This window comes from Myxococcaceae bacterium JPH2 (assembly GCA_016458225.1).
Taxonomy (GTDB): domain Bacteria; phylum Myxococcota; class Myxococcia; order Myxococcales; family Myxococcaceae; genus Citreicoccus.
This window is the reverse complement of record JAEMGR010000001.1, coordinates 912,827-969,261: the sequence shown is the minus strand read 5'-3', so window position 1 is coordinate 969,261 and position 56,435 is coordinate 912,827. Positions and strand designations below refer to the sequence as shown.

Genomic DNA, 56,435 nt, shown 5'->3' with positions numbered 1-56,435 from the left:
ACGCCGAACCGCGGTCCGGCTGAGCGGCATTTCTCTGGACTACTTGATCGTGGTGCGCGGATGCACGTGGCTGCTTGCGGTTAATATTGAACCCGTCATGTCACGCCCTACAGATCCGCCACCTCTGCGCTGGGATGTTGCTGAGGAGCATTTGGATGAGGCCGCCTTCCTGTTCAATCGATGGGAGGACAGTCTCTCTTCTCCTCTCTACACGCTGCGAGAGGTTGCGGGCGGCCCGGAAGAGCGATTGCTGGCACACGTAGATGCGCTGGCGCTGGGAGGTCTCCAGGTCGCTCGGCGCCTGCTACTTCCCCGACTGAATGCCGACAGTCGAGGGGAGTCCTTTGCGGCAGGGCTCGCACTCCTTGGTATGGAAGAAGATTGGAGCCGAGCCATTCTGGACGCCCTGCAGGAAGGAGAGCCCCATCAGCGCGACGGGCTCCGAGTTGCGCTCCGCCTCTCCTCACGTCAAGGTCTGGAGTTTCCATTGCTGGCCGCATTCGAGTGCGCCGCCCCCTCCGCTCGGGCCGCCCTGCTGGACGTTCTCGTGGCCCGGCGACACCCTCCTCCCGGCAGTCTGGATCCGCTTGTCGCTGACGGCGCTCCGGACTTGGCATGTACTGCTCTGCGCGCGGCTCGCTACTTCCCCTCACGGATCAAGCTGGCCTGTCTTCAGCAAGCACTCCACTCGGGAGTCCCATCAATACGTGGGGCTGCCCTGGAGACTGGATTGATACTCGGGCTCCCTGAGGCGTGGCTTGCGTGTGAGCAGTCCATTGCTCATCCCACGGAGTTCTGGAGGCCTGCTGCTGTTGCCTGGACGTTGGGAACCATGGGACAGGAACTCGAACCGCTGCTGCGAGCGCTTGAGTCGCCCATGAACCGACGCGATGCCCTCTGGGCGCTCGGCTTTAGTGGGAGGCCGGCGGCCGCCGACGCGCTGCTGTCTTGGATGAGGGATGAGTCAGTGGCTTCGGTCGCAGTGGAGGCCTTCGCAGCGATCACGGGCCTGCCGCTGTCGCCGGGGTTCGTCCTCCCTCCCGTGGAGGCTGGGGGGGGACGCGGGACCGGATGGAGATCTACCATTCCCAGACTTTCAGCGCATTGCGATGTGGTGGCAGGAGGCGCGCTCCGGATTCAAGCCCACAGAGCGTTACCTTGGCGGCGCCGCTTGGAGCCCCGAGCGGCTCGTCGAAACTCTGGAGCACGGTTCCATGCGCAGGCGGCCCGTGTTGGCGCTGGAGTTGGCGGTCCGCACCAGGGGGCAATACCAAACTGACACCAAACTTTTCGCTGCCCGGCAGATACTGGAAATGGAGAGGCAGCGCGGAGCCCTGGGCGGGTTTTCCACCGGTCCGTTCCGAAGGCTGATGCGGGGCGGGTCGCCACTGCCCTCCTTGCCGACTGTCGAGCGAGTAGCCGCCCCCAAGGCTCGCACGCACGTGTCCAGCTCGCTCGTCTTCACGGGAGTGGGCATGGTGAGCTCCATAGGCCATGGGGCGATCGAGTCCTGTGCCTCGCTCCGGGCCCGCATTGTTCGACCCCGCCCCCTGTCTTTCAAGGTTCTCCAGGTGGACGAACCAGGCACGTCCGTGGTCACGGGCCACCCTCTGCGAGGCTTGGTGGACGGGTTTACCGGCCTGGCCCGGCTCATCAAGCTTGGGGCGCTCGCACTGGAAGACCTGTTTCGCGCGGCGGACTTTCTCGAAGGTGGCGCCACCTTTTTCCAGCAGACGGCGCTGCTGCTTTGCCTATCACCCACTCGGAGAGACGACTTCGAATTCCAGGATGAACTCATCGCCGAGGAGCTCCCCTCAAGGCTGCTTCGGCATAGCGGTTTGACTCTCCCGCTCCAGAACATCTCGGTCCTTCAGTCGGGGCATGCCTCGGGGCTCAGTGCTCTCCTGCAGGCCTCCCAGTTCCTCCAGGCGGGACGGTTCAGACGCGCGTTGGTGCTGGGCATCGACAGCCTCGTGGAGGAGGACACGCTCCAGTGGCTCGCAATTCGGAGGCGTTTGAAGACGCCTGAGCATCCCGTGGGGCTGATGCCGGGCGAGGCGGCTGCCGCCGTGCTGCTGGAGCTTGGTTCTGAGGCAGTGCGGCGCAACGCGCCGCTGTTGGGCGCGCTGGCATCGGTGAGGACGGGACGGGTATCTGGCGAGGGGCGCAGGGGGGCTGAATCTGGGCGCGCTCTGGCGTATGCCATCCGCCAAGCGTGGCCCTCGGGTTCAGCTTCGGTTGGCGACATCTTCGGTGACGTCAATGGCGAACATTCGCGTGCGCTGGAGTGGGGGTTCGCGCAGTCGATGCTTCGGGAGACGCGTCCTCTGGAGCGGGTCCACCTCCACGCCCCCGCCGAATGCCTGGGGGACACTGGGGCCGCCAGTGGGCTCATCTCGGTATGTGCCGCACTCCAGGGGGTCGCCCGAGGGTACTCTCATGGAGAGCAGGTACTTGTCTGGTCCAGTTCCGACTTCGGAGAGCTCGCGGCGGCGCGACTCTCTGGGGTGTGAGCATTCGAAGTTGGCGCATGGGGTTGGCGATGAGCAAGAAAAAACATGTCTCATGGGATTTCAAGGCGCAATACCATCAGGATGACACGACTGGCTGCCTCTGGCGTCATTCGGGTGGCTATGGGTCGACCGCCTGTCACTACGCCATGAACGGCTATGAAGTGAGCGCCTCTCGCAAAGACATGTACAACAAAGACCACCGCAAGAACGCCGAGGCGCTGGGCTATGTCGATGTGTCGCGCGACAAGCGCAGACGTGGAGATTTGAAGCTCACCTCAAAGATTTCGGAGGAGGTGAGGGCGAAGGTGCGAACCGCTCGGAAGACGAGCGAGTTCCGTAAGCGCTTCGAGGGCCGCTTCGGAGGGTCCATCAAATGGCTAAGTCTCAATGAGGCGGGCTGGCATTATGGCTACACACTTCCAGTTGAGCACGTCCCCAGAAAGTACACGCAGGGACCGCAGCCCACCTTTGCGGTGAAGAACGGGCCCGCCGGCGGTTACGGGGCGTGGTACCCGTATCACCACAATTATCATCACCTGATTCCGCAGGGCGCGCTCCAGGAGTACGTCTGCGGCAATGATGATAAGACCAAACAGCGCGTTGAAATTCTGTGTGCTTCCAAGTGGAACATCAACGGCCAGAAGAACATCGTCCTGCTGCCACAGGAAACCTCTGTCTCGAAGATTGTCGAACTGCCGGCGCATTGCCCCTGGGGACTGAAGGAGCACGCTGCCTATTCCAAGTCCATGAGGAACATGCTGAAGAGTGTGAAGAAGAAACTCGACAAAGCCATGAGGACGAAAGCCTGTGAGGACACCGAGGACGTAGCAGTCGAACTCGACTCCGTCTCCAAGAAAATTCTCAAGCAGATCAAGGTCATGCAGTCGGGCAGGCAGATCGGCCGAGTCAACCCTGAGTGAGCTGATAAGGTCAGAGCATGGCACGTCACGAGTATTTCGTTTTCGTTATCAACAGTGACCCTCGTGTGGGCGTCATTGAAAACCTCGATGACTCTTTCGAGGACTACTGGATGCTGAGCGAGGGCATGGCACTGGAGGACAAGTACCCGCCCAAATTGGACCTCACCCTGTCGAAGAAGGGTGGTGACATGATCACCGACTTCATTGACAACATCCATGAGGTGGTACTGACCTCGGAGAAGGCCCGGACCATATTGGCGCAGGCGGGGATCGGGGCAAGGCAGGTGGAATTCCTCCCCTTCACTCTCAAGGATCGCAAGCGCAAGAAGGTTCCTGAGCCCTACTTCATCGCGAACGCCCTCCAGTGCTTCGACTGCTTCGACTGGGACCGTTCCGAGTACGACCTCTATCCGACGAAGCGGAAGGTGGTGAGCACCAGCCTCAGCAAGCTGCATGTGCAGGAGGACAAGGTGCCTGAGGAAGCCATGTTCTTCCGGCTCGGCGAGCTGAAGGACCGCATCCTCATTCGCTCAGACTTGTTGGAGAAGCTCAGGGCTGCCGGATGCACCGGCATCAGTGTTGCCGCCATGGGCGAGCCCCTTCCCTAGGAGTCCCGATGGGCATGCTCGAATTGGACATCGCGCTGGAGAATCTCGAAGAAGTGATCGAGGACGGCCTGGAGAGGCTGCGCGAGGGGGGCCCGAATGCGGCCACGGTTCTGGACGTCTGCGCCCGTTCCCGCCAACTTGGCTGCGGTCTGCTGCTCCTTGACCTGGACGTGGATGGGTTTCAGCACTCGCTCTTCTTGAGCGCCCGCCGCTACGAGTGGGTACTGGACCAGCGCGCCAGCTCTCCTCGGTTGGACGCGTACTACCTCTGCAAGTCTCGGGCGCAGCCTCTGCTGGATGCGATTGCGCTCAACCAATTGTCACTGGCGCGCGTCATTGGCGCGAAGCTGGACACTCCCTGGGCCCCGAAGATGGAGCCCGAGGAGGACTTCCGCTACTTCGACCTGCTCTCCGGGCCTTTGCTGGAGGGACAGCCAGACGAAACACGGTTGGCTTCCTTCGCGCGTTGTCTGGAGGAACCCTCTGCCCGCTTCGATGCCCTTGCCTCCATTATGAGCAAGGACGCTGATGCCTTCTGGCAGGCTCTATCGGTGTTGACCCGGGAATGGGAGGAAAACGTCGATGCTGACCGGAGCCAAGACGCGCTCGATGCGTACTTCGCACAGACGGAGGCTTCCATCTTCGTGGAGGGCCTCGCGTTGGTCCGGCTGGCGGGACTGTGGGGCATACCATGCGTCCACGCCTGCCCTTCATGCCCGCGGAAGCTTTCCAGGCCGCGTCCGGGCCGTTCCCCGAAGAGTTGGGACTGTAGCGGCCCGCGTCAGTTGATCTTCACCTTCCCGCCGCGGATGCGGTGGACACCTTCCGCCTCGGTCAACACCTCCACCCCGCGGAGGATGACCCTGCCGTCGGCGCGAAGGATGAGGGTTGCCTTTCCACACCGCAGCACCACCTCCTCGCGCCCCTCCAGCAGGACACGCCGGCCGTCGACCTGGGCTGTTGTGAGAGCATTGCGTCGAGCAGGGGCGTGGGCGGCATGGGTTGAAGGAGTCCTGTCAGGACGGGACGGGTGGGTTTGCCTTCATCGAAGAAGAGCGTCGCCTCCCGTCGCTCGCGCGCGGCCTGTCGCCACTGGTCCGTTTCGAGGGAGACGGTGGTGCGCGCCAGCAGCGGACCGTGCCGGTTGCCGGCGAAGTCGACTTGAATCGAACCGCCGGGGTCCACGCCTACCACCCAGCCGACACGCATGCCGTGGATGGGGTCCTCATTTTCCCCGGGCTGAGATGACAGGGTGTGTCTGGGACGGTCCTGGGGCAGGTGGCAGGGCTCACTCTGTCAGGTCTGGGAGTCCCCGCAGCAGGGACACTTGAGCGCCTCGTCCTGCTTCCCCATTGCGATGACGGGGGGCTGGACCAGGGGAAAGGGCGGCGTGTTCTTGTCGTTGTGAACCATGAGGTCGAACGAGCGCGGCACATTCTTGCCCTCAATGGAGACATCGAAGGAGTAGTTGACGAATTCAGCCTTGCCTTTTGTCTTCCCCGAAGCCACGCCGCCCGCGCTGCCGGCCTCGTCGCCCGTGCTGGTGGAGAAGTTCGAGTCCTTCAGGCAGAGGGGTTTGCCCTCCACGGTGACTTGCTTCGATCCACTGTCGGTGTCCGCCGATCGGGCGATGTTTGGATATGGGATGGGAACTGGGCCCGCCGGGCTGGGCGTCTTGCAGAGGTCGGGGAACGCGATGGTCGTCCCGCCCGAGTCAGCGTTGACAATGGATAACTTGTTCACGCCCACGAAGTTCTTCCCCATGGGCTCTAATATAGCACCTTGGGCTCGACCCGCTTCAGGTGGACCGACTCTCTGTTGGGAGGAACATGCAGGAGTTTTGTCTAGGCCCGAACCCTCGCAGGGAGGGGCGGCCCCTTTTTCGTGGGAGCGCGGGTCGAGCGATATGCAATCGGCGACGCCGTCGTTCGAATGCCTGTCGGGAGGGTCGTGAGGAGCTCGCGACCTCGAGTGGGACTCCCGAGTGGTTGCCCAGGGGGAAGGCACGGCATGAACGTCTTGGCGCGAGTGATGTCGTCATGGGGTGGAGTCTCGTCCGCGGAGTCGGGGGGCGAGGAAGGCGTCGACGCCGCGGAGGCCCCCGCGCCGGAGCGAACGCTGATTCTTCCGCCCCCGCCTCCACCTCTGCCCAAGGATGACTTTCTTCCAGAGTCCGAGCGGCGCCGAGGACCGGAGCTGTCGGGCGCGCCGCGATGGACCGCGATGGAGCGCGAGGAAGTGGCGGCGACTCGCGAGGTGCAGGAGGTCTCGGATGATGCCACGACGGTGAACGTGGCCGAGGCCTGGACGCTGCTCACGCAAGGCTATTCGCAGGAGCGTTCCGCGACGGGAGCCGCGCAGGTGGCGCTGGAGAAGGCGGCGGGCAACCCGGCGCTGCAGTCGAAGTTGATCGATCTCCTCCAGGCGACGCCCACGGCCACGCTGGAAGAGGCGCTGTCTCGTGACTTCGCCGCCGGGGTGAAGGCGGCCGTGCCGAATCCTCCCCCGCGCCCGCCCGGCATCACCTCAGTGGGCACCGCACGCGTGGCGGACAGCGCGCTGGAGTGGGTGGCGATGCACGGCAACCCCGCCACGCTGAAGCCCGCCCTGGACGCGGCGGTCTCGCGAGGGCACCTGGCGTCGGCGGACCGAGACGTGCTGGCGTCGTGTCTGGGGAGCGCGGGCGCGGCGACGCAGGCGCGGTTGGATGGCGCGGTGTCGCAAGTCCATGCGGCGGAGCAGGCGTATTCGGCGGCGCTCGTTCAGCGGGAGGCGCTGGAGCAGCGGCTCGCCTCGGACATCGCGTCGTTCGGGCCGTACCTCACCGAGCCGCAACAGCGCGACTACATCCAGGCGTTTCGCACGCTGCACGGCTCGGAGTACGCGGACTTCGAGACGAAGGCCCAGGCGCTGGACACCGCGCTCGCGCGCAATGCGCCACTCTTGGAGCAGGCCTTGCGCGGGCCCACCGGCACGGCGAGCGCTCGGGCCCTCCACGCGGCCTATGGGGCGCTGGCGCAGTCCTCCCACGCGGACGTGGCGCTTACATGGGCCGCGAAGATGGAGCGGCCCGGTTCCGCCTTCGCGCCGTTCAAGACCGCGCTGCCGCTGGATACGGTCCACACGAAGGCGATGTCGGGCGCGCTTGTCAGCTATTTCGAGACACACCCCAAGGCCACGCAGGCCCAGGCGGTGGACCATCTCCAATCCCTGCTCACGAACGGATACCTCGCGCAGCAAGCGGGCGGCGCGGCGGTGGACTTGAAGGTGAACGACTTGCCACAGGCCTGGCGCACGGGACTCCAAGGCTTGCGCCTCCTGGCGAATGGTAAGAGCGCGGAGGGCGTGGGGGTCCTCCGGGGATTGGAGTCGGGCTCCTCGAAGCTTGCGGGGCCGTTCGCGGCGGCGGGGCTGGTGTTGGGATTGATGCAGGCGAATCAATCCGCGAAGTCGCAGGACACGTTGGGGCGGCTGTGGGCAGATGCCTTCAGCGGGCAGCAGTTCTCCAGCCTCGCGAGCACGGCGCTCTCCGCGGCGAACAAGTCGGGCGGGGCGTTGGTGGCCGCGCGGGTGTCCGGTGGCTTCGGCGTGGTGGCGTCTGCCTTGGACTTGTTCATCCAGCGCAATGAGATCCTCGCGGGGCAGGGGAACGTGGGCACGGGCCTGTCCATCGCGGGGGACGTCATGGGGCTCGCGGGTGGAGGCTTGCTGGCGCTCGGGGCCACGGGAGTTGGTGCGCCGCTGGCGGCGGCGGGCGCGGCGGTCTACGTCATCGGCGAGCTGGTGAGCGCGGGCATCGTGATGCGCGAGGAGATTGAGCGTGAGGCCCAGCTCCATCGCGAGCAGCGCACCTTGCTGGGCAAGGCGGGAGCGGACGTCGAGCAGGTCCTCAATCTGGCGCGGTACAGCTCGCCCGAGCAGGTGGCCTCCATCATCGAGTCCACCGGCTGGTCTCGCGAGCAGGTGCTGTCCCTGGGCAAGACGTTCCCGGAGTTCTTTGGCGGAGCTTCCGCGCTGGATCAGCTCGCGCGGGTGGGCAAGGACTTCGGGCTCACGCCGGACCAGCGCTTCGCGATGCTCCATGCGATTGCGCGGTCCGCCACGGCGGGGCAGAAGGACAACGGAACGTTCCTGCGCCAGTTCGCGGACGCGGTGCGCGACTACCCGAGGAACACGGTAGGCATCTCGGTGCCACCCGGGCTGTCGCGCAAGGAGCAGTGGGTCTACTTCCTGCGCGAGCTGGGCAATCGGATGGGCTCGTATGACGGCATGGGTCCGCGCAACGCCGCGCGGTACCTGGAGACGGCCGCGCGCTGATGCTCTCGGCAGTGCCCAGGCGCGGCGTCAGGGCGTGCCCTTCTTGGGGCGACGGCCCTTTCCTCCCGAAGGCAGTGGAGGTGCGCCCGAGGCGGTCTTCCCGACGTGTCGCATGCCGGGATGGACGCCTGGGGTGAGGCCCTGGTGTTCCGCGATGCGCAGGAGCAAGGCGCGAAGCTGGCCCCGCTCACGCTCGTCGAGCGCCGCACAGACGGCCTCGTCGTGGGCGCGTGCGATGCGGCCGACGGACTCCAGGGTCTGTCGGCCTCGCGGGCTCAGGTGGAGTTCATAGAGGCGCCGGTCCTCGGGGTTGTCGCGCCGCTCGACGAGCCCGCGCCCTTCCAACTCGTCCACGAGCAGGACCATGCGGCTGGGGAGGATGGACAGGCGCTTGGCCAGGGCGTGCTGGCTGGAGCCTGCCCCGTGCCCGAGGGCGCGCAGGATGCCGACCTGGGGCGGTGAGAGGCCGGTGGGACCCAGGTTCTCGGCGAACCGGGAGGCGGCATGGGCGCCAATCTGCGCGAGCAGGAACGCGGTCGACCCGCCTTCTCGGCCTGGGCCCGGCCGCTCCTCTTCATCCTTCTTCATGAATCGAATCTAGCGTGCCTACATTGTTTGATGGATGAATCGTTCGCGAGGTGAACGATATGCGTGAAAACAATGTGGAGTCGCAGTTGATGGTGGTGAAGCATCCGGGGCCGCCGCTGGTGATGGTGGCGTCCATCTTCGCGGCCTTGTTCGTGGCGAGCCTGGGCTTGTCGATCGCCATCGCGAAGGGGACACCGTTCCCCTCTCCGTTTCAGGTCGAGGAACTCTCGCTGGCGTACTTCACGGCGAACGGGGTCGCGGTGCGGACGAGTGCGTTCTTGCAGTTCTGCGCCTCGGTGCCGTTGGGCATCTTCACGGCGACGGTGGTGAGCCGGCTGCGCTTCCTTGGGGTGAACGTGGCGGGGACGACCATCGCGCTGTATGGCGGGTTCCTGGCGTCCTTCTGGATGGGGGCCTCGGCGTTGGCGCAGTGGGTGTTGTCCGAGCCAGGAATCGCGGCGTCGCCGGGCGTGGTGCGAGCGTTCCACGTGCTCGCGTTCTTGACGGGAGGGCCGGGCTACGCGGTGGGGATTGGGTTGCTCATCGCGGGCGTGGCGGTCTCGGCGGGTCTGCACGGGCTGGTGTCGCGGACGTTGATGGTGATGGGCCTGGTGGTCGCGTCCCTGGCGGAGTTGTCCGCGCTCTCGCTGGTCCTCCCCGCGGCGGCCTATCTGCTGCCCCTGGCGCGCTTCCCGGCCTTCGTCTGGCTCATCCGAACGGGCTTGGCGCTCCCCAAGGGGCGCGCGGTGTCGTCAGGCGAGTGAGCCGTTCGCTGATGCTTCGTGAGGGAATGGTGACCTCGAATCGTCCAGGGTTGCCATGAGACAGCGGGGCTCGCATGGCCCTCGGGGATACGCGCGTGACCGAAGGTATCCACGAGGGTTGTTGTGAGTTGTCTACACCCGGAACGGGCGTGTTTCAGGGTTGCGATGTCGAGGCGGGCTGGGACTCGGGCGTGGCCTCGTGGCAGGTCGCCTCCAGGTCCCAGTTGATGAGCTGGCGCTCTTGCTCGGTCTGCTCCGCGGCGAGGCCCGGCGCGCAGTCCGGACCATGGGTGGCGCACGTGTAGATGTGCCAGTCCCCGGGCCACCCGGCCGTGCACCAGCGACTGCAAGGCACCGTCCAATCACAGACGTCCAGGCACTCTCCATAAGGGTTGGGTCCAGCCACCGCGGTGAGCGGCAGGGCGAGGCTGGCCAGGACGACGAGCGACTTCATGACTCGAGACATGGTGGGCTCCGAAGGCAGAACGTCTGGGACCGCGAGGGGAAGTCCGAGAAGCAATGCGACGGCGTACATCCCGTCCAGTGAGCCGAGCTGAATGTCTTGCGGGAAGTGCGCGCCTGGACGGATGCCGACTTGAGAATAACAGTCAGTCTTTGCCGTGTCTTCTCGCCCCGCTCGGACCCGGGTGTGCGTCGACTGCGCGGAGGTGTCGTCATGTCACACGCGCGTGACGTGGAATGAGCACGGCGCCCTGATTCACGTGGGGACGGTGTCTGGGATTGACGCACCGCTGCTCGGCCGTGAGCGCGGGTGCTGTTCCCCTCCTGGGGACCGTGTGCGCCCCCGCCTCCACCCGCCGCGCGGAGTCCTTTCGGCGGCGCGCCGGGGGCTGCTACCTTCGGGGGAGAATCCGCTCCCCGAGGAACGACGCTCCATGAAGGTGAATGGCCACCCGATGCGCTCCATCTGGGTCGAGTCCGACGGTGTGTCCGTCGGCGTGCTCGATCAGACCCGCCTGCCCCACGCCTTCGTGAAGGTGCGGCTCTCCACGGCGGAGGAGGCGGCCCACGCCATCCGGAGCATGCTGGTGCGCGGCGCCCCCCTCATTGGCGCCACCGCCGCGTATGGCCTGTGTCTGGCCCTCCGCGTGGATGCCTCGGACGCCGCGCTCAAGGCCGCGCACGCCATGCTCCGCGCCACCCGCCCCACGGCCGTCAACCTCCACTGGGCGCTCGACGGCATGCTCGCGGCGCTCGCCCCCCTCCCTCCCGCCCAGCGCGAGGCCGAGGCGTGGCGCCGCGCCGCCGCCCTCTGCGACGAGGACGTGGCCATCAACCGCGCCATCGGCGAGCACGCGCTGAAGCTCTTCCAGGCCGCGTGGGAGAAGAAGGGCAAGCAGGGCCGCCTCAACGTGCTCACCCACTGCAACGCGGGGTGGCTCGCCACCGTGGATTGGGGCACCGCGCTCGCGCCCATCTACCTGGCCCACGACGCGGGCCTCCCCATCCACGTCTGGGTGGACGAGACGCGCCCCCGCAACCAGGGCGCGGGCCTCACCGCCTGGGAGCTGGGCCAGCACGGCGTTGCGCACACCGTCATCGCCGACAACGTGGGCGGCCACCTCATGCAGCACGGCATGGTGGACCTGTGCATCGTCGGCACGGACCGCACGACGGCCCAGGGCGACGTGGCCAACAAGATTGGCACCTACCTCAAGGCGCTCGCCGCGAAGGACAACGGCGTGCCCTTCTACGTGGCGCTGCCCTCGCCCACCATCGACTGGACCCTCCGCGACGGCCTCAAGGAGATCCCCATCGAGCAGCGCGAGGGCACGGAGCTGAGCGAGGTGTCGGGCCGCCTGCCGTCCGGAGAGGTGGCCACCGTGCGCATCACCCCGCCCGGCAGCCCCGCCGCCAACTACGCCTTCGATGTGACGCCAGCGCGGCTCGTGACGGCGCTCGTCACGGAGCGCGGCGTCTGCCCGGCCACCGAGGAAGGCATGCTCTCGCTCTTCCCCGAGCGGCGGGCGGCGCGAGGCACAGGCTCGTGACGGGGGAGGGTGAGCACCGGGCGCTGCGCGAGGCGATGATCGCCACCGCGCGGCGGATGAACAGCGCGGGCCTCAACCAGGGCACCTCGGGGAACCTGAGCGTGCGCGTGGCGGGCGGCTTCCTGCTCACCCCCACCGGCATGGACTACGACGCGCTCGTCCCCGAGGACCTCGTGTTCATGCGCTTCGACGGGAGCCACGAGGGCCGGCGACGTCCGTCCTCGGAATGGCAGCTCCACCGCGACCTGCTCGCGGCGCGGCAGGACATGGGCGCGGTGCTCCACACGCATTCCATGTTCAGCACGACGCTCGCGTGTCTGCGCAAGAGCATCCCCGCGTTCCACTACATGATCTCCGCGGCGGGGGGCACGGACGTGCGCTGCGCGGAGTACGCCACGTTCGGCTCGGCGGAGCTGGCGCAGAACACCCTGGCCGCGCTGGAGGGGCGCAAGGCCTGCCTCCTGGCCAACCACGGCCTCGTGGTGCTGGGCGTGGACCTGCCCGCGGCCTTCAAGCTGGCGGTGGAGGTGGAGACGCTGGCCGCCATGTACTGGCGCGCCCTCCAGGTGGGCACGCCCGTGGTGCTCGACGGCGCGGAGATGACGCGCGTCATCGACCGCTTCAAGACCTACGGCCAGCAGCCCGCGCTCCCTGAAGACTCCCAGGACTGACGCGCGGGCCGGGCCGAGGACGCGCGCGGGTTAGAACTTGCCCGCGCGCGCCTGGTCGAACGGGACGCGGTGGTTGAGGTACGTGGTGTCGATGGAGTGCGCCTGCACGGGGCTGCCGCTCTCCGTGAAGCGGTGCACCACGGCGCCCTTGCCGGGGTGGTGGAGGAACTCGTCCAGGCCCTTGCCGTCGCCCAGGCCGAACGCGCCCGGCACGATGTCCTTCGTGTTGACGTAGTGCACGTAGTTGGGGCCGTCCGGATAGGACATGGCCGCCGCGCCGAACGTCTCCACGTTCAGCTTGGACATGGTCTTCTCCACGTCCGCCTGGGACAGCCCATCTTCGATGCGCAGCCGGCGGGCCACGTCACCCAGCGCGCGGCTGGTGATGAGACCGCCCTGGCTGTGCGCCATGACGTGCACCGAGCGCCCGGCCTTCAGCTCCGAGTAGAGCGTGTCCGCCAGCGTGTCCACCGCCGGGTTCTTGCCCTTATCGAGCTTGTCCTTGGCGCACTGGATGACGTCCGCGACGGCGCCCTCCGTGGAGTTGTGGATGCCAATGGCCTTCGCCCCCGTCTTGTCGGCGATCTCCTGGAGCGTGTAGGACTGGGTCGCCTTCTCCGTCAGGATGCCGTTGACGTAGACCACGGTCTCCTTCGGGTTCGGGTTGTTGCGCGGCGTCACGCCCGGGATGGACGACAGCGGCGTGTTGGGCGGGAACGTCTGGCCCCCCGCACCCACGAACTGGCCGTCGTACTTGCGGTCCGGCTGGCTCCCCTTGCCGAACAGCTCCTTCACCGTGGTGGCCTTCGCCTCCACCTTGTGCTCGAAGGCGTCGACCGCCTGCCCGACCTTGCGACCACCCTCGGCGACCTGGTGCGCGGTGTTCTGCACCGTGTGCTTCACGTTGTCGACAGCGTGCTCAGCACCGGTCCGGACCCGGTTGAGGATGTTACGGCCGCGCTCGAGGGGGTTCATGGAAGCTCCTGCGGAATTGGATGAAAAGTGACAACGATTTCCAATTCTCCTGGATCAACCTCCACGAGTTGCGTCTCACGAATGACGCAACGAGTTGTCTGTCCAAACCCCCTCCGGGTTGGACTTGACTCCAAGTGTGTTAATTTTGTGGCGCCGACAGAATCAAACGGTGTCGACAGAATGATGACGCGCAATGTCAGACGCGCTCACCCTGCCTGGAGATGGGCGTGGAGTGTCTCGGCGCGGAGGAAGAGGAACTGCGCGTCACCGAAGCCCAAGGCATCGCCATCATTGAGCATCCACTCCTCACCCTCGTTCAGCGAGCGGGTGTTGAGCCACGTGCCATTCATGGAGCCAGAGTCGCGCACGGAGCAGGTGTGCGCCGCGGCGTGCCAACGCAGCACGGCATGGAGCTTGGAGACGGAGGGGTCATGGACGACCAGCTTGCAGTCCTCCAATCGGCCCACGGTCAGCTCCTGGCCGTCGTGGTCCGGACGGAGGAAATGGACGTTCAGCGCGTCGAAGCCCTGGAGCATGACGAGCAGTCGCTCGACGAGGCGGGAGCGGTGCGCCATGCCCACGGTGCGGGCCTGGGCCAGGCGCAGGGCCACCTGCTGGAAGACGGGCTCGGGCGGCTGCTGGATGAGGACCACCGCGCCGGAGGCATCCAGGAAACTGGCCAGAGGGGCACGGGCGAAGGGGCGCAGTTGCTTGACGGTGGGCATGCGCTCCCCGTTCTACACCCGTGCCGGTGCGCGGTGCGGCCGGCGCGGTCGCCTCTGTTGAGGGCCGCGCCGAGCCAATCCGCGGTCAGCTGCCCGAGGAGGCGGTGCCCGACGCCTTGAGCAGGTGATCGCCGAAGTCCTCGCGCAGCTTCGTCTTGAGGAACTTGCCAGTGGAGGTCCGCGGAATCTGGGGGATGAACAAATAGTCGTCCGGCAGCCACCACTTGGTGACGAGCTTCTCCAGGTGCGCGGCCAGCTCCTCCTTCGTGGCCTGCTGTCCTTGTTTGAACACGACCGCGGCCAGCGGACGCTCATCCCAGCGCGGGTGCCGGCCCGCGAACACCGCGGCCTCCAGCACGGCCGGGTGGCTCATCAGCGCGTTCTCCAACGCCACGGAGCTGATCCACTCACCTCCCGACTTGATGACATCCTTGCTGCGGTCGGTGATGTGCAGGTACCCCTCGGGGTCGATGGTGACCACATCGCCTGTCTTGAACCAACCATCCGAGGAGAAGCGGTCCCCGCCCTCGTTGCTGAAATAGGAGGCCGCCACCCAGGGCCCGCGCACCTCCAGCTCGCCCATGGTCGCGTTGTCCCAGGGCAGCACTTCTCCGGTGTCGCTCACGTGGCGCGTCTCCACGAAGGGCACGGGGAAGCCCTGCGAGGCATTGGCCGCGAGCTGGGCCTCGGGGGTGGCGTGGTGCAGGTCTCCCTTGAGCCGCGCCAGCGTGCCCAGGGGGTTCATCTCCGTCATGCCCCAGGCGTGCAGCACCTCCAGGTCGTGGCGCTTGCGGAAGCCATCAATGAGCGACGGCGGCGCGGCCGAGCCACCAATCACCATGGTGCGCATGGCGTGGAGGTCCCAGCGCGTCGGCTCGCGGTCGAGCAGGGCGAGGATGCCCAGCCAGATGGTGGGCACGCCTCCGGCGATGGTCACCTTCTCCTCGGCCATCAAGTCGAGCAGCGATGGCGGGTCCAGGTGCGGTCCGGGAAAGACAATCTTCGCGCCGGTGGCCACGCAGTCGAAGGGGAGCCCCCAGGCCGCCGCGTGGAACATGGGCACCACCGGGAGCACGGTGTCCGCTTCGCGCAGCCCGAGCACCTCGGGAAGACAGCACACCAGCGTGTGCAGCACCGTGGAGCGGTGGCTGTAGAGCACGCCCTTGGGGTTGCCCGTGGTGCCGGACGTGTAGCAGAGCGCCGCGGCGGTGTTCTCGTCCAGGCGGGGGAAGTCGAAGTGGGTGGGCTCGGGCCCCAGCAGCTTCTCGTAGTCGAGCATGCCCTCGGGCACGGGCCCGTCATCCGGGACGACGATGACATGCTTCAGCGAGGGCACCGCGGCCTGGAACTTCTCCAGCAGGGGGAGCAGAGAGCGGTCCACGATGACGACCTGGTCCTCGGCGTGGCGCGCGATGTAGCCCAGGTCCGTGGGGTGCAGGCGGAGGTTCAGCGTGTGCATCACCGCGCCCATGGCGGGCACGCCGAAATACACCTCCAGGTGACGATAGTGATTCCAGCTCAGGGTGGCCACCCGGTCGCCCTGCTTCACTCCCAGTTTCGTCAGGGCATGGGCGAGCTGACACGTGCGCCGGTAGAAGTCCGCGTACGTATAGCGATGCAAGGACTTGTCCGGGTTGCGGCTGACAATCTCCGAGCGGGCGAAGTACGTGCGCGCACGCTCCAGGAAGTGGGTCAGCGTGAGCGGAAAGTCCATCATGCGGCCGGTGAGCATCGGCACCATCCCTTGGCGTGGGGGTCAGGGCGCCGATGCTACCGGATGTCGGGTCAGCCGAAGAACACCTGGGCGACCTCGAAGAACGAGCGCGGCACCTGCTTGAGTTCGCGGGTCGCGACGGACAGCTCCTCGCTGACAATCTCATTGCCGCGCAGCGCGGCCATCTTCCCGAACTCGCCGCGGGCCACCATGTCGCAGGCATGCACGCCATAGCGGGTGGCCAGCACGCGGTCGTGGGCCGTGGGGGCGCCGCCGCGCTGGATGTGGCCCAGCACGGACACGCGCGTCTCGAAGCCCGTGCGCCGCTCGATCTCCGCCGCGATGAGATTGCCCACGCCGCCCAGCCGAGGCCGGCCGGCCTCGTCCAGCGAGCCGGTGGTGATGAGCTGCTCACCCTGGTCCGCCGCCATCTTGATGCGGGTGCCCTCGGCCACCACGACGATGGAGAAGGAGCGCCCGCCGGCATGTCGGCGCTGGATGTGCTGCGCGACGCGCTCCAGGTCCGCGGGAATCTCTGGCACGAGGATGACGTCCGCGCCGCCCGCGATGCCCGCGTAGGTGGCGATCCACCCGACGTGCCGGCCCATCACCTCGCAGACGATGACGCGCTTGTGGGACTCGGCGGTGGAGTGGAGCCGGTCCACCGCCTCGGTGGCGATGCTCACCGCCGTGTCGAAGCCGAAGGTGAAGTCCGTGCCGTTGAGGTCGTTGTCGATGGTCTTCGGCACGCCGACGATGCGCAGGCCCTCCTGGGACATGCGCGTGGCGGCGGACAGGGTGCCCTCGCCGCCGATGGCGATGATGGCGTGGATGCCATTGCGCTCCACGGCGCGCTTCACGCGCTCCAGGCCGTTCTCCACCTTGAACGGGTTGACGCGCGAGGTGCCGAGGATGGTGCCACCGCGGTGCAGGATGCCGGAGGTGGTCTCTCGCGTGAGGCGGAAGTGATTGTCGTCCAGCAATCCCTTCCAGCCATCGCGCAGGCCCATCATTTCAATACCGTGCTCGCTGGCACGACGGACGATGGCTCGGATGACGGCGTTGAGGCCGGGGCAGTCTCCCCCGCCAGTGAGCACGGCGACTTTCATGGGGGACGTTCTATCGCGCCCGGTGCCAGTTCCGTGAGGACCGATTGCCCGAGCGCCCGCCAGGGGGCACAGCGTCCCCCTGCTACCCGAACAGGGGCGGACGCCGCGTGGCCCAGGGCTGGGCGGCTTCCAACTGGGCGGCCAGCCGGAAGAGGGTGGCCTCGCCGCCAAACCGACCCAGGAACTGCACGCCCACGGGCAGCCCGTCGGGCGTCCAGTGCAGGGGCACGCTCATCGCGGGGTGGCCGGTGAGGTTGGCCAGCGGGCTGTAGGGCGTGAAGGACGCGGCGCGGAACAGCGGCGTGAGGGGCGCGTCCGCCGGAGCGCCGAAGGTGCCGAGCGCCGGAGGCGGCTCCGCCACGGTGGGCATGAGCCAGACGTCCACGTCGGTGAAGGCCCGAGCCTGCGCGCGGGCGAAGCGTTGCAGCTCCGCCTGGGCTTGGAGGAACGCGCTCAGGCCCTGCGAGAGGCCGAACTGATACAGGCTCCACGTGAAGGGCTCGAAGTGCTCGGGCCCGGGCGTGCGGCCCAGGCGCTGCGCGAAGCTGTCGATGGTGTAGACGACGCCCGCGGCCCACACCGTCATGAAGTGCAGGCTTAGGGATTCCTCGTTCGGCAGGGAGTGATCCGCGAGGACGCCGACCCGATTCAGGTCATCGAGGGTCTCCTCCTCGATGACGATGTGGCCCAGCTCCTCCAGCAGGTTGGCGGCCTGACTGACGGCCAGCAGGCACTCGGGGTGGATGGGCGCGCCCATGGCATTGCGCAACTTGAGTCCGATGTGGAGCTGGCCAGGGGGCGTCCCCACTTCCTGCAAGTAGGGGCGCGTCTTGGGCGGTGCCAGCGTGGGAGCGCCTGGATCCGCGCCCTCGGTGGCGTCGAGCAGCGCGGCGCTGTCGCGCACGGAGCGGGTGACGGCGTGCTCCACGACGAGCGCGTGATACGGGTCCGCCAGCTCGGGGCCGAGCGGATTGCGGCCTCGCGTGGGCTTGAGTCCGAAGAGGCCGCAACACGCGGCGGGGATGCGGATGGATCCACCTCCATCGGCGGCGTGCGCGAAGGGCACCATGCCGCTGGCCACCGCGGCGGCGGCGCCTCCACTGGAGCCGCCGACGGTGCGCCCCAGGTCCCACGGGTTCTTGCACGCGCCCAGCAGCGCGCCCTCGGTGGTGGGCAAGAGGCCGAACTCGGGGGTGTTCGTCTTGCCGAGCACGACGAGCCCGGTGCGAAGCTGGCGCTGGAGCAGCTCCGCGTCGTGGTCGGGGACGAAGTCGCGCGAGAAGCGCGAGCCTCCCGTGAGGGGGACACCCGCCTGCGCGAGCAGGAAGTCCTTGAGGAGGAAGGGCACGCCGGTGAAGGGGCCTTGGGGGAGCGGGCGCTTCGCCTTGTCGCGGGCCTGCTCGAACTGGGTCTGCGTGACGGCGTTGAGTTTGGGATTGAGCCGTTCGATGCGGGCAATGGCGGCGTCCACCAGCTCCAGCGCGGAGACTTCCTTGCGGCGGACGAGCTCCGCCTGCGCGGTCGCGTCGAGTGTCACGAAGGGGTCCATGTGGCCCGCAGTCTAGCGCGTCTTCTGTCCACGGGGCGCCGACGGCTCTGTCCTCTTCCCGCCAGCCAGGGGAATGGACGCGGCAAGGACGCGCGGGCGCCCTATGCTGTGGGCCGCTCGTGAACCTGCGTGTCTTCAGCTCCGAGAAGGAAGCCGCCGAGGCCTGTGCCGCCCGTCTCGCGGAGGCGGTGCGTTTGCAGCCGGACCTTGTGCTGGGGCTGCCCACCGGCCGCACCCCGCTCAACGTCTACCGGGAGTTGGTGGCGCTCACGCGACGCGGGGGGCTGGACCTCTCGCGGGTGGTGACCTTCAACCTGGACGAGTTCCTGGGGCTGCCGCCCGAGGACGCAGGCAGCTTCCGCGCGTACATGGAGCGGCACCTGTTTCATCACGTGAACCTCTCGCCCGAGCGCATCCACTTCCTCGATGGGAGCGCGGAGGACGCCGAGGCCGAGTGCGCCCGTTACGACGCGGCGCTCGCCGCCGTGGGGGGACTGGACCTGCTCCTGTTGGGCATCGGCCCCAATGGACACATCGCCTTCAACGAGCCGGGCGAGTCGCTGGTGGCCTCGTGTCACCGCGCGCGCCTCAGTCGCGAGACGCGGCTGGCCAATGCCATGTTGTTCGGAGACGACCCCTCGCGCGTGCCGATGGCGGCGCTGACCTTGGGGGTGTCCAGCATCCTCCAGGCGCGGCGCGTGGTGTTGCTCGCGTTCGGTGCGAGCAAGGCGGCGGCGGTGACCGCCATGCTGCACGGGCCGGTGACGCCGCACTGTCCGGCCTCTTTCCTCCAGCTCCACCGGGACGTGGAGGTCTGGTTGGACGAGCCCGCGGCGCGCGGGGTGCGGCACCACCGCCCGCGGTGAGGCGGCTCAGGCCGGCGCGCGCTGGCTCAGCACCACGCCGCCGAGGATGAGCACGCCGGCGATCGCCAGACTGGGCGTCACCGCCTCGTCCAACAGCAGCCACGCCCAGGCCACGCCGAACAGCGGGACGATGTACGTCACCGTGACGGCTCGGGCCGCGCCGATGCGCTGGATGAGCCGGAAGAACACCGCGTAGGCGATGCCGGTGCACAACACTCCGAGCCCCGCGGCGGCGGCCCAGGACTTCGCCGGGATGGCGTGCTCGGGCCACGAGAGCAGCGCGAAGGGCGACAGCAGCAGCGAGGCGCAGAGCAGCGTCGCCGCGGCGATCGCGCCCGGGGCCAGTCCGGTGAGCTTGCGGCGCACCAGGTTGGCGCCAATGCCATACAGGAACGCGGCCGTGGTACCCGCCGCCGCCGCCCAGCCGAGGCTGGCCCCCGCCGCCTTCCCGCTCGCGAGGACCACCACGCCCGCGAAGCCCGCGACCAGCGCCACCGCTCGCCGCGTTCCGATGCGCTCGCCGTAGAACACGAAGCCCACGAGGGCGGTGAACAGCGCGGCCATGCTGTTGGTGATGGCGCCCACGCCCGCGGGTGCGCGCTGCGCGGCCCAGGCGAACAGCGAGAAGGGCACCGCCGAGTTGATGGCGCCCACCAGCGCCAACATGGGCCAGCGCGCGAGCGTGAAGTCGGCGCGCGCGCGCCACAGGAGGGGCAGCAGCACGAGCGCCCCGAGCACCAGCCGGACCTCCACCAGGGGCAGCGCGCCGAAGTCCTTGGCGGCCATGCGCATGAAGAGGAAGGACGCGCCCCAGACGGCGGCCAGTCCGCCCAACTCGAGAGGGGTGCGCCAGGAGGTGGAGAGGGAGGGGGAGACGGGTGTCGCGGGGGAGAGGGCGGGAGCGCTCATGGGGGAGGGATCCGTTTCAGGGAAGCGGCGACACGTTTAACGGGCTGGGTGTCCGCGGCGCATTCTGGATATCGCGGTCCGGGCCACAAGCGCGTACTCTGAGCGGCAGACACAAGCCAGATTTGAGGCTCACCCTTGGCCCTGCGAACGGACCTGCTTCCCGCGCTGGCGGCGTTTGAGTCCGCCGCCCGCCACCAGAACTTCGCCCATGCGGCGAAGGAGCTGCACCTGACCGCCAGCGCGGTCAGCCACCACGTGCGCCAGTTGGAGGCGCGGCTGGGGCTCGTCCTGTTTCAGCGTCACGCGCGCGGGGTGGCGCTGACGCCGCAGGGGCGCCAACTCGCCGATGCGGCCAGCTCCGCGATGTCCGACATGGACAGCGTGATGCGCAACCTGCTCGCGGGACGGGACTGGCCCGAGCGGGTGCGCGTCTCGATGCTGCACTCGCTGGCCTATGGGTGGCTGCTGCCGCGTCTGCCCGCGTTCGTTCGGGTGCACCCGGGCATTCGCGTGCACGTCGACACCGAGGCGGCGCTGGCGCGGTTTGACGAGGGCGGCGCGGACCTCGCCATCCGCTACGGGCAGGGCCCCTGGCCTGGACTGACCGCGCATCACTTGATGGACGACGCCTTGTTCCCCGTGGCCTCGCCTGTGCTGCCGGGGCTCGCGAGCTTGCGCGAGGCCGCGGACCTCGCGGCGCTGCCGCTCATCGCCGACCTGTCTCGGCAGGGTTGGAACGACTGGTTCCGCGCGGCGGGGGTGAGGGACGCGCGAATCGACGAGCGCTTCCACTTCAGCGACACGTCCGCCGCGCTGATGGCGGCCACCCAGGGACTCGGCGTGGTGCTGGCGCGTGAGCGCGTCTCGGCGGCGTATCTCGCGGATGGGCGGCTCGTTCGCTTGCCTGGACCTTCCATGACCACGCGCTTTTCGTACTTCGTGGTGTACCCCGCGCATCGGCGATTGAGACCGGCGGCGAAGTCGTTCGCGGATTGGGTGCTGGCGCAGCCGGAACCCGCGCGAGTGCGCTAGGGTCACGCGGTCAAGGAGTCTGCAATGGCATACATGCTGTTGGTGTTGGAGTCAGGCGCGGAGCGGCGCACTCGGCCGCCGGATGTAGCGCGGCGCGCCTTCGAGCGCATGGGGCAGTTCGTCGAGAGCATCACGGCGCGAGGCGTGTGCAAGTTCGCCGACTCGCTCAAGTCCGACGCCGAGGGCGTGCGGCTCACGGTGCGAGCCGGAAAGCCGCTGGTCAGCGACGGGCCCTTCACGGAGGCGAAGGAGATTGTCGGGGGCTTCTTCTACCTCGACGTCCAGACGCGCGAAGAGGCCATGGCCATCGCGAGAGAGTGTCCCGCGAGCGAGTGGGCCACCCTCGAACTGCGTGAGACCGGCCCCTGCTTCTACTAGGGCTCAGCTCGCCGTGAGCCGTGCAGCGAGGCCCACGCTGCTCAAGCAGGGCCTCGCGGATGCATGGGGCGTGATGCGGGGTTCCTCCTGTCTGAACCTGTCACGTCGTTCAGTCTGGATTGAGCTGGCGGTACCTTGAGTCTGCCTTTGCGCGAGTCCTTCGCGGAAGGGCGCTCGGGGGGACCACGACCATGCTCGAACCGTCTGACTCGCGCGCTGTCGGGAGTGTTGGCTTTCTCACGAAGGGCGACGCTCCCTCCACGTTCCTCCGGGACCTGGCGCGCTGGGGACGGGGCACACGCCGCGGTTCTGCTCGGCGGTTGGAGCGCGTCGCTGCCCTCTCGGTTGGAGTGCTCCTGTTGTTGACCGGCTGTGCGTCGGTGGCGCCGGAGCGCGGCCAGACGCTCCACCTGGACGCCCTGCCGCACACTGCTGATGCGTCGGAACGGCTGACGCGCCGTCGTGAAGCGCGTGAAGACGAAGCCGGAGCTGGCTCGGCGGTTGGGGGAGCGCGCGCCAGTGTCGCGCAGACTCGGCGAGCCGTTCTCGATGCCGTCGACGAGGTGAAGGGTTCGACCCGCGGCATTGCCAATTCGCTCTCCAGGCTCGCGGCGCGGAAGCAGGGGATAGGAGGCGCCAATGGCGTGTTCACTCGCTACGTCGACTCCGGCGCCAATCAACTGCGCTGGCTCAGTGGGACAGTGGCGGGGACCACTGCTCTGGCGGAGACGGCGGGAGGAGTCGCGGACGAGGACATGGAACTGGGCATCCTCCGGATGACAGGCCCTCGGCTGCAGGCCGCGATGTTCGGCGCCATCCTCCTGGCGACATGGACTGACTTTCTGGGTCTCGCGGATGTCACGCTCGAGCAGGTCCCCAGCTACAGCGCCGAGCGGCTCTTCGTGGACATGAGCCGTGTGCAGCGGCTGATGGAGCCCACCCTGACTGCGCTCGCATCACAGGACCCCGAGCAGGCCGAAGCCGCGGCGACCGCGATGCCCGCGTTGATGGGCAAGCTGACGCGTGAGTTTGCATCCATTCGCGAGGGGGTTCGTTTGTCCGGGGAGCGCAGTGGGCAGGTCATGGCAGCGGCGCAGGTCCTCGAGATGGTGACCCTGGTCTCGGCGCTGAAGCTGTCTTTGCCACGCTTGCCGCCGCCTCCGGCAGCACCTGTAACGCTTGGGGTGGCCCTCGTGATGGGCGCGAACGGAGTGATGACGGGCTCGCAGCTCGTGGTCTCCGCCGAGTGGGTGGAGATGATTCGGCGGCTCGTGCAGGCGGGCGTCATCTCCCTGCCGGCAGTGAGTGCGGCGGTCCGAATCCACGCCGGTCACGTGCTGATGGCACAGGGGAACGGGGAGCTGCCGCAAGGTGTGCGCGACGCGCTGGGGGACAGCCCGGAAGTTCGCGGCATGCAGGTGAGGGGCAGGGCTGGGGCGGGCATGTCCGATGCGCCGAAGCATCACGTGCTACCCAACGAATATCGAGAGTGGTTCGAGCAACGCGGCTTCAAGGGAGCCATGGACATCGATCAGTTTTGCGTGAGGCTCGAGCAGGCACAGCATGAGGCGCTTCACGGAGGTGGTAACTGGAAGCTGGGGCGCACGTGGCCGGGCGAGTGGAACCGGATGATCATGGAGACGCTGCGAGAGGCCGAAGTTGAAGCTGGACGTAGGCTGACGCGGAATGAGATCTTGAAGGAGGTCGCGAAGCACATGCGGGACTATCAAATTCCAATGAGCTTCACCCCTGGGGCTGGTCGATGAATGGCGGAGAGGCCTGGCTCGGCAACGTCAAGGCTCGGCTGTATGAACGAGCCCGTGCTCTCGGCTATGCCTCGCTCACCGCTTTCGCTGATGCTCGTCCAGCGGTCCCTCTGTATGCACTCGCCGACGAACTGGGGCGAGAGGATGTGGCTGCGGTGCAGGTACTCAGCGGCTTGTTGTATGAGGCGGAGCAGCGCAAACAGGTCGCTCGCTTTGTTCGAGACGTGCTGGTTCGTGAGTTGTCCGAACGTTTTCCGAGTGGCTGGCCGGAGATGCTGGACGACACAATTCGTGGCGAGGTCGCGATGATGCTCGGGTCGTGGACCGCCTACACTCCTGATTCGCACAAGGAGCGAGTCAGGCAGGCGAGAGCCGTACTTCGCGCGTCGCCTCCTCGCGTTGGCTGGCGTCCTCTCGGTCCCGACGATGAGTTTCTGCAGATGCTCCTCCCCGACGAAGAGGCCTGATGCGAGGAGTCGTCATTCTATTCCGAGGATGCTCCCGGCGCGCTCACGGGCTCGCGTGGATGTGACGCGAGCAGGTTGGAGTCACGGGGCCACGACTCGGATGTGCTTCCGTTTGTCGTCGAACTCCAGCTTGCACTCCGATGGTGTCCGCCCCTCCTTGGGGCCCACCATCTCACAGACCTTGACGTCGCACGCGCACGGCGTGCCCGGCTCCGCCTTCGCGCAGGCCGGAGTCTGCGGCATCTCCACCACGTACCCCCGACGCCGGATGGCCAGCGGGAACCAGGCGGGAACCTGCTTGCGCTGGACCGCCGCGAGGACGGCGATCTGCTCCTGCTCCGATTGAGTCAGGGAGTTCGCAGAACCATCCTGGATGTGCTCGGTCACGGAGCACGGCTCCTGGTCGCATTGGATGTGGGGATTGCATAGCAGGGAGGGCTCGCTCAGTTGCGAAGCCACATGGTGGTCAAAGGCCTCGCAAGGCATCTGGGAGCTTGCCAGCAAGAGGGCCCCGGTCTTCTGGATCGAGCCCAGCGCCATGGCTTCACACGCATAATGCGTGGCGACAGCGTCCCCCCAGCTTTCACGCACCCAGGCCAAGGCGGACTCCAACGAGTCCTCGCGGGGGTGCTGCGCCACCGCCCGCAAGAAGAGGGAGTGGAGCAACGGCTCCGTCTCCTTGTCCGCGCCAACCACCGTCATGAGGTCCGTCAGCGCGGCAGCATCCACGATGCTGTCCACGCGTGCGAACCGAACCTTGAGGCCCTCGCGTACTTGTTCTTGAACGGATGCCGGCGAGGCTTGGAGCTCCGACCGCCAGGTGGGATCCCAATAGCTGAAGTCGTTGTTCTTGCCGAGTCGCTTCGTCATCCCCAATGACTGGATGAAGAGCCGAGGCAACTCGGGCTCCGTGGCCACCTGCCGGAAGAGCTGGGACACGGTCGAGAAGGAACTGCAACGGACCAGCTCCGGCGCGGCGGTCTTGAAGTCCTTGGCCGCGTCCCAATTCAGCGTGTCTCCCATTGCATAGGGCGGGCACTCTTCGATGAGCTTGCCTTTGACCTTGTACACCACGCGCCACTGCTTGTTCCCGCACCAGAAGGCCAGGCGGCTCTTGTCAGGAGACGTCTCGATGCCCCCTGTTCTTCTGCCATCGACTCCCGTCGGGCACTCTACCCGCAGTGGCTCATGTCCTTTCACCTCGAGGGTGTAGGTGGTCTCCGTGCCCAGGCCCGGAACCGCCGCGAATCGTTCGACGAGCTTCGGTCCAAAGAAGCTCTCCGTGCCGTCTACCTCTTTCGAGGTGAAGCATCCCCCCAGGATGACAGCCATCATCCCCCCGCCTACCACCCCCCAGAACCTGCCTGTCGTTGCGCGCATGTGGGCTATTCGGCTCAAGTGTGCCGCTCGGTGAATTCCTGCAGGAGATAGCACGCCGACAAAGGGTGCTACACCAGCAAGTCGCGCCACATCGTGCCGGCAGCGCGAGTGCGGGCACGATGCTCGGCGAGGGCTGAGACTTCCAGGGGAGAGTCTCGGTCCGATGCGGACAGTGTCTGCAGTTTCGTCGCGGGAGGTCCGCTCCCAAGCCGAGGACGCCACGGGACGTGGCCTGGGAGTGGCGCCGTTTTGTGACTGCCGCAGCAGCTGGTGTTGGAATCGGGCCTCGGCGCTTCGGGCCGGGTCCGCGTGGTCCGGATGCAGGTCGAAGTCCACGCGGTACATCCGGCCCGTGAAGCGCGCATTCGAGCCGTACTCCGGGCTGACCGCCGAGCCCTTGTCCCGGCCCACGTCGAAGGTCTCGTCAGTAGCTCGCGGACACCGTGCGCGGAATGTGTCCCTCCGCCACCTTCGTGTCGTCGACATACAGTCAGCCCCTGCCGCCCGCCCCGAAGGGCTCGGGCCCTGTCTTCTCGAACTCGTAGCGCAGGGTGTGGCGGCCGGGAGACAGCGGCGCGCTGGCTCGGATGTATGTGTATTCCGGGCCGGGGAAGTTGTAGCAGTACACCGGCACGCCCTGCTTCTGGAGCGGAGCATTGTCCGCCATGGCCCAGCCGACCGGAGAGTGATTGTACGCGCCTGGCTGCCTGAACTGTTCGAGCCGCGCCAGATTCTGCGCCACCGTCTCCGGGACTGACTTCCGCTCCGCCTCGCGCAGAATCGCGACCATCTGCTCTTCGCTGAACCGACGCTTCTTCCCCGCCTGCCTCCGTCGTACCCGGCGCGGCATCCTCTCAAGCTTCAGGTGGTCCGAAAATCCCAGGGCATGTCACCTCCGCGTGCCCCGTCGCTGACGGACAGCTTCGCAAGCGGCCCCGGTGGCGGGGACTGTCGCGGGGCTGGGGACGCTGCAAGAAGCGACTCCTGTTCGTGAGCGACGGGCGGACGTCCCACGCGGGCGGGAGTGTTGTCTGCCGGGACAACACGCTGTCCGATTCACGCTCCGCCGAGGCGAGGCCCGAGCGCACGGATTGAAGCCAGGTATTGGCCTGTGCTCGCGAACTCCGCGCGCGTCGGCTTGAGCGAAGGACCTCGTGGGGCCGTGTGACTGCCGCAGGCCCGGTGTAGTGTCGGACCATGTCCCGCTCCCGTGCGATGCGTCTGCTTCCGGTCTGCCTGCTGGGAATGTCTGGCCTCTTGGGGGCGGGCTGTCCCAGCGAGCTGGAGCAGCGTGCTCGCGGGCTCCTCGTGTCGCGCGAGTGTTCGGGGTGCGATCTCCGCGGGGTCTCCTTGGAGGGAGCGGACCTGGAGCGGGCTCGGCTCTCCGGCGCGCGGTTGGAGAAGGCTCGGCTGGTGCGTGCGCAGCTTCGAGGCGCGGACCTCTCCGGTGTGGACTTCACGCTCGCGGACCTTCAGGACGCGGACCTGCGCGAGTGCAACCTCGACGGGGCGTTCCTGGAGCAGGCGGTTCTTCAGGGGGCGAACCTGGAGGGCGCGGACCTTCGAGGCGCGCGAGGGCTGGAGTCCGCCCGGTACGAGGGCGCGAACCTGCGTGGCATCAACCTGGAGGAGCGCGGCTTCCACGGGCCCAATGGCCCCTACCGCCGCACCGAGCGCTCCCAGGCGTACTCCGTGCCGGTGGGAGGCGCGTTGCTGGCTCGCGCGGACCTGCGAGGCGCCAAGCTGCGGCGCGCCGTGCTGGAGCGCTGCGACCTGGAGAACGCCAACCTGCGCGACGCGGACCTGAGAGAGGCCGTGCTGGAGAACGCCAACCTGCAGGGCGCGCGATTGGATGGCGCCAACCTGTCCGGCGCCATCTGGACGGACGGGAGTCACTGCGCCGAGGGCTCGGTGGGTGAGTGCCGGCCCTCGAAGAAGAAGTAGCGCGAGGCAAGCGGCCTCGTGCGCTCGGCTCTGGGGCGTGGCTCCGCTGACTCGGGCCCGCGCGCCCGCTTCAATCGCCCGTTGAAAGACTCCTCGCGTGTACGGGCTTCAGCCGCCAGTCCGCATGGGCTGAAAGTTCGTCGCGAATTCAAACTCAGACATTTGTTAGGAATTTATTGGTGGTGGCTTCGAAGTCTCGGTGATGACGCCAGGGCAGTTCCTGGTGGGGCGACCTCACGAAATAGACGTATCAGGCTTGGCTTGCGTAGCAGTTCCATGACGCCCGGGTGTTGAACCGCCGACCCGCCCAGCCATGTGTCCGGAAGCCCCCGGCCCGAGGACTTGGGATGTCACCTCATCCATGAACCTTCAGCGATTCCTGACGTGTGTCGTGTGGTTGTCTGTCCTATCAGGGTGCGGCGATGAGCCTTCTGCTCCTGCCCCTTCGTTCACCGCGCTGGATTCACGGGTCGCCTCGGCCATGGAGTCCCTGCATCTGCCCGGCGTGGCTGTGTGCGTGGCGCGAGGCGAGCGCGTGATTTTCTGTCGGAGGTACGGACAGGCAGACCTGGAGACGGGGCGGCCCATGACGGAGCACACCCCGCTGCTGCTCGCCTCCATCACCAAGACGGTCACCGCCGTGACCATCATGTCCATGGTCGAGCGCGGCCTGCTCGACCTGGATAGACCCATCGTGGGCTCGCTCGACTTCAAGCTGGGCCACCCGCACGCCGACGCGGTGACGCTGCGTCACCTCCTCACCCATTCCGGCGGCATCGCCGACAGCGCGGCGCTGGGCGTGACGTTCTATTCCATCGGGCGCGATTCCTCGATTCCCTTGGCCGACGCGGTGCGTGGCTACTTCGAGCCGGGTGGCACCTACTACAACGCAGACGCCAACTTCCTCCCCCAGGCCCCAGGAACAACCTGGTCCTACGCCAACCAGGGCTATTCGCTGGTTGGCCGTATCGGCGAACTCGCCGCGGGCGAGGACTTCCGCGAGGCCTGCCGCCACGCGGTGCTCGAGCCCCTCCGAATGGACCACAGCTCCCTGCGGCTCGATGACTTCTCGCCCAACGAGGTGGCTGTTCCCTATCACTGGAACGGGACCCGCCATGACACCTACGGGCCCTACACGTTCGCTGACTACCCGAACGGAGGACTGTTCGCCTCGGCCTACGACATCGTCCGATTCGCGGCCGCCGTGGGAACCCCTGCGTTGCTCGAGGCGCGCGGCGTGCTGGGACGTGCCAGTCGCGAGGAGATGCTCCGGCCATACATCCCCGCGCCGGAGGTGGATGGGACCCAGGCCATCGGGTTCATCCACACGGAGTTCGCGGGTGAATCCATGTATGGACATGACGGGAGCGAGTGGGGCGTGACGACGTTCATGCGCATCCGCGCAAGGGACGGGATGGCCGCGGTGGTGCTCACCAACAACGGCGTGAAACAGGGCATCGAGCCCGCCCTCGCGATTCTGGAGAGCTTGTTTGAAGTGGGGACGTCGCTCGAACACGCTCCCTCGCGGAAGGATTGAGACCACGGAGGTGACAGCCGGCGCCCGCGGGGGTGTTCAAGGCCGCGTGGGCCGGTCCGTCCCTTCGTTTCCGAATTCTCACTGGGACGAAGCGGGACGAACCCGGGCGGCTCTGGGCGGACGCGGCCAGGCCGCTTCGGTGGCCGCCACGTGTCGAGGAGCGTGTTCGTGCACATTCTCGTGGTGGAGGACGACCGCATGCTCGCGAGCGCCGCGCTTGCCGGCCTGCGTGAGCACGGGCACTCGTGCGAATGGGTGGAGGACCTCGAGCAGGCGCGTCCTCTGCTCCTCGACCATCGCTTCACGGCCGTGCTGCTCGACCTCGGTCTCCCCGATGGCTCGGGACTCGACCTCTTGTCCTTTCTGCGCAAGCGGTACGACTCCACCCCCGTGCTCATCGTCACGGCCCGAGACCAACTGAGCCATCGCATCCGCGGACTCGACGCGGGCGCGGACGACTACATCGTGAAGCCGTTCCAGCTCGCGGAGCTTGAAGCGCGCCTGCGCGCCGTGGTGCGACGCGCTCAGGGGCGCGTCTCTCCCCTCCTGGGATACGGTCAAATCACCGTAGACCCCGAGCGACGCACGGTCTCGCGCGCCGGCTTGCCGGTCGCAGTGAGTGCGCATGAGTTCCGGATGCTCAAGGCGCTGCTGGAACGCAAGGGACGGGTCCTGTCGCGTGGCCAGCTCGAGGACGAGGTCTACGAAGGCACTGGAGGCAAGGACAGCAACACCATCGCGGTCTACGTGCATCAGCTCCGGAGGAAGCTGGGGGAGGGGCTCATCGAGACGGTGCACGGGTTGGGCTACCGGATCGGAAACGGGGACGCGTGAAGTCGCTCCGGCTGAGGATGCTCGCCGCGATGCTGGGGATGGTCCTCGGCCTCTGGTGCGCGGGCGCCGCTCTCGTCTTCCATCAAGTGTGGCGCGGTGAAGCGATGTGGGACGAGTTTCCGCCGCGCGAGGCGGCACAGCAGGTCCTCGCGCGCGTTCAACGGAGCGTCGACGCTGGCATCCGGGTCGAGCGCGCGAACATTGAACTCCCGCGCTGGTTCCTCGGCGAGTATCAGGTGTGGTCCCACGGACACCTCGTCCTGCGGTCCGCGGGTGCTCCTACGGTCGCGCTCAAGTCCGACCTCTTGGAGGGGGGCGGGCGCAGCCGCATCGGTGACGAGGTCTGGTGGACGTATGCGCTCTCCGACGGGACGCGCGGGCTGCAGGTCCAGGTCGGTCGGCTCCACCCTGGCGTGGAGCATGACCTCCGCATGCTCTCCCGGACGGGGTTCCTGCTCTCGCTCGTGGTCCTCGCTGCCTGGACGTGCGCCACGTGGGCCGTGGTGCGTTGGTCACTGCGCCCGGTGGGCGCGTTGCATGAGTCGCTCTCGCGAAGAGCGCCACTCGACACCCGGCCGGTTCCGAGCGCGGACCTTCCGGGCGAAGTGCGCCCGTTGGTCGACGCATTCAACGCGCTGCTGAAGCGGCTCGAACATTCGTTGGAGGCCGAGCGGCGATTCCTCGCCGACGCGGCCCACGAGCTGCGTACCCCGTTGGCCGCGCTCACCTTGCAGGCCCAGGTCGCGCTGAAGGCGGAGGATGCCAACGCGCGGAAGGCCGCCCTGCGTGAACTCGACGCGGGCGTGGCACGCAGCGCCCGGCTGGCGGAACAGCTCCTCGACTCCTCCCGACTCGGCGCCTTGCACGAGGCCTCGGCGCGTGAGCGGGTCGACCTCTCGATGCTGGTGCGCGTCGTGGCGCGAGATGTCGAAGTCCTCGTGGAGGAGAATCGGCAGACGCTCACGCTCGACCTCGAACCGGCGCTCATTGACGGACACGTCGACGCGCTGGGGGTGCTCATCCGCAACCTCCTCGACAACGCCCTCCGATACTCCGGGGGGCACGGACGGATTCACATCGCATGTCATCCCGTCGATGACTGCCGTGCGGTCCTGCTCGGGATTCGCGATGACGGGCCCGGAGTCCCCGCTGACGAGCGGGGGAGAATCTTCGAGCGCTTCTATCGGGTCCGTGGCAATGCGCGGCGCGGCACCGGCATCGGGCTGTCGCTCGTGGCACGGATTGCGCAATTGCAGGGCGCCACCCTCACCGTCCACGAGGGGCTCGAGGCGCGGGGGCTCGGAATCACCCTGCGCTTTCCCGGGGCGCGCTTCATCAATTCCTAAAGCGCATCCGGCATCTCTGTTGGGACGTCGCGGACTCGCGGCGTTCCTGACCTTGGAGATGCCCTTGGCTCGCGGCCACAATCTCACGCTGCTGCTCCTCTGCTCGTCCATCCTGGTCGCTCCCGCTTGCGGTGAGCGGGGCGTCGATTCGCGCACGCGATTGACCTTCGGCCCCTGCGCGGTCTCGATTCCCGACGCATCCGCCATCTGCGGCACGCTCTCGGTGCCGGAGAACCGGGCGAAGGCGAACAGCCGCAGCATCGGCCTGCCGTTCGTCATCCTTCCCGCCCGGACCGCGGAGCCAAAGCCAGACCCCATCGCGCTCTATTCCGGTGGACCCGGTCCGAGCGCGCTGGAGGTCGTCGCCAGCATCCCCCATCTCCCCGAGTTCTCCTTGCGGCAGGAGCGAGACGTGGTCGTCCTCAACCAGCGCGGTTCGCGAAATACGACGCCCGAGGATCTCGACTGCCCCGAACTCGCTCGCGACGTCGCCGGAGGGGCGGGATTCAAGACGATGGACGAGATGCTGGCGGCGGTGACCGCGTGCCACGACCGGGTGACCGCGTCCGGCGCGGACCTCGCGGGCTACGACAGCACGCACAACGCGCGGGACATGGAGGAGCTCCGCATCCTCCTGGGGCGTGAGCGTGGCTTCTCGAAGTGGAACATCGTGGGTTCATCGTATGGCTCGCGCCTGGCGCTCGTTTCGATGCGGGACGCTCCAGAGGGCATCCGCGCCGTCGTGCTCGACTCGCCAGCCCCCGTGCAGGCGCCCACGTTCTACGAGGCCAATACGCTGGAGGTCCTCACGGAAGTGATCGCGGCCTGTGGCCGGCAGCCTTCGTGCGCGAAAGCGTACCCGGACCTGCGCACCCGCTTCGCCAACGCCCTCCTCGCGCTCGAGGATGCCCCCGTGCAACTCGGCGACCATCGCATCACCGGTCATGACGTGTTGATCATGATGGGGAGGTCCCTCGGCGGAGACGTGTACCGCGACCTCCCGCGTTTCATGGACCTGATCGCGCGCGGCGACCTCTCCACCGCGGCGACCCTCTTGCCCATCTACATCTCGCTCGACTTCCACCCGAATGCGCGGGGCATGCACCTGTCCGTCATGTGCCGGGACGAGGGTGGGCATCCCATCGACACCCGGGCGCTGCCCCTCCTGGGGGAGGGCTGGCCGGACCGGCTCCGGCGCATCGATGCCTTCTATTCCGCTCATGCCGACCGTCATGCCTGCCCGACGTGGACGGCGGGTCAACCGCCGGAGCCGCATGCGGGAGAGCCGGTCCGGAGCGCGCTGCCCGCGCTCATCACCGTGGGGCAGTTCGATTCACGGACGCCGGTCGCGAACGCGCAGGCGCTGCTCGGAGACCTTCCGCGCGCGAAGCACGTCGTGTTCCCGGGCCGCGGCCACGGCATGCTCGAATATGAGCCGTGCATGCATCAGATGGCCGTGGCCTTCCTGGATCAGCCGGACGGCGAGCTGGATACCTCGTGCGTCGAGCCGCTGCCGCAGGAGGCGTTCACCGTCGAGTGAACGCCCGTCGTCTACGACCGCGAAGCGGGCTGGAGCGCGCGACTCAGCCAGCGCGGGCCTGGGCATCCACCGCGGCCAGCTCGTCCTGGTTCAGCTTCAGCGTGGCGCCCTGAAGGTTCTCCTCCAGGTGCTTCACGGACGAGGTGCCAGGAATGGGCAGCATCACCGGCGAGCGCGCCAGGAGCCACGCGAGCGCAATCTGCGCCGGGGTGGCGTTGTGCTTGCGAGCAACCGAGTCCAGCGTGCTCCCCGGCTTGGCCAGCCCACCCGTCGCGAGCGGGAACCAAGGGATGAAACCCAGGTTCTCCTTCTCGCAGTAGTCGAGCACTGTCTCGTGCACGCGGTCGGTGAGGTTGTAGCGGTTCTGCACCGACACGATGTCCACCACCTTGCGAGCGCGCTGAATCTCCTCCACCGACACCTCGGAGAGCCCGATGTGGCGAATCTTCCCCTCCTTCTGGAGGGCCTTCAGCTCGCCCAGGGACTCCTCCATGGGGACCTTCGGGTCGATGCGATGCAATTGATAGAGGTCGATGCGCTCCCGCTTCAGCCGGCGCAGGGACATCTCCAATTCCTGACGCAGGTACTTGGGTGCGCCCACCGGGAACCACTGATTGGGCCCCGTGCGCACCAGCCCCGCCTTGGTCGCGATGACGACGCCTGGCGCGTAGGGGTGGAGCGCCTCCGCAATGATTTCCTCGCTGACATAGGGACCGTAGGAGTCCGCGGTGTCGATGAAGTCCACGCCCAGCTCCAGGGAGCGGCGCAGCACGCGCACGGCCTCGGCTCGGTCCTTGGGCGGACCCCAGATGCCCGGGCCGGTGAGCTGCATGGCGCCATAACCCAGACGATGGATGGGAAGGTCTCCGCCCAGCTTGAAGGTGCCACTCTGCTCAGCGGGGCGAGTCGCGGTGCCAGTCATGCGGTGAATCCTCCTGAATGGAAGGTGGTGTCCTCCAGGATGTGCTGGAGGGCCCACCGGCACACGAGGATTCGAGCGCCTCGGCGCTCACCCGGACAAGGCCCCAGTGGACGAGAGCCTCAGCCGCGCTTCAGGCGCGTGTCGAGTTGCTTCTTCAAGGCCTCCTTCACGGGCGGGTAGAGGTCCTGTCGGCTGACGGAGTGGGACACCCGCATCAAGTAGTCCAGGCTCCCATAGGGTGGATCGACCTTTGGTTGATCCACCTGGATCCCGCCCGCGCTCCGCTCGCTGACGATGACGAAGTAGCTCTCCAGGTGGTTCACCAGGTCGATGATGATGCGCAGGCCGGGGGACTTCGTCTTGCTCGCATAGCTGGCCAGCGAGGAGGCCCAGTCCGCGGCCGAGGCCCACTTCTGCACGAGCAGCCGCAGCGGCTCCACCTGCGCGAGCAAGGTGAAGAGCAGGTCGCGCAGGTCGCGAGGATTGCGCAGCGCGGGTGCCACGGCGTAGCGCTTCTCGATTCCCTCCAGCCGCGAGATGAACCGGCCGAACTCGACGTCCTTGTGCCGGTGGCTGTACGCATCCTCCTTGGTGACATCCACCTGGGTGATGGCCGTGGCGAACTTGGTGGCCTTGAGCTGCGCGGCGGGAGAGGTGACCGTGTTGTCGAACTCCGCGACCTGCTCCTCGAGCATCGAGCCGATGAGCGCCCACAGCGGACCGTTCAAGGTCTTCCGGTCCACCCCGATGAGCCGCACGAGCGGCTGCAGGAAGTCGGTGAGGTGCAGGTCATCGAAGAGGCCGCCCACGGGGTACTCGCCCTTCTTGCGCCGGGCGCGGAGCGCCTTCTCCGTGGGGTCGATGCCCTTCTCCACGGTCTTCAGCTCCGCGAGGAAGCGCGCCAGGAGCGAGTCGCTCAGCACCTTGCGCTCATGGGTGAGCTTGCCCTTCAGCTCCGTGGCGACGGGGAACTGCAGGGGCGTGTTGAACTGGCGCAGCAGTCCCTTCACCGCGTCGAACACCTTGCGGAGCTGGGCGATCGCGGCAAGGGACTCATCATAGAGATGTTCCGCCTTCACCTTGTCCATCAGCAGGTGCAGGTCGATGTGCCAGGTCCGGTCATCCTTGTCCACGACCCGAGTGGACTGCAGCGCGGCCGTCAGCTTGGCCGTGTCGAAGTGGAGCGCGTGCACTTCCTTCATGAGCGCGTCCGAGTTGCCCTTCTGGCGAAGGACGTCGTGCAACGGCATGAGCGAGAAGTCCGCGACGACGCGCTGGGTGAGGTCGTATTTGCAGAAGACGTTGGTGATGTGGCACGCGTCGCTGAACGCGCCCGTCTTCACCTGATGCATCTTCGTGAAGAAGGGCGTGGACAGATAGGTGATGCTGCGAATCTTCCACTTCTTCGGCCACTCCTTCGACGTGGCGGCCCGCTCGGTGAAGGCGTTGATGACATTGCCGCCGTGCGAGTGACCGATGAGATGGATGGAGACCTCGCGGTTGAGGAAGGCCGCGTAGTATGGCTTCTCACCGCCGCCGCCGCAGAGGCGATCCGCCAGGTACTTGCCCGCGATGGTCCGGTTGTCTGGGTTGTTGTCCCCGCTCCACCCATGCATCGTGAAGAGGTGCAGGTTCGTGTAGTCCTTGCGCAGGGCATCGAGCGCCGCGCGGAAGGGACGGTTGTCCTGCCAGTACCAGTTGGGGTCGTGGGCGCTGGTCGCGAGCTTCGGGTCATGGAAGCTGGCCGAGCGCGCGGCGGTGTCCATGTTGCCGGGGTCGACGGTGCCGCCCACCAGCACGATGATGTTGGGCACGTCGCGGACGACGAGCTTGTTCGCGCTGTTGAGTGCGACGCGCACCTTCTGCTTGGACTCGGAGTCAGGGGGCTGGGAGGTAGTGGGCGCCATGGGCATTCTCGAAAAGGGGTTCAGCAGCCGTGCTCGCGCTCCAGCCGGGCGCGCGTCTGGGGGCCGAGCGCTTCCTGTTCCTCCAGGCCATGGGCCTGTTGGAAGGCGCGCAGCATCTGCTCCGTGAGTGGATCCTCCGCGGCGCTGGGGTCTCCGCTGTCGAAGCCCAGGTTGTTGAGCCGCGCCCGCGCGCCCGCGACGTCATCGGAGGGCGTCAGGTGGCTCAGCTCCAGCGTCCACTCCATCGACTCCTGCTCGGTGAGCCACACGGTGAGGGTGGCCTCCTCGGCGTCCACGGGGACGGGCGTCTCCAGCCAGCCCTCGCCATCGGTCTGGCCCTCCACGGGCTGCGCTCCCTCGATGTCGAGGTGATAGCGCGCGCGCGCCAGGGGACGGGCGTCGGGGCCGTCATCGTGGAGCTGGAGCTTGAGGGTGGTCTGCGCCTTCTTCAGCGTGAAGGTGTGTTGCTTGCCCGTGCCGGCCTTGACCTCGGCCGGTGCGGCGTCGGGGATGTGCAGCGTGTCCCCGGGCAGGATGACGAAGGGGTTGGGCCGGCGCTGCTTGAAGGCGGCGTTCTCGGGCGCGTCGTAGAGGGCCTTCCAGTCGGGCAGGCCGTACTTCCGAGCGATGCGCATCAAGTGCTCTCCCGCCTTCACCGTGTGCTTGCGCGGCATGGTCCCCCGTCCTGGCGTGGCGCTGCACCCGCAGTGTACACAGAAATACAGCGAGACTGTGAGACTGGCGGCGGGCGAAACGGGCTGGGGTGGGGGCGCAATCACAGGCGTGAGACGGGAGTGACCCGGCAGGTGCGTGGCTCGCGTTACAGTCGCGGGCATGGAGGTCCGTGCGCGCGGGAAGCTGTGGCTGTTGTCGCTGGTGGGCGTCGTGCTGCTCGGTGCCCTCCCGCGTTGGCGTGACGGACTGCGTGACGCGGGGCTCTCGACACGCGAGCCCGCGCCGGGGCTCCTGCTGGTGGCGAGACCGGGCGCGGTGGATCGCAACTTCGATGGGACGGTGGTGTTGCTGCTCGAGGCGGGCGCTGAAGGGGCGTGGGGGCTCGTGCTCAATCGCCCGCGCACGCCGGGGGAGGGGCCCTTGCCGGACGGCGTGGCGCGTTGGGGCGGTCCCGTGCAGCCGGAGCGGCGGTTCACCCTGACTCGGGTGGGCTCAGGCGAAGGGCTCGCGGGGCTGCGCTGGGAGGAAGGGGAGGGGACGCCGCAGGGAAGCGCGGTGCTGCGCTTCACGGGGCATGCGTCCTGGGGCCCCGGTCAACTCGAGCGTGAGCTGCGCGGTGGAGGCTGGTGGCTGACGCGCGGCGATGCAGCACGCGCCTTCCTGCCGCCCGGAACGCAGTGGGCCGAGTGCGCAGCGCCCTTCTTGTGACCGGGGCGCAGCCATCGCGCTTCGTGGCCGCCTGGGCAGACGCGTGCGTCCCGGGTGTCGTGGGGACTCTTCAGGCTCACCCGGGCTTGACGGCCGCGAGGATGTACCGAGGCAACAGCTCCTCGCGGAACTTCCTCCAGAGGGAGACGTGATTGTAATTGGCCGCGGTGAACATGACGACGAGGTCCAACTCGGGGACCACCATCACCAATTGTCCTCCATTCCCGCTGGCCTCGTATTCGGCGTACGTGTGGTCGCCCACGCGCAACGCGTGTCTCCACCAGGCGTATCCGTAGGTTCGGCCATCCGGCAGGGTGGACTGCTGCGCGGTGGAGCGCTCCACCCAACGCTGGCTCACGACGCGCCGCCCGTTCCACATCCCGCCTGACAGATAGAGCTGGCCGAGCTTCAGCGCGTCGCGCGGGCGCATGAAGATGCCTCCGCCCAGGTATTGCTCTCCGTCGGGCATCAGGTCGAGGTGGTAGTCGCGCATCTGGAGCGGCGTGGCGATGGCTTGGTGGAAGAACTCCGGGAGCCACGTGCGGGTGGTGTTGCGCAGGATGCCGCCCAGCAGGTTGATGTTCGCCGAGCAGTAGACGCCGCGCTTCCCGGGCTCTGCCACCATGGGCAGGTCCAACGTGTAGCGGTACCAGTCCGGCACGTCGTCATCGAGGCGGTCCTCGTTCCCCGGCGAGGCCGGGTCATCGTCGTCGCATGCCAGGCCCGTGGACATGGACATCACATTCGCGACGGTGAGCCGGCGCTTGCGCGCATCCAGGTTCGCCACCTTCCCTTTGTACTCGGGGAACAGCGCGAGCACTGGGGTGTCCACGGTGAAGGGCGCGCCCCGGTCCAGGGCAATGCCTATCATCACGGAGGCGTAGCTCTTCGCCGCGGACCGCAAGTCGTGCGGGCGCTCCTTGTCGAAGCCTTGGAAGTACTCTTCGACCACGAGTTTCCCGTGGCGCGCGATGAGCAGTCCTTGAATGGCGGGCGCGGCCTCAGGGCCCGGCTCCTGGTCGAGGATGCGCTGCACGAGCTGTCGAACGGGCTCGGCCTCCATCCCCGCCGCGTCGAGCGAGGTCGTCGCCCAACCATCGTCCTCCGCGAGCGGGGGTTGATACACATACGGGCCTGTCTCGGGCGTGCGCGCGTAGAGCCCCACGGCCTGGTCCCGGTCGCGCCGCGTGAACTCAAAGGTCTCCTCCATCGCGGGGAGGCGCAGGGACAGCCGCGCGGACTTCGCGTCATACGTTCCTTCGAGGTGGAGGCCGCCGCCCTTGGCGCTGAGGCGGACGGCATCGCCCTGGAGCTCGACGCGGAAGGACTGCTTGCCGCCGAGGTTGCGCTCCGGATTGCGGAGGAACGCCTCCACCGTGTCGTCCTGCTGTTTGCGAACGACCAGGTACAGCGAGAAGCGATCCTCCAGGGGCGCGACCTCGCCGCGCCAGACGCCCGGCTGAAGCGGTGTCAGCGTCACGGGGGTGGCGAACTTCATGCCGCTCATGCGGACGCGCGGTTGGATCCAGTGGCTGGTGATGCGCTGCCCGGCTTCCGGTACGGGACCTCTCAGCTCTCCTTGTCCACCCGGGAGGGTGACGCGGAGCTTCCCGCCCTCCACGCGCGCGGGGACGTCGAACCCCGCGATGCGCGCACGCCATGCGCCTTCATGACTCACGAGCGTCAGTTCGCCTCGAACCTGGGGACCGAGGAGCCTCTCGCTGCCCCAGGTCCCCACGAGCACTTCCGCGGAGGTGGGCGCCGTGGGCGCCGCGAGCACGAGCCACGGCACCAGCATCAGCAGACTCGCCACGACGCCTCCCGCTCTCGCCCACGTTGAGCGGAGGTGAACCCAGCCTCGCGAAGCAGCTCCCATGCGGAGAGACTCTCTCATGCCGCACGGTCTGCGGGGGCTTTCGCGCAGTGTTCGCTCCCCGAATTCCACGATTATGAGTGTGAACGCCGAGCCATACCCTGCCGGCACCCTGGAGGCCCGGCGGCTTTCAGGCAGCCCCTCGGGAGTGGCTCATGATCTCTGCTCGCAATGGCTTCCTGGCGTCGTCCCTGGTGCTTGTGTTCGCCGCGTCGTCGGCGCTTGCCTATGACGTGAACAAGGACATCAAGAACACGGGCCCCACCGCCTATGACATCGCCGTGGTCCTGGCGGGGGCGGAGACGGTGACGTCGACATTCAATGGCTAGAAGTCGACGACCCATCCCTACTACGGATATTTCAATGCGCCGTTCAAGGGCGCGGCGGGGAGCGACACGCTGATCCACTGGCAGGGCTTCCACGGGCCGAATGGGAGCGCCATCGTGAATGGCCGCACCATCCACGTGGGATGGAATACCCAGGACCACTCCAGCAGCATCAAGTCGATGTATTGGACGGCCCAGACGGCGCTGGCGAACCTGACCGCGGCCAACACCGCGCTCATGTCGAGCATGCGCCTGCTGTCGTCGTCGGGGTTCACCCTCCAGCGCGGCGGCACCCTGGACGTGTCGATTCCCGAGTCCGTGCCCGAGGGCTCGTGGGTCATCCTCTCGTACGCGGTGACGGGGACCAACGGCTCGGCGGAGTCGGTGGACTTCGTGCAGGCCCAGGCGCTGAGCCAGGGCGTCAGCGCGGAGTAGTCCACGTTCCAGTCGGCGGAGGCGCATGTCCTCCGCCGACAGGCGTCACGCTCAGTGGGGCATGGCGCTCATGTCCATGTAGAAGACCTCCCAGTGGTGCCCGTCGAGGTCGTAGAAGCTCCAGCCGTACATGAAACCGTGGTCCTGCGGCTCGGCGGCATGCGAGCCGCCCGCGGCGATGGCGGTCTTCACCATCGAGTCGACCTCGGCGCGGCTCGAACAGGACAGGGCGAACAGGCCCTCGGTCGCCTTGCGCGTGTCGCAGATGTCCTTCTTGGTGAAGTCCTTGAAGCGCTTCTCCACGAGGAGCATCACGTAGGCCTCCTCGCTGAGAATCATGCACGTCGAGTTGTCGTCGCTGAAGCGCGGGTTGAACTGGAAGCCCAGCTTGGTGAAGAACGCGTTGGTGGCCTTCAGGTCCTTCACGGGGAGGTTGATGAAGACCTTGCGGGGAGTGTTCGTCGTGGCCATGGAATGCTCCAGAAAATGGGTTCTTCTTTATGACTCCACGGGCCGCCGAAAATCATCGGTGCCCGTGCAGAAAAATCAGGGTCCGGCTTTTTCGGGAGGCAGGAAGGCTGGTAGGCCAAACCGCGGGAACAGCTTCGGGGTGTCCCGGAAGTAGTTCAGTCCGATGATGCGGTCGCCCTGAATCTCCAGCACCGTGAGAGACCAGGGCGTGAACGTTCCGCCAGGGCCTCCGGCTCGATACTGGCCGAAGGCGGGCGCGCCGCTCGCGGTCGTGGCGACCAGCCGAGAGCCTCGGCAGCCCGCGCCGCGCCCCACCAGCCAGTCGCGGATGTCCTTGGCGCCTCGGAGCCAGAGGGAGTTGGGCGGCATGGACATGCTCACCTCGTGGTGCAGCAGCGCGGTGAGGGCCTCCATGTCATAGCGCTCGAAGGCGTCCACGTAGCTTTGCACCAGGGAGGCCTGGACCTCCGACAGCGGGGTGCGGGGACTGAGGTCGCGCGTCGTCAGGGTGGCGCGGGCTCGCTGGAGCGCGCTGTTGACGGCGGCCACGGTCATGTCGAGTGCCTCCGCGACCTCCGCGGCGGACCATTCCAGCACTTCCGTGAGCAACAGCACCGCCCGTTGCCGGGGTGGGAGATGTTGGAGCGCGGCCACGAAGGCCAGCCGGATGCTCTGGCGCATCATCACCAGCTCCGCGGGCGTGGACTGCGTGGGCAGCACCAGGGCGTCCGGGACGGGCTCCACCCAGTGTGAGTCCGGGAGCGTGGTGAGGACCGCGTCCTGGGGCACGGCGGGCGCTCCCATTTCGGTGGGGCGTGCCCGGCGCGAGTTCTCGTGCATTGCGTCCAGGCACACGTTGGTGGCGATGCGGTACAGCCACGCGCGCGGGCTCGCGCGGCCCTCGAACTGGTCGCGGTGGCGGAGCGCGCGAATGAAGGTCTCCTGGACGGCGTCCTCTGCCTCGGTGATGGAGCCCAGCATCCGGTAGCAGTGGCCGGTGAGCGCGGTGCGGTGCTCCTCCAGGTCGAGTTCCACCGAGGGTCCAGGCATCGAGGGCGAGTCAGCCATGGACCGGGCTCTACCAGAGTTCCCGAGGGCCGCCCGCGCGAAAGGGCCGACCTGGCGCGGACGTGACGATTCCCGGTCACAGCTCCGTGAGGCGGGCGGTCTAATCCTCCGAACCCATGACGAACACCTTGTCGGACGTGACGAACGAGCTGGTGGCCCGAGCCTCCGAGGGCGATGCACGCGCGGTCGAGGCGATCATCCAGGCGCTCGAACGCCCCCTCTTCAACGTGGCCTTTCGGATGCTCCTGGATCGCCAGGACGCGGAGGACGCGACGCAAGAGGCGCTGATCCGCATCGTGACGCGGCTGGCCCAGTTTCGCGGTGAGTCACGCTTCTCCACGTGGGCCTGGCGCATCGCGGTCCGAAGGATTCTGGACTTCCGAGCGCAGCGGGCCGCCTCGGCGCGCGGCACCTTCGAGGCCTTCGCGGAGGACCTCACGGAGGGGCTGGATGTGGACGCGGTCGAGCGCACCGAGGACGCCATCCTCCATCAGCAGCTCAAGCTGCGCTGTGGCCGGGCGATGCTCCAGTGTCTGGATGGAGACCACCGCATCGCCTTCGTGCTGGGCGAGCTGCTCGAGTTCTCCTCTTCGGACGCCGCCGAGATTCTCGACATCGAGCCCGCCACGTTCCGCAAGCGACTCAGTCGGGCGCGCTCCGCGCTCAGCGCGTTCTTGAATCGCCACTGTGGCATCGCCAACCCCACGGCGGCCTGTGCGTGTCACCGAAGGCTGGGCCGTGCGCAGGAGCTGGGCCGGGTCGATGGCTCCGAGCCCGCGAGCCCCGAGGGCTCCGTGGCGGCCCTGCGTACCCAGATGACGACGCTCTCCGAGCTCCGGCGCGTCACGGCTTTCTACCGAAGCGAACCCGAGTCCACGGGCCGGACCGATTTCGTCGCGACGCTGCGCACGATGCTCGGCTCCATTCATTGACCCAGGAAGAACCATGACCTCTATCTCCGCTGAATTTCCTTTCACGCACCGCTTCGTCGAGGTGCACGGCTCCCGCATGGCGTATGTCGATGAAGGGCAGGGTGACCCCATCCTGTTCCTGCACGGCAACCCCACGTCCTCCTATCTCTGGCGCAATGTGATTCCGCACCTGCGGGGCTTGGGGCGCTGCATCGCGCCGGACCTCATCGGGATGGGGGCCTCGGACAAGCCCGAGCTGGGGTATCGATTCGCGGACCATGCGCGGTATTTGGATGGGTTCATCTCCGCGTTGGGATTGAACCGCATCACGCTGGTGGTCCATGACTGGGGTTCGGCGCTCGGATTGGATTGGGCCATGCGCCATTCGGAGCGCATCCGGGGCGTGGCCTTCATGGAGGCGTTCTTGTCGCCGCTCTCGTCGTGGGAGCAGTTCCCGGAGCGCGCGCGAGGTTTGTTCCAGCGCTTCCGCGAACCGGGTGTGGGCGAGGAGCTGGTACTCGACCAGAACATCTTCGTGGAGCAGGTGTTGCCGGGCTCCGTGGTGAGAGGGCTGACGCCAGCCGAAATGGCGCACTACCGAGCGCCGTTCCCAGACCGAGTCTCACGCAAGCCGACCCTGGCCTGGCCGCGCGAGATTCCCGTCGCGGGACAGCCCGCGGACGTCGCGGAGGTCGTGGTGCGATATCGAGACGCGCTCTGTCGCTCACCGCTCCCCAAGTTGTTGTTCGCCGTCGAGCCGGGAGTGCTCGTGCCGCCTCCGCTGGTGACGTGGTGCCGCGAGAACATGCCGCACCTGGAAGTCATCGAGCTGGGGCGCGGCCTGCACTTCATCCAGGAAGATCACCCGCACGCGATCGGTCAGGGAATCGCGGAATGGATGCGAAGGCTGCCTGCGCTGTGACTCAGATGCGCTCACAGCCGGCTTGGTGCAGTGTGTCCGCGATGCGGTCGAACTCGGCTGGGACTCGGGTGGGGTCCTCCGGTTCTCCCTCTGGCACGTAGATGATGAGCCCGGCGCGTGCCCGCGTCAGGAGGACGCGGTAACTGTTGAGGCGAAATTGTCTGCGAGACTCGTCGCGGACGATTTTCCACTTCGGCGCGCTCATTTGCCGTGCCTGCCACGACGCATTGGTCCAGAGCAGGTCGCCGCCCCAACAGATGCCGGCATAGTCAAGTTCGAGCCCCTGGCAGCCGAACTCGCTGAGCGGGGACTCCAGTGCGCCAGAACTGCGATAGTCCGTGTGCGGCTTCAGGAACCAGTGGCCAATGGCATCCAGTTCTTTGGATATAGGCGGAGGCGGAATCCCCTCCGCGATGAGGCGAACTCCGCCCGAGCTGGCAAGGAGACCCACCGTCCTGCCTCCTCGACGATATCTCCGGAGCCAGTTCTTGGCTGTTTGGAGATTGCGCGTCAGAAGGGCGGGTGGGGCTGCCATCGCTGCGGTCGCCTGGCGAGCTTGGTTCAGATTCCCGTCAAGCAGACTCGCCACCCACTTGCCGTGGTGTTCGTTGCGGTAGGAACGAATCGAGTTGGTGAGATGGAGTCGAGGCTCCGTGTCGACCTGGATTCCATGGGACGGGTGTGCTCCGAACAGCCCCGTCCCGGAGACGTCGGGTCCCCCAGTAAGGGCTTGCGGGGCCGCCAGAATGTGCCACTTCCGGCCTGTGGCGGCGGCGCGAAGGAGTGTTTCTCCCCAGAGGGAGAGGCCCTGTTCACCGCGATTGATCTCCTGCCCTGGCCCAACGAGGCACACGAGAAGGGCCCAGTCGAGCCGCTCAAGAATGGAGAGGAAAATCTCTGGCTCAGAGTCGGGTCGTTCCAGGAGCTTCTGCCCAATGGTCGCATCCCAAGCTCGCTGTGCTTCATCGAAGACAACGATGTGCTCCGGAGGGGCGGCGCCAGTGGTGTGCTGTTTGAGGTAGCCGAGAAGATTCTGAATCGCGGCTTGTGCCTGTGGCCGTGTCTTGGTTTTTGGCGTGCGCGTTCGGGCAGACGCATCTTCGGCCAGGGCCTCGGTCAGAACATGAACAAGAGGAGGATTCCCAGAGAGCAAGGCTGCTGGGCTGTCATCAAGGCGAGTTGTGAGTGCAAGGTCGAGTCCGATGAGGGTTTTCCCCGCACCGGGGGCGCCCGTGACAAAGCAGATGATCTTCTCTCGGTTCTGTTGTGCCCGATGTGCTGTCGCCTTGAGGAACTCGATGGCGTCCGAGATGGCTTGAGTGGCGGCATCGCTTCTGCCGATATCCGCGAGGGTGTGCCCGGCATAGATTGCGCGGGCCGCCTCGATGATGGTTGGCGTGGGCCGATAGGGCGACGCCTCGAACTCTTCCCATGAGAGCAGATTGGGACCGGGAGGCAGCTGTCTCAGGGCCTCATGCAGGTTGCTCGCGTTGGTTTCAACGACATTGGCAACCTGGTCGTGAAGCACCATCGTGATTGGTCGCGTCGGACCGTTCTCGGCGCAGAGAATGGGAACAATGGGGCGAGTCTGCGAGGCCGCGTGAAAGTCGCGCAGTGCATGCGCATAGCCCTCAAGTTGTTGCCAGTCAGCCGCCTCGTAATGCTTTGCGCCAATTTTGAACTCAATGACGCCCACCGTCCCTGCCGCAAGGAGGATGGCGTCCATGCGTTTGCCGAGGCGATACAGCGAGAACTCCAGCAGGATTCCCCAGGAAGTGCATGCGGGGCCCAGGTGCTGAAGCGCCGCACGGAGGATGTCAATCTCGCGTCCCCAGGCGTGCACTTGCTCTGCTTCGGCTGCGGCGTGGTGGGCAACATGCTTCCGGGTCAGCAGCCCGATGAGTTCATCGGGTTGTGTCTGAAGGAAGTCTGAAATCGTTGCTGCGTAGAACGCACGAGACGGCGACTGGAGAGCGAGCTTCAGAATGAACTCCCGTGGCTTTCGCCATGGACTTAGCAGCTCGACCCAAAGCGAGTGAAGCGGGCTACTCGTTGTGAAGGGCCTTCCGTACGCTGTGCCTTACTGGTGCTGCTGCACGCCGCAGGGCCCCTGCTTCAAGGGCTGCCTGCCTCAAGTCTGGCTCAGTGCGAGGTCACGCGCCGCGCGTCGCGTGTGTCGAAGCTTTCTTCGGAGCTGTTTCTCGTCGAACGCCCCGAACAGATGGCTTCGCAGGGAGACGCTCCCGTGCGGTGGGCTTGCGCTGTGGGCGCTCCGCCACCTTCTGGGCGCGCGCCGTCGGAGTCTTGGACGTCGGCCGTGTCACGGGGCGCTCCGCCACGGGCTGCGGACGCGGGGTGGGCTCGGGCTTCGTTCTGGCTACCGGGCTCGGTGTGTCTCGCTTGTCCGCGACACGCAGGGGTGGCCTCACCGTGGGCGCGGGGGGCGGACGCAGGCGCGCGTAGGCGGTCATCACCTTCGCCACGTAGAACTCGGTCTCGCCGTTGTGGGGCACGTGTCCGTTCACCGCGCCCGGCCCCGCGTTGTAGGCCGCGACCGCCAGCCGCACGTCATCGAAGCGGCGCAGCTGCTCCGCCAGGTAACGCGCGCTGCCCTCGATGGCCGGTCCCGGGTCGAAGGGGTCGTCCACTCTCAGCTGGCGAGCCGTGTCCGGCATGAGCTGCCCCGGCCCCATCGCCCCCGCCGCCGAGATGCGATGCGTGTGCGTCTCGGACTCCACCTGCACTAACGCCTGGAGCAGCCCCGTCGGAATGCCATGCCGTCGCTCGGCGGCCACGACGAGCGGCTCCAGCGGTGGGTGATTGTCCAGCACGCATGACGGCCGATGCTGCACGTACGCCCCGAGCGCGCGCGCCTTCGTCGCCAGGAAGTCGAAGGACAGGAGCGGCACCTGCGTGTCGCCCAGCCAGGCCACCAGCAGGTTGAGCACCACCACGGGGCCCAGCACGCACGGCACCAGCCACCACGCCCACCCTGGAATCTGGAACCCGCCCCGGGCTCGCTTGTGTCCCACGCTCCCACCCTTACGGGCGCTTGGGCTCTCCGTCCAACTTCCGGCGCGCGGGCCCTCCCGGCCGCCTGAGCCCGTCCAACACCAGCGTGGTGAGCGCGTCCGGAATCTCCAGCGGATTGCCCAGCCCCGCGTCCTCCTCGCTCAGCACCGCCAGGAGCAGCCGCTCCACCGCGCCCACCACCGCCAGCGCGCTCACGGCCGGACGGATGGGCCGCAGGAGCCCGTGCGTGTGCGCCTTCTGCGTGATGTCCACCGCGTGGTGCGCCACCTGCCTCGCCAGCGACACCACCTTCTGCCGCGCCCCCACCGCCGGCCCTCGGCACTCCTGGAGGTACAGCCGCACCACGCCCGGGTACTGCAAGAGCGCGCCCGCGATGACCGCCGCCATCGCCCGGTACGCCTCGAACATGGACTCCACGTCCCGAGCCGCCACCAGCGCGCGCCCGCACGCCTCCAGGCCTTCCAGCAGGGCCTCGCGCACCGGCGCCAGCAGCGCGTCCACCATCGCGGCCTTGTCCTCGAAGTAGCGGTAGAACGTCCCCTTGGCCACCCCCGCCGCCTGGGTGATGTCGTCGATGGTGACCGCGTCCAGGCCCCGCTCCAGGAACAGCCGCAGCGCGGCGTCCTCCAGCACACGGGTCCGCTCCCTCCGGTTGACGTCTCGGGGCCCGCCGTGTGGGCCCGGCCGCTTCAGGGTCGCCATGGGTTTGCACTCCAGCGCGTCACGGGATACAAAAAGAGTGACCAAATAGTCATTGTTTGTGGCTGGGCCGTCGGCCGGGCGGCCCGCCGGAGAAGGCCATGATTGGCATCCCGCTGGGCTGGGCGTACTCCAATTTCGGGGAATGGGTGCTGCACAAGCACGTGCTCCACGGGTTGGGGCGCCGCAAGGGCAGCATCTGGAGCTTCCACTGGAACGAGCACCACCAGAAGTCGCGCCGCCACGACATGGTGGATGACCAGTACCTGCGCTCGCTGTGGACGTGGTCCGCGCAGACCAAGGAGCTGCTCGCCCTGGCCGTGCTGGCCCTGGCCCACGCGCCCCTCTTCCCCGTGGCGCCCTTCTTCGTGGGCACGGTCTGGGCCTGCGCCGCGAACTACTACCGCGTGCACCGCCGCGCGCACCTGGACCCCGCGTGGGCGCGCTCGCACCTGCCCTGGCACTACGATCACCACATGGGCCGCGACCAGAACGCGAACTGGTGCGTGACGCACCCGTTCTTCGACCACGTGATGGGGACGCGGCGCGAGTTCCTCGGCGTGCAGCCGGCGGCGGTCGCGTCCTGAGCTCGCGGCCCCGGCGCCTCGAGGAACCGAGGCGCCGGGCGCACGAACGGTCAGAACAGCAGGTTGAAGTAGTTGGCCCGCGCCTTCACGGCGGCGCAGACCTTCATGCTGGCGGTCCACTGCGAGGACGGCAGCGAGCCCTTCGCGTCGAAGACGAACTCGAGGTCGCTCTGCTTGGCCAAATCCAGCACGTCCACCGCGCCGCCGCCGGTGAGGCGGAGCTGGCGCACGGGCCCGGTGCCGGAGCGGCGGTACTCACCCACGAGGATGACGTCCTCGGAGCCGGGCTTGCGCACGGACACGGTGGCGCGCTCGACGCCGCTCAGGTCCGTGTTGGCGTTGACCTCGAACGTCTTGAGGCGCAGCTCGGACGTCACCTCGACGTCCTCGGGCAGCGGCTCCGCGAAGTCTCCCAGTGGCAGGGAGAGCGACTGCTGGACGCTCGCGGTGCCCGAGGGCGCGGCGGGGAACGAGACGTCCGCTTGGGTCTTGCAGATCTCCTCGGCTTCGACCTCGAGGGTGAACAGCGAGTCGCAGCCCGTGACGAGCAGCGGCGCGGCGCAGAGCAGGAGCGCCCGATAGGAAGGAATGCGCATGGCGGGAGGCTCCTGGCTCAGAAGAAGTAGAAGATGAAGCCGAGCTTCACCGAGGGGATGGTGGCGCGCACGTGGAGCGGTCCGGCCGTGACGCTGTCGTCGTTCGTCGCGTCCTGGAGCAGCGGCGTGGGGTCCTTCACGTTGAGCGCCACGTAGCTCAAGCCCAGGTGCAGGAAGAAGTTGAAGCGGTTGCTGGCGCCCACCTCCAGGCCCAGGCTGCCGCCCACGTAGTCATAGGCGACGTCTCGGATGCCCGCCGTGGCCGGCCCGGGCGTGCGGCCCAGCCAGTCGATGACGTCGTTGTAGTCCGAGCCGAAGTAGTGCCCCGCCTCCGCGTTGATGGACGGTGAGATGAAGGTCTGCAGGGGCAGCACGCTCACACCGCCGCGCAGGCCGAAGCTGAGCGAGTTCGTCGTGGGGCCTGCCTGCAAGCGCAGCCACGGCATCGGCCGCACCACCGCCGAGACGCCCACCCCGTGAGGCGCTCCCGCGTCCACCAGCAAACCCAGCTTGTACTTCCCGCCCTCGCCCTCCTGGGCCTGGGCCTGGGCGCCCAGGCCAAGTGTCAACACGCCCAACAGCACCGCCACCTGCCGCGCGAGTCGAAGAGGACTGCGTCGTCGTTCTGGAGGTATGCCCATCATCATCATGGATGTCGTTCCACTGGTTTCCGGCCCAGGGGGCATCATTCGCGGAAGGCCCGGTGAAAGAGAAGCGACGCCCTCGGGTTTCCCAGGTGGGTGTTCGGTCTCCCACCTGGGCATGTGGAAACCCGCACAACTGTTTTAACAAGAACTCCATGATAATCCTGGAGGGCCATGGGCGTGGGCGGGAGGGGGTGCGAAGGTGCGTTGCTGGTGAAGGAGTGACTTGGGCGGCACGGGACGGCCCGGGATTCGAGGGACTGGATGATCGACGAGGTCGATCAACGCTTGAAGGCGTGGGTGGGACGGATCGCCTCGGATGCACCGGTGCATCTGGGCGTGCCCGATCGCGAGACCTTGGAGCGCGGCGTCTGCCTGTACCTGCTGGAGCTGGCGCCCGCGCCGGCGGCTCGCACGGGCCGGCGTGCGCCGCTGCAGTTCTCGGTCTGCTACCTGGTGACCGCGGGCGCGGCCTCGCCCGAAGCCGCGCACCGGCTCTTGGGTGACCTGGTGTTCGCGGCCATGCAGGAGTCGGAGTTCGAGGTGGACCTGGCGCCCGTGGCCGCGGCGGTCTGGGCCGGGTTGCGCGTTCCTCCGCGCCCGGGGTTCCGCCTGCGCGTCCCGGTGCGCAAGGAGCGCCAGGCGCCGGTGCCTCGCCGCGTGGGCTTCCCCGTGGGCGTGGCGTCGGAGTCGGACGAGACGTTCCAGGGCTGCGTGGTGGGGCCCGGGGACGAGCCCATTCCCGGCGCCTTGGTGGAGCTGCCCACGCTGCGCTTGAGCACGCGGACGGACGCGCGGGGCTGCTTCCGCTTTCCTCAAGTGCCTCCCGCCGCGGCGCTCGGGCGGCTGGAGGTGCGGGCTCGGGGAGAGCTGCTCGCGGTGGGCGAAGAGGTGCTGGCCACGGGCACGCAGCCCTTGCTCATCCGCGTCCCGATGAAGGAGGACGGCCCCGGGTGCTAAGACTTTCCGGATGCGAGGACGAACCCTGCTCCGGATGAAGTCGTTGTCGCTGTGGGCCCTGCTGCTCGTGTCAGGCTTGCTGCCGGGAGGCTCGGCCCACGCCGAGCCCGAGCCAGCGCTGCTCTGGACGGTGGAGTATCAGACGTCCCTCGTCCGTGAGTCCTCCTCGGGCGTGAGTGAGGACCACGTCACGCTCGTCGTCGCGTCCGACCCCGACTACAGCTCCATCAAGGACGTGTCGGTGAAGAACCACAACTTCCACTCGCCGGAGGCCGTCCGACTGGACGACGATCCGGCGCGGACCGCGGCCATCGCCGCGCTCCTCCCCCAGCTTCCCGAGGGGCCGCTGCGCTACTCCCGAGGCAAGGCCTCCGCGCGCACCTGGCCCTGCCTGCCCAAGGTCCGGGTGAACACCCCAGGGTATCGCCTCCAGGAGCACATCACCGTGACGGCGGGGACGCGGACCGTGGAGGTGGAGTTCGTCTGGGACGACCAGGCGCCCGCGCCCCCCAAGCCCGTGGCCCGGCTGCGGAAGCTGCTGGAGACCACCGCGGTCCGCGCAAGCTCGTGGTGCCAGACGCAGCGGTCGAGCGGCGCCAGGTAGTCAGGTCCCCTGGCTCCGTCACCCTCGGGCTTGTCATGGCGCGATGCGTGAAATACGCCTGCGCCATGTCCACCGCCGCGCTCCCCGCTGACTTCCTCCGCGCCCTCGCCGAGGGCTTCCCCTCGGACTTCCTCTCTCGGGAGCCGAGCGAGCTTCAGGAGTACGGCCGCGACTGGACGCGCGTGTACACGCCCGCGCCCAGCGCCGTGGCCCTGCCGCGCACGACGGACGAGGTGTCGCGCCTGCTGGCGCTCTGCCACCAGCACCACGTGGCGGTGGTGCCCTCCGGTGGGCGCACGGGGCTCGCGGGCGGCGCGGTGGCGGCGCGGGGCGAGCTGGTGCTGTCGCTGCGGCGGATGAACCGCATGGACGCGGTGGACTCGCTCGGCAACACGGTGCGCGTGCAGGCGGGCGCGGTGACGGAGTCGGTGCACCAGCACTGCGCGCCGCACGGGTTGACGTGGCCGGTGGACTTCGCGTCCAAGGGCTCGAGCACCGTGGGCGGCAACATCGCCACCAACGCGGGCGGCGTGAAGGTCATCCGCTACGGCCTCACCCGGCAGTGGGTGCTGGGGCTCCAGGTGGTGACAGCGACGGGGCAGGTGCTGGAGCTCAACGGCGCGCTGGAGAAGAACAACACCGGCACGGACCTGCGCCAGCTCTTCATCGGCAGCGAGGGCACGCTGGGCGTCATCACCGAGGCCACGCTCAAGCTGACGCGCCTGCCCGGCAAGCAGGACGTGTTCCTCTTCGCCGTACCGGACGTGGCCGCCGTGCTGCGGCTGTTCCGCGACGCGCGGCAGGCCCCGCTGCTCATCTCCGCCTACGAGTTCTTCACCGACAAGTGCCTCGCCCGCGTGCAGCGGCACCGCAAGCTGCGCTCCCCCTTCGAGGCGCCCAGCGGCTGCTACGTGCTGCTGGAGGCCGAGAGCGCGGACGCGGGCGCCGTGGAGGCGTGGCTCGCGTCCCTCTTCGAGCGGGGGCTGGTGACGGACGGCACCCAGGCGCAGGGCATGGCCCAGGCCGCCGAGCTGTGGGCGCTGCGCGAGTCCATCAGCGAGAGCCTGTCCGCCACGGGCGTGCTGCACAAGAACGACATCTCGCTGCCGGTGGCCGCGCTGGAGGCCTTCTGCGCCGAGCTGGACAGCGTCTTCCGTGCCCGCTACCCGGGCTGGGAAATCTGCCTCTTCGGCCACATTGGCGACGGCAACCTGCACGTCAACATCATGAAGCCGGACACGCTGGAAAAGGACGCGTTCTTCGCCCACGTGAAGCAGGCGGACCACGCGATGTTCGAGCTGGTGCGCAAGCACGGCGGCAGCATCTCCGCCGAGCACGGCATTGGCCTCTTGAAGAAGGACTACCTGGCGTATTCGAGGGCCCCGGCCGAGCTGGAGCTCTTGCGCGCCCTCAAGCGCGTCCTGGATCCCCAGGGCATCCTCAACCCTGGGAAGATTTTGGACGCGTGAGCCACGAGCGCGCGGACGTCAGGACACGATGCGCGTCTTGATGTCCGTGCTCAGGCTGGCGATGGCCTCGCACACCTGCTGGGACACGTCCTGGTCCAGGTCCATCACCAGGTAGCCGATGTTGGAGTCCGTGCTCAGCACCTGCGCGTGGATGTTGGCGTTGAGGTCCGAGACGATGCGGTTGATGTCACGCAGCACGCCCGGCGTGTTGCGGTGCACGTTGAGGATGCGGTGCGTGCCGGGGATGAGCGGGTTCTCCACGTTGGGGAAGTTCACCGCGCCCGTGGTGGCGCCCGACTTGAAGAACTTGAGCAGGGACGTGGCCACTTCCTTGCCGATGGACGCCTGCGCCTCCTCGGTGGAGCCGCCGATGTGCGGCGTGAGCACCACGTTGGACAGGCCCTGCAGCTCGGTGACGAAGCCGTCCGAGTTGCCCTCGGGCTCCTCGGGATAGACGTCCACCGCGGCCCCGCTCAGGTGCTTGGAGCGCAGCGCCTGCGCCAGCGCGCCGATGTCCACCACCGTGCCGCGGCTGGCGTTGATGAGGCACGCGCCCGGCTTCATCTGCGCGAACTGCTCCGCGCCCATCATCATGTGCGTGGACGGCGTGGCCGGCACGTGCAGGGTGACGAAGTCAGACTGACCCAACAGCTCCGCCAGCGTGGCCACCGGGCGCGAGTTGCCCAGGGGCAGCCGGGTCATCACGTCGTAGTACAGCACGCGCATGCCCAGCGACTCGGCCAGCACGCCGAGCTGCGAGCCGATGTGGCCATAGCCGATGATGCCCAGCGTCTTGCCGCGCACCTCGTGGCTGCCCGTGGCCACCTTGCGCCACTGGCCCAGGTGCACCTCGCGGCTGCGGTCGAAGAGCTGGCGCGTCAGCACCACCACCTCCGCCAACACCATCTCCGCCACGCTGCGCGTATTGCTGAACGGGGCGTTGAACACCGGGACGCCGTGCTGATTGGCCGACGGCAGGTCCACCTGGTTCGTGCCGATGCAGAACGCGCCAATCGCGAGCAGGTCCTTGGCCTTGGCCAGCACGCTCGGCGGAATGGTCGTCTTGCTGCGGATGCCCAAGAGGTGCACGCCCTGCAGCCGCTCCGCCAGCTCCTCCGGCTTGAGCGCCGCGGACAGCCGCTCCACCGACAGGCCCTCCGCGGACAACATCTCCTGCGCCGACACGTGGATGTTCTCCAGCAGCAGGACGCGGAAGGGACCCTTCTTGCTGATGGGACGCTGCGGCGACGAACCGGAAGTGCTCATGGCGCTGTGCGTTAGATGGCGGCCCCCGGGCTGTCAAGCCTCGCTTGGAAGGGGCGGGTGAGGAGCTTGGCCGGACGACCGAGAGGTTATCCGGCTGGACAGGAGACGTGCTCGCCCGGGGACAGTGGGCGGCGCTGTCTCCCTGGGGAAAGGGGGCTCAGTCCGCGTCGGGGTTCTGGAGCCACTCGAGGGCTTCCGCGCGGGTCTGGAACGTGCGGGCGGGGATGTTGAGCATGGCCCGCTTCGTCATGCGCCACGCCTGCAGGCCGCTGGACGGGTCGGTCACCACGCGCGCCGAGCGCTGCATGCCGTGGAGCTGGGCATAGGCGTTCAGGTTCGCCATCACGCCCACCACGTTGGAGGGCATCACCCGAAGCTGCGACTGGTCCACCAGCGCGGACCAGTCCCCGCCGATGCTCGCGATGACCCCCTTGAGCTGCTTCTCGTACTCGGCCAGGTCCTCCGCGGTGACCTCCGCGGGATAAATGACCTCGAGGATGCGCGGCGGGTGGACGTGGATCTGAAATGGCATTCGGTTACGGCTCCAGAGAGGGCGGGCATAGTACCCGCTGGGACCGTCATCGGATACCGGCGTGTGTCTTTCCCGCGTGCCTGGCCGGTGTCCGTGTTGTCCTGGAGGGCGGGGAATGTCAGACCCACCCGCGACCCTCGTCGCTGCCGTTCGATCGGGCCCCGCGCGCCGTGTCGTGCGCGGGCGGTCGAGCCGGCAAGGGGGTTTCATGAGAACCAGGCTGTACGTCCTCGGCGCGATGCTGGGTGCGGCGCCAGGACTCCTGCCGGTGGTGTCGTTCATGTCGGTACCACCGTCGGGGGAGTCGAGGCAGGAAGCGCGGGGGGCCTCTCGCAAGGGCAAGGGGCGCTCCCAGGGAAGTGGACAAGCGGGCAACCACGCGGAGGTCGTTCCACCTCCGCGCCGAAGTGAAGCCCGCGGCAGTGAAGCTCCGAGGACTGAAGCCTCGGAGGGCGCGGCGAGCGACAGCCGCACGCGTCAGACGGGTGAGGCGGAGGCTCCGCGTCACCCCTGCGAACTCATCACCGTCCTTCAGGTGCCGTGTGATCCATCCCGAGCGGTGTGCGAGTACACCTATTGGGAGTGCCCGGAGGCGGTGAATCCGCTCCGGGTCTGAGTCGTGCGCGGGTGGAGCGGTGGGCGGCGGAGGCGTCGCCCACCGCTTCTCCCAGGTCGCGCGTCAGTTGGTGACGGAGGCGCTGGCGGGCTGCTTGAGGTACTGATCCAAGAAGCCCAGCGTGCGCGAGTAGGCCTCCAGCTCGTTCTTCTTCTTGCTGAACCCGTGGCCCTCGTCGGGGAAGACGACGTACTCGACGGGCACGTTGTTCTTGCGCACCGCCTGCACCATCTCGTCGGACTCCACGCGCAGCACCCGCGGGTCGTTGGCGCCCTGGATGACGAGCAGCGGCTTGCGGATCTGCTCCGCGTGGAAGAGGGGCGAGATGTCGCGCAGCATCTGCTCCTGCGTCGTCGGGTCGCCCATCTCCTGGTAGAGCGCCTGGCGCCGGGACTCCCAATACGGGGGCATGTTCTTCAGCGTGCGCAGCCAGTTGGCCACGCCGAAGATGTCCACGCCCACGTTGAAGGCCTCCGGTTGGAAGGCGAGCGCGGCCAGCGTCATGTAGCCGCCGTAGCTGCCGCCGATGATGCCCACGCGCGTGGCGTCCACGTACGGCAGGCTGGCCAGGTACTTGCGCGCCTCCACGCAGTCGCGCAGCGGCTCGCGGCCGTGCTTCTGGTCGTCCGAGCGGAAGAAGCTCTTGCCGTAGCCGGAGCTGCCCCGGTTGTTGATGCCGAGCACCACGTACCCGTGGTTGGCCAGGTACTGCATGAACGCCGCGTAGCCCTTGCGCGTCTGTCCTCCGGGGCCGCCGTGCACCCACACGAGCGCGGGGACCTTGTTGTCCGGCGAGGCCTGGTGCGGCTTGTAGAGGATGTTGGGGATCTCCAGCCCGTCGGACGACTTGAAGCGCACGCGCTGGGCCTCCACCAGGTCCTCGGCGTCCACCGCGGGCGACAGGGTGTTCGTCAGGCGCGTGGCCTTCTTCGTGGCCAGCGCGTAGGCGTAGAGGTTGGTGGGCGAGCGGTCGCCGTTGTGCAGGAGCGAGAGCCGCTGCTCATCGCGCGAGAACTGGACCGCGACGACGTCTCCCTCGGGGAGCGTGGGCAGGGGCAGGTCGGTGCCCTTCTTCACGTCGTGCAGGCGCACCGTGGCGCGGCCGTCCTCGTTGATGACGGTGATGCGATAGGCGCCGCTGCGCGAGAACGTGGACGAGACGATGTCCCAGTCCGTCTTCTCCACCTCCTCCAGCGTCCCGGTGGCGTCCGCGTAGCGTACCACGCGGGTGAACTCCGAGTTGACGTTGGTCAGCAGGTACAGCGCGCCAGAGACGGGGTCGAAGTCGGCGACGGAGAATTGGGCGTCGCCCTGGTGGGGCGTCAGGTGCTTGAGCGCGCGGGTCGCCACGTCGTAGCGCCACAGGTCGTTGTCGGATGTGGTGCGGGGCTTTTGCAGCGCCACGGACTTCTCGTCCGGCGCCACGCCCGCGACGTCGTAGCCCCCGTCGTTCTGGAAGAGCAGCGTGCGCGCGTAGGTCTTCGCGTCGTAGCGGTACAGGTCCATGAAGCGCGCGTCGCGCTCGTTGGTGAGGACGTAGAAGGCGGAGTCATCGCGGCTCCAGCCCACGAACGACGCGCGCAGCTTTGTGCCCGGCGTGAGGTCTTTCTCCTTGCCGTCCGGAGTGCGCACGTAGAGGTGGAGCTGCTCGTTGCCGCCCTGATCCCTCCGGAACAGCAGGCGCTCGTCGCGCGGAAACGCGCTCACGAGGAACGTGCTGTCGGTGGTGGAGTGGGTGAGCTGCGTGGGCGTCCCTCCGCCCACGGGGACGCGGAAGACGTTGAAGATGCCCGTCTGATTGGATGAGTAGAGGAGGTGCTTCTGGTCGGCGGTGAAGTCCATGCCCACCAGCCCGGTCGTCCCCATGAACTGTTCAATGGTGTACTGCTTGGACGGACGCGTGGGCGGTGGGGGAGCGGTGGGCACGGGAAGCGCGACGGCCGCGAGCGGCAGGAGGGTCACCAGGGCGAGCGCTCGGCACGAGGCATTCCAGACGGTCATGCGGACTCCGGGCGATGGGGTATCGGGCGGCGGGGACCGCCCGCCCGACACTGTGACCCAAACCCCATCCCCGGGGGAACCGCGCGAGCCCGTGCCGCTCAGGGGCGGGCCGCGGGCTGTCCGGTGCCGGGCGCATGGTCGTTGAAGACGTCGCCACCGATGGAGTCCACGATGGACTGCACGGCCTTCTGGCCGCGCACGCTGTTGCCCGCCTCATCCAGCGGAGGCGAGAACGTCGCGATGGCGAAGCGCCCCGGCACCACGGCGACGATGCCGCCGCCCACGCCGCTCTTGGCGGGCAGGCCCACGTCGAAGGACCACTTGCCCGAGTTCTCGTAGAGGCCCGTGGTGAGCATCATCGACAGCACCTTCTCCGCGTTCTTCTCGTCAATCACGCGCTTGCCCGTGAGGGGATTCACGCCGCCGTTGGCCAGCGTGGCGCCCATCACGGCGAGGTCCTTGGCGGTGATGGCCACCGAGCACTGGCGCGTGTAGATGTCCAAGGCCTCCATGGGGTCGCCCGGGATGACGTCATAGGACTTCAAGAGCCACGCGATGGCGCGGTTGCGCGTGTTGGTGTCCGACTCGGAGCGATAGACCTCTTGGTTCACGGAGAGGTTGCGCCCGGCGAACAGGTTGTAGGTGCCGAGGATGCGCGCCCAGCGCTCGTCGGCGTTGCCCGCTGGCACCATGCTCACCGAGGCGATGGCGCCCGCGTTCACCAGCGGGTTGCCCGCGGGCGGACG

The 56,435-nt window shown here is 67.6% G+C and carries 52 protein-coding genes (1 of these 52 cut by a window edge); 26 read left to right on the top strand and 26 right to left on the bottom strand.

Going from position 1 to position 56,435, the window contains the following annotated elements:
- Window positions 1-1,622: 1,622 nt before the first annotated feature.
- Genes JGU66_04070 through JGU66_04060 form a run of 3 tightly spaced genes read left to right on the top strand, consistent with a single transcriptional unit; the run spans window position 1,623 to window position 4,041 of the window.
- Window positions 1,623-2,513, top strand: coding sequence for a hypothetical protein (locus JGU66_04070; GenBank protein ID MBJ6759926.1), 891 nt, complete (start codon window positions 1,623-1,625; stop codon window positions 2,511-2,513).
- 29 nt (window positions 2,514-2,542) lie between these two features.
- Window positions 2,543-3,433: an AHH domain-containing protein gene (locus JGU66_04065; GenBank protein ID MBJ6759925.1), complete on the top strand. Its 891-nt coding sequence runs from the start codon at window positions 2,543-2,545 to the stop codon at window positions 3,431-3,433.
- A 17-nt stretch (window positions 3,434-3,450) separates the two neighbouring features.
- Window positions 3,451-4,041, top strand: coding sequence for a hypothetical protein (locus JGU66_04060; protein MBJ6759924.1), 591 nt, complete (start codon window positions 3,451-3,453; stop codon window positions 4,039-4,041).
- Between the two features lie 1,296 nt (window positions 4,042-5,337).
- Here JGU66_04060 and JGU66_04055 read toward each other — a convergent pair.
- Window positions 5,338-5,805 (bottom strand): DUF4150 domain-containing protein, encoded by a 468-nt coding sequence (locus JGU66_04055; protein MBJ6759923.1) that lies wholly within the window; start codon window positions 5,803-5,805, stop codon window positions 5,338-5,340.
- A 246-nt stretch (window positions 5,806-6,051) separates the two neighbouring features.
- Here JGU66_04055 and JGU66_04050 point away from each other — a divergent pair, with 246 nt between their 5' ends.
- Window positions 6,052-8,358: a hypothetical protein gene (locus tag JGU66_04050; protein MBJ6759922.1), complete on the top strand. Its 2,307-nt coding sequence runs from the start codon at window positions 6,052-6,054 to the stop codon at window positions 8,356-8,358.
- 27 nt (window positions 8,359-8,385) lie between these two features.
- Here JGU66_04050 and JGU66_04045 read toward each other — a convergent pair whose 3' ends face one another.
- Window positions 8,386-8,946, bottom strand: a complete 561-nt coding sequence (locus JGU66_04045; GenBank protein ID MBJ6759921.1) for a MarR family transcriptional regulator — start codon at window positions 8,944-8,946, stop codon at window positions 8,386-8,388.
- A gap of 59 nt (window positions 8,947-9,005) precedes the next feature.
- Here JGU66_04045 and JGU66_04040 point away from each other — a divergent pair, with 59 nt between their 5' ends.
- Window positions 9,006-9,710, top strand: coding sequence for a hypothetical protein (locus tag JGU66_04040; protein MBJ6759920.1), 705 nt, complete (start codon window positions 9,006-9,008; stop codon window positions 9,708-9,710).
- A 154-nt stretch (window positions 9,711-9,864) separates the two neighbouring features.
- On the opposite strand, the gene JGU66_04035 is transcribed toward JGU66_04040, so the two are convergent.
- The gene (locus tag JGU66_04035) at window positions 9,865-10,176 is read right to left on the bottom strand and encodes a hypothetical protein (GenBank protein MBJ6759919.1); all 312 of its coding nucleotides are present in this window, start codon (window positions 10,174-10,176) and stop codon (window positions 9,865-9,867) included.
- Between the two features lie 430 nt (window positions 10,177-10,606).
- Between JGU66_04035 and mtnA the strand changes: the two genes are divergently transcribed.
- Complete coding sequence (mtnA, locus tag JGU66_04030) at window positions 10,607-11,722, top strand: S-methyl-5-thioribose-1-phosphate isomerase (protein ID MBJ6759918.1); 1,116 nt, start codon at window positions 10,607-10,609, stop codon at window positions 11,720-11,722.
- Window positions 11,719-12,393, top strand: coding sequence for a class II aldolase/adducin family protein (locus JGU66_04025; protein ID MBJ6759917.1), 675 nt, complete (start codon window positions 11,719-11,721; stop codon window positions 12,391-12,393). Before mtnA ends, JGU66_04025 begins: the two co-directional genes overlap by 4 nt.
- Window positions 12,394-12,423: 30 nt before the next feature.
- On the opposite strand, the gene JGU66_04020 is transcribed toward JGU66_04025, so the two are convergent.
- The 5 genes from JGU66_04020 to JGU66_04000 form a co-directional block, all read right to left on the bottom strand.
- Complete coding sequence (locus JGU66_04020; protein ID MBJ6759916.1) at window positions 12,424-13,368, bottom strand: hypothetical protein; 945 nt, start codon at window positions 13,366-13,368, stop codon at window positions 12,424-12,426.
- A 206-nt stretch (window positions 13,369-13,574) separates the two neighbouring features.
- Entirely contained in the window at window positions 13,575-14,093 is a 519-nt protein-coding gene (locus JGU66_04015) for an FHA domain-containing protein (GenBank protein ID MBJ6759915.1), read from the bottom strand.
- Between the two features lie 85 nt (window positions 14,094-14,178).
- Entirely contained in the window at window positions 14,179-15,825 is a 1,647-nt protein-coding gene (locus JGU66_04010; GenBank protein ID MBJ6759914.1) for a long-chain fatty acid--CoA ligase, read from the bottom strand.
- Between the two features lie 53 nt (window positions 15,826-15,878).
- Window positions 15,879-16,916, bottom strand: a complete 1,038-nt coding sequence (locus tag JGU66_04005; protein ID MBJ6759913.1) for a 6-phosphofructokinase — start codon at window positions 16,914-16,916, stop codon at window positions 15,879-15,881.
- 82 nt (window positions 16,917-16,998) lie between these two features.
- Window positions 16,999-18,465: an amidase gene (locus JGU66_04000; GenBank protein ID MBJ6759912.1), complete on the bottom strand. Its 1,467-nt coding sequence runs from the start codon at window positions 18,463-18,465 to the stop codon at window positions 16,999-17,001.
- A gap of 119 nt (window positions 18,466-18,584) precedes the next feature.
- Between JGU66_04000 and nagB the strand changes: the two genes are divergently transcribed.
- Window positions 18,585-19,331: a glucosamine-6-phosphate deaminase gene (nagB, locus tag JGU66_03995; protein MBJ6759911.1), complete on the top strand. Its 747-nt coding sequence runs from the start codon at window positions 18,585-18,587 to the stop codon at window positions 19,329-19,331.
- A 6-nt stretch (window positions 19,332-19,337) separates the two neighbouring features.
- Here nagB and JGU66_03990 read toward each other — a convergent pair whose 3' ends face one another.
- On the bottom strand, window positions 19,338-20,240 hold the full coding sequence (locus JGU66_03990) for a DMT family transporter (protein ID MBJ6759910.1): 903 nt from the start codon (window positions 20,238-20,240) through the stop codon (window positions 19,338-19,340).
- A 135-nt stretch (window positions 20,241-20,375) separates the two neighbouring features.
- On the opposite strand from JGU66_03990, the gene JGU66_03985 reads away from it, so the two are divergent.
- The 4 genes from JGU66_03985 to JGU66_03970 all read left to right on the top strand — a co-directional run bounded on the left by JGU66_03985 (window position 20,376) and on the right by JGU66_03970 (window position 23,883).
- Complete coding sequence (locus tag JGU66_03985; GenBank protein MBJ6759909.1) at window positions 20,376-21,272, top strand: LysR family transcriptional regulator; 897 nt, start codon at window positions 20,376-20,378, stop codon at window positions 21,270-21,272.
- A gap of 24 nt (window positions 21,273-21,296) precedes the next feature.
- Window positions 21,297-21,650, top strand: a complete 354-nt coding sequence (locus tag JGU66_03980; GenBank protein MBJ6759908.1) for a dehydrogenase — start codon at window positions 21,297-21,299, stop codon at window positions 21,648-21,650.
- Between the two features lie 320 nt (window positions 21,651-21,970).
- Window positions 21,971-23,416 (top strand): DUF2380 domain-containing protein, encoded by a 1,446-nt coding sequence (locus tag JGU66_03975; GenBank protein ID MBJ6759907.1) that lies wholly within the window; start codon window positions 21,971-21,973, stop codon window positions 23,414-23,416.
- On the top strand, window positions 23,413-23,883 hold the full coding sequence (locus JGU66_03970) for an NUDIX hydrolase (protein ID MBJ6759906.1): 471 nt from the start codon (window positions 23,413-23,415) through the stop codon (window positions 23,881-23,883). The genes JGU66_03975 and JGU66_03970 overlap by 4 nt, the downstream gene beginning before the upstream one ends.
- 81 nt (window positions 23,884-23,964) lie before the next feature.
- Here the strand turns inward: JGU66_03970 and JGU66_03965 are convergent, their stop codons facing one another.
- Window positions 23,965-25,218: a hypothetical protein gene (locus JGU66_03965; GenBank protein MBJ6759905.1), complete on the bottom strand. Its 1,254-nt coding sequence runs from the start codon at window positions 25,216-25,218 to the stop codon at window positions 23,965-23,967.
- A 535-nt stretch (window positions 25,219-25,753) separates the two neighbouring features.
- On the bottom strand, window positions 25,754-26,053 hold the full coding sequence (locus JGU66_03960; protein MBJ6759904.1) for a hypothetical protein: 300 nt from the start codon (window positions 26,051-26,053) through the stop codon (window positions 25,754-25,756).
- 407 nt (window positions 26,054-26,460) lie between these two features.
- Between JGU66_03960 and JGU66_03955 the strand changes: the two genes are divergently transcribed.
- The 5 genes from JGU66_03955 to JGU66_03935 all read left to right on the top strand — a co-directional run bounded on the left by JGU66_03955 (window position 26,461) and on the right by JGU66_03935 (window position 32,464).
- Window positions 26,461-27,207 (top strand): pentapeptide repeat-containing protein, encoded by a 747-nt coding sequence (locus JGU66_03955; GenBank protein ID MBJ6759903.1) that lies wholly within the window; start codon window positions 26,461-26,463, stop codon window positions 27,205-27,207.
- A gap of 361 nt (window positions 27,208-27,568) precedes the next feature.
- Window positions 27,569-28,744: a beta-lactamase family protein gene (locus JGU66_03950; GenBank protein ID MBJ6759902.1), complete on the top strand. Its 1,176-nt coding sequence runs from the start codon at window positions 27,569-27,571 to the stop codon at window positions 28,742-28,744.
- A 168-nt stretch (window positions 28,745-28,912) separates the two neighbouring features.
- Complete coding sequence (locus JGU66_03945; protein ID MBJ6759901.1) at window positions 28,913-29,578, top strand: response regulator transcription factor; 666 nt, start codon at window positions 28,913-28,915, stop codon at window positions 29,576-29,578.
- A complete protein-coding gene (locus JGU66_03940; protein MBJ6759900.1) occupies window positions 29,575-30,924 on the top strand; it encodes a HAMP domain-containing protein in 1,350 nt (449 codons plus the stop codon). Before JGU66_03945 ends, JGU66_03940 begins: the two co-directional genes overlap by 4 nt.
- Window positions 30,925-30,988: 64 nt before the next feature.
- Window positions 30,989-32,464, top strand: coding sequence for an alpha/beta hydrolase (locus JGU66_03935; protein MBJ6759899.1), 1,476 nt, complete (start codon window positions 30,989-30,991; stop codon window positions 32,462-32,464).
- Between the two features lie 43 nt (window positions 32,465-32,507).
- On the opposite strand, the gene JGU66_03930 is transcribed toward JGU66_03935, so the two are convergent.
- The 3 genes from JGU66_03930 to JGU66_03920 form a co-directional block, all read right to left on the bottom strand.
- Complete coding sequence (locus tag JGU66_03930; GenBank protein ID MBJ6759898.1) at window positions 32,508-33,386, bottom strand: aldo/keto reductase; 879 nt, start codon at window positions 33,384-33,386, stop codon at window positions 32,508-32,510.
- A 119-nt stretch (window positions 33,387-33,505) separates the two neighbouring features.
- On the bottom strand, window positions 33,506-35,293 hold the full coding sequence (locus JGU66_03925) for a hypothetical protein (protein ID MBJ6759897.1): 1,788 nt from the start codon (window positions 35,291-35,293) through the stop codon (window positions 33,506-33,508).
- Window positions 35,294-35,313: 20 nt separating this feature from the next.
- On the bottom strand, window positions 35,314-35,967 hold the full coding sequence (locus JGU66_03920) for a peptidoglycan-binding protein (GenBank protein ID MBJ6759896.1): 654 nt from the start codon (window positions 35,965-35,967) through the stop codon (window positions 35,314-35,316).
- 136 nt (window positions 35,968-36,103) lie between these two features.
- Between JGU66_03920 and JGU66_03915 the strand changes: the two genes are divergently transcribed.
- A complete protein-coding gene (locus tag JGU66_03915; GenBank protein MBJ6759895.1) occupies window positions 36,104-36,676 on the top strand; it encodes a YqgE/AlgH family protein in 573 nt (190 codons plus the stop codon).
- A gap of 76 nt (window positions 36,677-36,752) precedes the next feature.
- On the opposite strand, the gene JGU66_03910 is transcribed toward JGU66_03915, so the two are convergent.
- Complete coding sequence (locus JGU66_03910; GenBank protein MBJ6759894.1) at window positions 36,753-38,474, bottom strand: serine hydrolase; 1,722 nt, start codon at window positions 38,472-38,474, stop codon at window positions 36,753-36,755.
- Window positions 38,475-38,704: 230 nt separating this feature from the next.
- Between JGU66_03910 and JGU66_03905 the strand changes: the two genes are divergently transcribed.
- Together JGU66_03905 and JGU66_03900 are read left to right on the top strand one after the other, a co-directional pair.
- Entirely contained in the window at window positions 38,705-38,878 is a 174-nt protein-coding gene (locus tag JGU66_03905) for a hypothetical protein (GenBank protein MBJ6759893.1), read from the top strand.
- A 114-nt stretch (window positions 38,879-38,992) separates the two neighbouring features.
- Window positions 38,993-39,310: a hypothetical protein gene (locus JGU66_03900; GenBank protein ID MBJ6759892.1), complete on the top strand. Its 318-nt coding sequence runs from the start codon at window positions 38,993-38,995 to the stop codon at window positions 39,308-39,310.
- A 51-nt stretch (window positions 39,311-39,361) separates the two neighbouring features.
- Here the strand turns inward: JGU66_03900 and JGU66_03895 are convergent, their stop codons facing one another.
- Together JGU66_03895 and JGU66_03890 are read right to left on the bottom strand one after the other, a co-directional pair.
- The gene (locus tag JGU66_03895) at window positions 39,362-39,781 is read right to left on the bottom strand and encodes a VOC family protein (GenBank protein ID MBJ6759891.1); all 420 of its coding nucleotides are present in this window, start codon (window positions 39,779-39,781) and stop codon (window positions 39,362-39,364) included.
- Between the two features lie 75 nt (window positions 39,782-39,856).
- The gene (locus JGU66_03890; protein MBJ6759890.1) at window positions 39,857-40,831 is read right to left on the bottom strand and encodes a sigma-70 family RNA polymerase sigma factor; all 975 of its coding nucleotides are present in this window, start codon (window positions 40,829-40,831) and stop codon (window positions 39,857-39,859) included.
- 134 nt (window positions 40,832-40,965) lie between these two features.
- Here JGU66_03890 and JGU66_03885 point away from each other — a divergent pair, with 134 nt between their 5' ends.
- A complete protein-coding gene (locus JGU66_03885) occupies window positions 40,966-41,781 on the top strand; it encodes an RNA polymerase sigma factor (GenBank protein MBJ6759889.1) in 816 nt (271 codons plus the stop codon).
- Window positions 41,782-41,794: 13 nt separating this feature from the next.
- Complete coding sequence (locus JGU66_03880) at window positions 41,795-42,682, top strand: haloalkane dehalogenase (protein MBJ6759888.1); 888 nt, start codon at window positions 41,795-41,797, stop codon at window positions 42,680-42,682.
- Window position 42,683: 1 nt separating this feature from the next.
- Here the strand turns inward: JGU66_03880 and JGU66_03875 are convergent, their stop codons facing one another.
- The 3 genes from JGU66_03875 to JGU66_03865 all read right to left on the bottom strand — a co-directional run bounded on the left by JGU66_03875 (window position 42,684) and on the right by JGU66_03865 (window position 46,417).
- Window positions 42,684-44,525, bottom strand: coding sequence for a DUF2075 domain-containing protein (locus JGU66_03875; protein ID MBJ6759887.1), 1,842 nt, complete (start codon window positions 44,523-44,525; stop codon window positions 42,684-42,686).
- A gap of 310 nt (window positions 44,526-44,835) precedes the next feature.
- Window positions 44,836-45,714, bottom strand: coding sequence for a lytic transglycosylase domain-containing protein (locus JGU66_03870; GenBank protein MBJ6759886.1), 879 nt, complete (start codon window positions 45,712-45,714; stop codon window positions 44,836-44,838).
- Between the two features lie 10 nt (window positions 45,715-45,724).
- Window positions 45,725-46,417 carry a TetR/AcrR family transcriptional regulator gene (locus tag JGU66_03865; GenBank protein ID MBJ6759885.1) on the bottom strand — a complete coding sequence of 231 codons (693 nt, stop codon included), beginning with the start codon at window positions 46,415-46,417 and terminating at the stop codon, window positions 45,725-45,727.
- Between the two features lie 98 nt (window positions 46,418-46,515).
- Between JGU66_03865 and JGU66_03860 the strand changes: the two genes are divergently transcribed.
- Window positions 46,516-47,001 carry a hypothetical protein gene (locus tag JGU66_03860; GenBank protein MBJ6759884.1) on the top strand — a complete coding sequence of 162 codons (486 nt, stop codon included), beginning with the start codon at window positions 46,516-46,518 and terminating at the stop codon, window positions 46,999-47,001.
- A gap of 50 nt (window positions 47,002-47,051) precedes the next feature.
- Here JGU66_03860 and JGU66_03855 read toward each other — a convergent pair whose 3' ends face one another.
- Both JGU66_03855 and JGU66_03850 read right to left on the bottom strand, forming a co-directional pair.
- Window positions 47,052-47,597 carry a hypothetical protein gene (locus JGU66_03855; protein ID MBJ6759883.1) on the bottom strand — a complete coding sequence of 182 codons (546 nt, stop codon included), beginning with the start codon at window positions 47,595-47,597 and terminating at the stop codon, window positions 47,052-47,054.
- 17 nt (window positions 47,598-47,614) lie between these two features.
- A complete protein-coding gene (locus JGU66_03850) occupies window positions 47,615-48,244 on the bottom strand; it encodes a hypothetical protein (GenBank protein MBJ6759882.1) in 630 nt (209 codons plus the stop codon).
- A gap of 261 nt (window positions 48,245-48,505) precedes the next feature.
- Here JGU66_03850 and JGU66_03845 point away from each other — a divergent pair, with 261 nt between their 5' ends.
- The 3 genes from JGU66_03845 to JGU66_03835 all read left to right on the top strand — a co-directional run bounded on the left by JGU66_03845 (window position 48,506) and on the right by JGU66_03835 (window position 51,274).
- The gene (locus tag JGU66_03845; GenBank protein MBJ6759881.1) at window positions 48,506-49,201 is read left to right on the top strand and encodes a carboxypeptidase regulatory-like domain-containing protein; all 696 of its coding nucleotides are present in this window, start codon (window positions 48,506-48,508) and stop codon (window positions 49,199-49,201) included.
- A gap of 10 nt (window positions 49,202-49,211) precedes the next feature.
- Window positions 49,212-49,805: a hypothetical protein gene (locus tag JGU66_03840; protein ID MBJ6759880.1), complete on the top strand. Its 594-nt coding sequence runs from the start codon at window positions 49,212-49,214 to the stop codon at window positions 49,803-49,805.
- Between the two features lie 65 nt (window positions 49,806-49,870).
- Window positions 49,871-51,274, top strand: a complete 1,404-nt coding sequence (locus tag JGU66_03835; GenBank protein ID MBJ6759879.1) for an FAD-binding oxidoreductase — start codon at window positions 49,871-49,873, stop codon at window positions 51,272-51,274.
- 18 nt (window positions 51,275-51,292) lie between these two features.
- On the opposite strand, the gene serA is transcribed toward JGU66_03835, so the two are convergent.
- The 4 genes from serA to glsA form a co-directional block, all read right to left on the bottom strand.
- The gene (gene serA / locus JGU66_03830; GenBank protein ID MBJ6759878.1) at window positions 51,293-52,540 is read right to left on the bottom strand and encodes a phosphoglycerate dehydrogenase; all 1,248 of its coding nucleotides are present in this window, start codon (window positions 52,538-52,540) and stop codon (window positions 51,293-51,295) included.
- Window positions 52,541-52,697: 157 nt separating this feature from the next.
- Window positions 52,698-53,072: an STAS/SEC14 domain-containing protein gene (locus JGU66_03825; protein MBJ6759877.1), complete on the bottom strand. Its 375-nt coding sequence runs from the start codon at window positions 53,070-53,072 to the stop codon at window positions 52,698-52,700.
- Window positions 53,073-53,751: 679 nt separating this feature from the next.
- Window positions 53,752-55,689, bottom strand: coding sequence for a S9 family peptidase (locus JGU66_03820; protein MBJ6759876.1), 1,938 nt, complete (start codon window positions 55,687-55,689; stop codon window positions 53,752-53,754).
- A 98-nt stretch (window positions 55,690-55,787) separates the two neighbouring features.
- On the bottom strand, window positions 55,788-56,435 hold the 3' portion of the coding sequence (gene glsA / locus JGU66_03815) for a glutaminase A (protein ID MBJ6759875.1). Its footprint extends 423 nt past the window's final position; 648 of the gene's 1,071 nt are visible here — the last part of the coding sequence; its start codon lies beyond the right edge, outside the window — the gene reads right to left on this strand; the stop codon is at window positions 55,788-55,790.

Coding starts and splice junctions, on each gene's coding strand:
- JGU66_03850 (MBJ6759882.1), bottom strand. CDS start 48,244: ATGATGATGGGCATACCTCCAGAACGACGACGCAGTCCTCTTCGACTC.
- JGU66_03910 (MBJ6759894.1), bottom strand. CDS start 38,474: ATGCTGGTGCCGTGGCTCGTGCTCGCGGCGCCCACGGCGCCCACCTCC.
- JGU66_03970 (MBJ6759906.1), top strand. CDS start 23,413: ATGAATGGCGGAGAGGCCTGGCTCGGCAACGTCAAGGCTCGGCTGTAT.
- JGU66_03840 (MBJ6759880.1), top strand. CDS start 49,212: ATGCGAGGACGAACCCTGCTCCGGATGAAGTCGTTGTCGCTGTGGGCC.
- JGU66_04050 (MBJ6759922.1), top strand. CDS start 6,052: ATGAACGTCTTGGCGCGAGTGATGTCGTCATGGGGTGGAGTCTCGTCC.
- JGU66_03835 (MBJ6759879.1), top strand. CDS start 49,871: ATGTCCACCGCCGCGCTCCCCGCTGACTTCCTCCGCGCCCTCGCCGAG.
- JGU66_03920 (MBJ6759896.1), bottom strand. CDS start 35,967: ATGCCGCGCAAGCACACGGTGAAGGCGGGAGAGCACTTGATGCGCATC.
- JGU66_04065 (MBJ6759925.1), top strand. CDS start 2,543: ATGAGCAAGAAAAAACATGTCTCATGGGATTTCAAGGCGCAATACCAT.
- JGU66_04000 (MBJ6759912.1), bottom strand. CDS start 18,465: ATGGACCCCTTCGTGACACTCGACGCGACCGCGCAGGCGGAGCTCGTC.
- JGU66_03895 (MBJ6759891.1), bottom strand. CDS start 39,781: ATGGCCACGACGAACACTCCCCGCAAGGTCTTCATCAACCTCCCCGTG.
- JGU66_04005 (MBJ6759913.1), bottom strand. CDS start 16,916: ATGAAAGTCGCCGTGCTCACTGGCGGGGGAGACTGCCCCGGCCTCAAC.
- JGU66_03990 (MBJ6759910.1), bottom strand. CDS start 20,240: ATGAGCGCTCCCGCCCTCTCCCCCGCGACACCCGTCTCCCCCTCCCTC.
- JGU66_03825 (MBJ6759877.1), bottom strand. CDS start 53,072: ATGCCATTTCAGATCCACGTCCACCCGCCGCGCATCCTCGAGGTCATT.
- JGU66_03880 (MBJ6759888.1), top strand. CDS start 41,795: ATGACCTCTATCTCCGCTGAATTTCCTTTCACGCACCGCTTCGTCGAG.
- JGU66_04035 (MBJ6759919.1), bottom strand. CDS start 10,176: ATGTCTCGAGTCATGAAGTCGCTCGTCGTCCTGGCCAGCCTCGCCCTG.
- JGU66_03965 (MBJ6759905.1), bottom strand. CDS start 25,218: ATGATGGCTGTCATCCTGGGGGGATGCTTCACCTCGAAAGAGGTAGAC.
- JGU66_03950 (MBJ6759902.1), top strand. CDS start 27,569: ATGAACCTTCAGCGATTCCTGACGTGTGTCGTGTGGTTGTCTGTCCTA.
- JGU66_03820 (MBJ6759876.1), bottom strand. CDS start 55,689: ATGACCGTCTGGAATGCCTCGTGCCGAGCGCTCGCCCTGGTGACCCTC.
- JGU66_03860 (MBJ6759884.1), top strand. CDS start 46,516: ATGATTGGCATCCCGCTGGGCTGGGCGTACTCCAATTTCGGGGAATGG.
- JGU66_03980 (MBJ6759908.1), top strand. CDS start 21,297: ATGGCATACATGCTGTTGGTGTTGGAGTCAGGCGCGGAGCGGCGCACT.
- JGU66_03885 (MBJ6759889.1), top strand. CDS start 40,966: ATGACGAACACCTTGTCGGACGTGACGAACGAGCTGGTGGCCCGAGCC.
- JGU66_03925 (MBJ6759897.1), bottom strand. CDS start 35,293: ATGGCGCCCACTACCTCCCAGCCCCCTGACTCCGAGTCCAAGCAGAAG.
- JGU66_03905 (MBJ6759893.1), top strand. CDS start 38,705: ATGATCTCTGCTCGCAATGGCTTCCTGGCGTCGTCCCTGGTGCTTGTG.
- serA (MBJ6759878.1), bottom strand. CDS start 52,540: ATGAGCACTTCCGGTTCGTCGCCGCAGCGTCCCATCAGCAAGAAGGGT.
- JGU66_03845 (MBJ6759881.1), top strand. CDS start 48,506: ATGATCGACGAGGTCGATCAACGCTTGAAGGCGTGGGTGGGACGGATC.
- JGU66_03960 (MBJ6759904.1), bottom strand. CDS start 26,053: ATGGTCGCGATTCTGCGCGAGGCGGAGCGGAAGTCAGTCCCGGAGACG.
- JGU66_03955 (MBJ6759903.1), top strand. CDS start 26,461: ATGTCCCGCTCCCGTGCGATGCGTCTGCTTCCGGTCTGCCTGCTGGGA.
- mtnA (MBJ6759918.1), top strand. CDS start 10,607: ATGAAGGTGAATGGCCACCCGATGCGCTCCATCTGGGTCGAGTCCGAC.
- JGU66_04040 (MBJ6759920.1), top strand. CDS start 9,006: ATGCGTGAAAACAATGTGGAGTCGCAGTTGATGGTGGTGAAGCATCCG.
- JGU66_04045 (MBJ6759921.1), bottom strand. CDS start 8,946: ATGAAGAAGGATGAAGAGGAGCGGCCGGGCCCAGGCCGAGAAGGCGGG.
- JGU66_04015 (MBJ6759915.1), bottom strand. CDS start 14,093: ATGCCCACCGTCAAGCAACTGCGCCCCTTCGCCCGTGCCCCTCTGGCC.
- JGU66_03890 (MBJ6759890.1), bottom strand. CDS start 40,831: ATGCCTGGACCCTCGGTGGAACTCGACCTGGAGGAGCACCGCACCGCG.
- JGU66_04060 (MBJ6759924.1), top strand. CDS start 3,451: ATGGCACGTCACGAGTATTTCGTTTTCGTTATCAACAGTGACCCTCGT.
- JGU66_04055 (MBJ6759923.1), bottom strand. CDS start 5,805: ATGGGGAAGAACTTCGTGGGCGTGAACAAGTTATCCATTGTCAACGCT.
- JGU66_04020 (MBJ6759916.1), bottom strand. CDS start 13,368: ATGAACCCCCTCGAGCGCGGCCGTAACATCCTCAACCGGGTCCGGACC.
- JGU66_03855 (MBJ6759883.1), bottom strand. CDS start 47,597: ATGCGCATTCCTTCCTATCGGGCGCTCCTGCTCTGCGCCGCGCCGCTG.
- JGU66_04010 (MBJ6759914.1), bottom strand. CDS start 15,825: ATGCTCACCGGCCGCATGATGGACTTTCCGCTCACGCTGACCCACTTC.
- JGU66_03930 (MBJ6759898.1), bottom strand. CDS start 33,386: ATGACTGGCACCGCGACTCGCCCCGCTGAGCAGAGTGGCACCTTCAAG.
- JGU66_03865 (MBJ6759885.1), bottom strand. CDS start 46,417: ATGGCGACCCTGAAGCGGCCGGGCCCACACGGCGGGCCCCGAGACGTC.